General features: G+C 70.8%; 27 protein-coding genes and 5 pseudogenes. 24 read left to right on the top strand and 8 right to left on the bottom strand.

The window, feature by feature from the left end; genetic code table 11:
- Positions 1-576: 576 nt before the first annotated feature.
- Positions 577-798, bottom strand: a pseudogene (locus ACWFR1_RS30605) (IS5/IS1182 family transposase); the annotation flags it as partial.
- Between the two features lie 82 nt (positions 799-880).
- Here ACWFR1_RS30605 and ACWFR1_RS30600 point away from each other — a divergent pair.
- The 5 genes from ACWFR1_RS30600 (at position 881) to ACWFR1_RS30580 (ending at position 7,235) form a co-directional block, all read left to right on the top strand.
- Complete coding sequence (locus ACWFR1_RS30600; protein WP_453556914.1) at positions 881-1,459, top strand: DinB family protein; 579 nt, start codon at positions 881-883, stop codon at positions 1,457-1,459.
- A 155-nt stretch (positions 1,460-1,614) separates the two neighbouring features.
- On the top strand, positions 1,615-2,553 hold the full coding sequence (locus ACWFR1_RS30595) for an adenosine kinase (RefSeq protein ID WP_453556912.1): 939 nt from the start codon (positions 1,615-1,617) through the stop codon (positions 2,551-2,553).
- The gene (locus ACWFR1_RS30590; RefSeq protein WP_453556910.1) at positions 2,550-4,037 is read left to right on the top strand and encodes a GMC family oxidoreductase; all 1,488 of its coding nucleotides are present in this window, start codon (positions 2,550-2,552) and stop codon (positions 4,035-4,037) included. Before ACWFR1_RS30595 ends, ACWFR1_RS30590 begins: the two co-directional genes overlap by 4 nt.
- Positions 4,038-4,069: 32 nt before the next feature.
- Positions 4,070-5,008: an aldo/keto reductase gene (locus ACWFR1_RS30585; protein WP_453556908.1), complete on the top strand. Its 939-nt coding sequence runs from the start codon at positions 4,070-4,072 to the stop codon at positions 5,006-5,008.
- Positions 5,009-5,150: 142 nt separating this feature from the next.
- Positions 5,151-7,235 (top strand): radical SAM protein, encoded by a 2,085-nt coding sequence (locus ACWFR1_RS30580; protein ID WP_453556906.1) that lies wholly within the window; start codon positions 5,151-5,153, stop codon positions 7,233-7,235.
- 92 nt (positions 7,236-7,327) lie between these two features.
- Here ACWFR1_RS30580 and ACWFR1_RS30575 read toward each other — a convergent pair.
- The 4 genes and pseudogenes from ACWFR1_RS30575 to ACWFR1_RS30560 all read right to left on the bottom strand — a co-directional run.
- A pseudogene (locus ACWFR1_RS30575) lies at positions 7,328-10,372 on the bottom strand (alpha-amylase family glycosyl hydrolase); the annotation flags it as partial.
- A gap of 155 nt (positions 10,373-10,527) precedes the next feature.
- Positions 10,528-13,584: pseudogene (locus tag ACWFR1_RS30570) on the bottom strand (alpha-amylase family glycosyl hydrolase); the annotation flags it as partial.
- A gap of 142 nt (positions 13,585-13,726) precedes the next feature.
- Positions 13,727-14,719: a dTDP-glucose 4,6-dehydratase gene (rfbB, locus tag ACWFR1_RS30565; protein ID WP_453556904.1), complete on the bottom strand. Its 993-nt coding sequence runs from the start codon at positions 14,717-14,719 to the stop codon at positions 13,727-13,729.
- Positions 14,716-15,783, bottom strand: a complete 1,068-nt coding sequence (locus ACWFR1_RS30560) for a glucose-1-phosphate thymidylyltransferase (protein ID WP_453556902.1) — start codon at positions 15,781-15,783, stop codon at positions 14,716-14,718. The genes rfbB and ACWFR1_RS30560 overlap by 4 nt, the downstream gene beginning before the upstream one ends.
- A gap of 241 nt (positions 15,784-16,024) precedes the next feature.
- Here ACWFR1_RS30560 and ACWFR1_RS30555 point away from each other — a divergent pair, with 241 nt between their 5' ends.
- The 15 genes from ACWFR1_RS30555 to ACWFR1_RS30485 all read left to right on the top strand — a co-directional run bounded on the left by ACWFR1_RS30555 (position 16,025) and on the right by ACWFR1_RS30485 (position 42,515).
- Positions 16,025-17,317 (top strand): aspartate aminotransferase family protein, encoded by a 1,293-nt coding sequence (locus tag ACWFR1_RS30555; RefSeq protein WP_453556900.1) that lies wholly within the window; start codon positions 16,025-16,027, stop codon positions 17,315-17,317.
- Positions 17,314-18,336, top strand: coding sequence for an ABC transporter ATP-binding protein (locus ACWFR1_RS30550; protein ID WP_453556898.1), 1,023 nt, complete (start codon positions 17,314-17,316; stop codon positions 18,334-18,336). The genes ACWFR1_RS30555 and ACWFR1_RS30550 overlap by 4 nt, the downstream gene beginning before the upstream one ends.
- Entirely contained in the window at positions 18,333-19,148 is an 816-nt protein-coding gene (locus tag ACWFR1_RS30545) for an ABC transporter permease (protein ID WP_453556896.1), read from the top strand. Before ACWFR1_RS30550 ends, ACWFR1_RS30545 begins: the two co-directional genes overlap by 4 nt.
- The gene (locus ACWFR1_RS30540; protein ID WP_453556894.1) at positions 19,145-19,945 is read left to right on the top strand and encodes an ABC transporter permease; all 801 of its coding nucleotides are present in this window, start codon (positions 19,145-19,147) and stop codon (positions 19,943-19,945) included. The genes ACWFR1_RS30545 and ACWFR1_RS30540 overlap by 4 nt, the downstream gene beginning before the upstream one ends.
- A gap of 8 nt (positions 19,946-19,953) precedes the next feature.
- A complete protein-coding gene (locus tag ACWFR1_RS30535) occupies positions 19,954-21,525 on the top strand; it encodes a phosphotransferase (RefSeq protein WP_453556892.1) in 1,572 nt (523 codons plus the stop codon).
- A gap of 1 nt (position 21,526) precedes the next feature.
- A complete protein-coding gene (locus ACWFR1_RS30530) occupies positions 21,527-23,650 on the top strand; it encodes a glycosyltransferase (protein WP_453556890.1) in 2,124 nt (707 codons plus the stop codon).
- Complete coding sequence (locus tag ACWFR1_RS30525; RefSeq protein WP_453556888.1) at positions 23,643-24,761, top strand: sugar phosphate nucleotidyltransferase; 1,119 nt, start codon at positions 23,643-23,645, stop codon at positions 24,759-24,761. The genes ACWFR1_RS30530 and ACWFR1_RS30525 overlap by 8 nt, the downstream gene beginning before the upstream one ends.
- Positions 24,762-24,773: 12 nt before the next feature.
- The gene (locus ACWFR1_RS30520) at positions 24,774-27,866 is read left to right on the top strand and encodes an HAD hydrolase family protein (RefSeq protein WP_453556886.1); all 3,093 of its coding nucleotides are present in this window, start codon (positions 24,774-24,776) and stop codon (positions 27,864-27,866) included.
- Positions 27,863-29,941 carry a 4-alpha-glucanotransferase gene (gene malQ, locus ACWFR1_RS30515; protein ID WP_453556884.1) on the top strand — a complete coding sequence of 693 codons (2,079 nt, stop codon included), beginning with the start codon at positions 27,863-27,865 and terminating at the stop codon, positions 29,939-29,941. Before ACWFR1_RS30520 ends, malQ begins: the two co-directional genes overlap by 4 nt.
- Positions 29,919-31,121, top strand: coding sequence for a sedoheptulose 7-phosphate cyclase (locus ACWFR1_RS30510; RefSeq protein ID WP_453556882.1), 1,203 nt, complete (start codon positions 29,919-29,921; stop codon positions 31,119-31,121). The genes malQ and ACWFR1_RS30510 overlap by 23 nt, the downstream gene beginning before the upstream one ends.
- A complete protein-coding gene (locus tag ACWFR1_RS30505; RefSeq protein WP_453556880.1) occupies positions 31,118-31,522 on the top strand; it encodes a cupin domain-containing protein in 405 nt (134 codons plus the stop codon). Before ACWFR1_RS30510 ends, ACWFR1_RS30505 begins: the two co-directional genes overlap by 4 nt.
- Entirely contained in the window at positions 31,503-32,585 is a 1,083-nt protein-coding gene (locus ACWFR1_RS30500) for an ROK family protein (RefSeq protein WP_453556878.1), read from the top strand. The genes ACWFR1_RS30505 and ACWFR1_RS30500 overlap by 20 nt, the downstream gene beginning before the upstream one ends.
- Entirely contained in the window at positions 32,585-33,751 is a 1,167-nt protein-coding gene (locus ACWFR1_RS30495) for an SDR family oxidoreductase (RefSeq protein ID WP_453556876.1), read from the top strand. The genes ACWFR1_RS30500 and ACWFR1_RS30495 overlap by 1 nt, the downstream gene beginning before the upstream one ends.
- A gap of 1,648 nt (positions 33,752-35,399) precedes the next feature.
- Positions 35,400-41,657 carry an RHS repeat domain-containing protein gene (locus ACWFR1_RS30490; protein ID WP_453556874.1) on the top strand — a complete coding sequence of 2,086 codons (6,258 nt, stop codon included), beginning with the start codon at positions 35,400-35,402 and terminating at the stop codon, positions 41,655-41,657.
- A gap of 15 nt (positions 41,658-41,672) precedes the next feature.
- A complete protein-coding gene (locus ACWFR1_RS30485; protein WP_453556872.1) occupies positions 41,673-42,515 on the top strand; it encodes a DUF4253 domain-containing protein in 843 nt (280 codons plus the stop codon).
- A gap of 806 nt (positions 42,516-43,321) precedes the next feature.
- Here ACWFR1_RS30485 and ACWFR1_RS30480 read toward each other — a convergent pair.
- Positions 43,322-43,621, bottom strand: coding sequence for a tyrosine-type recombinase/integrase (locus ACWFR1_RS30480; RefSeq protein WP_453556870.1), 300 nt, complete (start codon positions 43,619-43,621; stop codon positions 43,322-43,324).
- 54 nt (positions 43,622-43,675) lie between these two features.
- Here ACWFR1_RS30480 and ACWFR1_RS30475 point away from each other — a divergent pair.
- The 3 genes and pseudogenes from ACWFR1_RS30475 to ACWFR1_RS30465 all read left to right on the top strand — a co-directional run.
- Positions 43,676-46,801: pseudogene (locus tag ACWFR1_RS30475) on the top strand (hypothetical protein); the annotation flags it as partial.
- 208 nt (positions 46,802-47,009) lie between these two features.
- On the top strand, positions 47,010-48,386 hold the full coding sequence (locus ACWFR1_RS30470; protein ID WP_453556869.1) for an IS1380 family transposase: 1,377 nt from the start codon (positions 47,010-47,012) through the stop codon (positions 48,384-48,386).
- 169 nt (positions 48,387-48,555) lie between these two features.
- Positions 48,556-49,245 carry a hypothetical protein gene (locus ACWFR1_RS30465; protein WP_453556867.1) on the top strand — a complete coding sequence of 230 codons (690 nt, stop codon included), beginning with the start codon at positions 48,556-48,558 and terminating at the stop codon, positions 49,243-49,245.
- A gap of 73 nt (positions 49,246-49,318) precedes the next feature.
- On the opposite strand, the gene ACWFR1_RS30460 is transcribed toward ACWFR1_RS30465, so the two are convergent.
- Positions 49,319-49,861, bottom strand: coding sequence for an SMI1/KNR4 family protein (locus tag ACWFR1_RS30460; RefSeq protein WP_453556865.1), 543 nt, complete (start codon positions 49,859-49,861; stop codon positions 49,319-49,321).
- A 213-nt stretch (positions 49,862-50,074) separates the two neighbouring features.
- Positions 50,075-50,629, bottom strand: coding sequence for a flavoprotein (locus ACWFR1_RS30455; RefSeq protein WP_453556863.1), 555 nt, complete (start codon positions 50,627-50,629; stop codon positions 50,075-50,077).
- 121 nt (positions 50,630-50,750) lie between these two features.
- Here ACWFR1_RS30455 and ACWFR1_RS30450 point away from each other — a divergent pair.
- A pseudogene (locus ACWFR1_RS30450) lies at positions 50,751-50,930 on the top strand (helix-turn-helix domain-containing protein); the annotation flags it as partial.
- Positions 50,931-51,135 lie beyond the last annotated feature (205 nt).

The raw sequence follows: 51,135 nt of genomic DNA, 5'->3' as shown, positions 1-51,135 counted from the left end.
CTGGGAGAGCGGCTCCAACCGCACGGCCACCGTCCCCGCCGACGGCAAGATCACACTGAACGACACCTGGCGCAACTGACCCCCTCCCACGTGGGCGGGTACCGGCCGACACCGGTACCCGCCCACAGCTCACGGGACACAACGCCGCCCGCGACAGCGCTCACGAGCATCCCGCCCCTCCTTCGTCCATGGGCCCCCGCATGATTCAGGCCGCCCACCGAGGGCGGAGCGCGAGGCGCCGAGCGCGGTCGGGCGACCTCCGCCCGGGAGGCTTCCGTCACGTAGTCGCTGTTCGTCTCCGCACCTGGAGCGGACACCCGAAGGCCAGGTGCCCGGCCGGGGAGAGTACGCCGCAGCACTGCGGCACGGCTCGGAGGCGAAGTCCGCTCGGAAGCGCCTCAGCAGGGTGCCGCTGCCGGGTGAGCGCGCGAGGACGAGCCACCGGCCCCCGTAAGGCGTCATCACCATATCGGCGGAGCACTGGGACCAGATCCGTGAGGCCTGTCCTCACAGGAACCGGTGCGGGCTCCGTCAATGTCTCTCAGAGGGGAGATCGTCGAGGCCTGAGACCGTGTCCTATGTGGTGAGGCGGACCAGTCGCTTGTAGCAGCACAGGGCTGCGGCAAGGCCGAGAAAGACCGGGCAGTTGCGTGGATGGCGCTCGTAGCGGTGGTTGAGTCGGCGGTAGCCGGTCAACCAGTACAAGGCCCGCTCGACGACCCGTCTGCGGCGGCCGAGCCGCTTCGATGACTCGATGCCTTGCGGGGCGATACGGACTCCGGTGCGTTTGCCGCGGAGCCGCCCGGTACGGCGGTCGAGGGAGCGATGGAGTCCCGCCGAAATTCACTGCAAGAACTCGCACAGCCGAGTGGGCCCCACCATGCCAGGATTCGCCCCGCCCGTCGCCGATGAGCGCACGGCACTGACCGCTTGTCTCGCCCACCAGCGGCGCGCGCTGCGCGTCACCGCCTACGGCCTGACCGAGGCGCAGGCCCGTATGACGCCCTCCGCGAGCGAGTTGAGTATCGGAGGACTGATCAAGCACGCCGCGCGGTGCGAGACCTTCTGGACCGGCCTCGTCCTTCAGCAGCCGCGCGATTCGCAACGGTCGGCGGACGAGTCGGACGCCGACGAGTTCACGCTCGCCCCGGACGAGACCCTGGCCGGCTCCCTGGCCGCGCACGCGGAGGCGGCCGAGCGGACGGACGCGGCGATCGCCGGCATCGCGAACCTCGGCCGGGCGGTTCCGGTGCCGCGGGGACTTCCCTGGTTCCCCGCCGAGGTCAAGGAGTGGTCGGTGCGCTGGGTGTTGCTGCACCTGATCGAGGAGACGGCACGGCACGGCGGTCACGCCGACGTCATACGCGAGAGCATCGACGGCGCGACCCTCAACCCGCTGCTCGCCACGGCCGAGAGGTGGCCGGACCCGTGGTTCCGGCCATGGAGCCCGCGCGCCTGAGCGGAGGCGGAAACCACGCGCGCTCCATGAACGACCCCTCAAGACGCAAGATCTTTCTGAAACATGTCGCAAGATCTTGCCGACCGCGATCGTCGGCTGCTTGACTCACCTGCGATCCGCGGTAGTTGAAGCACCTGCACGCGAGAGGAACACCCATGAGCAGCGACTACGACGTCCTCGTCCTGGGAGGGTCGGGCGTCGACACGATCGTGTACGTCCCCGAACTCCCCCTTCCCTACGCCGACAGCTACATGATCCAACCCGGCATCGAGACCCGGGCGGGCCAGACCGGGGACTTCGTGGCGCTCGGCCTCAGCACGCTGGGACTACGCACCCACCACGTCGACATGATCGGCGACGACCCGTCGGGTGACCTCATCCGGGCGTTCCACCGCGACCGGGGCATCGACTTCACCGAGGTCCCGCTGCCCGGCGGTACGAAGCGGGCCGTCAACCTCGTCAGCCCGGACGGCCGCAGGCTGTCGCTCTACGACGACAGCCGCTCGCAGGAGTCCGACCGCCTCCCCGAGGACCTGGTCCGGAAGCTGGCCTCGGCCAGCCGCCACGCGCACGTCTCCATCACCTACCCGTGCGCCTTCGCCCTGCCGCTCCTGCGCGAGGCCGGGCTCACCATCTCCACGGACCTGCACAACTGGGACGGCGAGAACCCGTACCACGAGGCCTTCGCCTACGACGCGGACATCGTCTTCGTCTCCACCACCGCCCTGCCCGATCCGGAACGGACCATGCGCCGGATCCTGGAGCGGGGCCGGGCCGAGGTCGTCGTCGCCACCGCGGGGGCCGAGGGCTCCTATCTGCTCACCGTCGACGACGGCCTCGTCCACATCCCCGCCGTCTCCCCGCGCGCACCGGTCGTGGACTCCAACGGCGCGGGCGACGCCTACGCCTCCGGCTTCCTCTTCGCCCACCTCGCGGGCGAGGACCCGCGACGGTGCGCCCTCCACGGCGCCGTCGCCGGGGCCTACGCCTGCACCGTGCCGGCCACCGGGAGCGACGCCATCGACCGCGCCGCCCTGACCGACGAGGTCGCCGCGCTCACCGGCTCCCGGTCCGCCGCGAAGGACGCCGAGTGACCGCCGGCTCCTACGACGTCGTCGTCCTGGGCGGAGGCGTGGCCGGCTGCGTCCTGGCCTCCCGGCTGAGCGAGGACGCCGGGCGCTCCGTCTGCCTCGTCGAGGCGGGACCCGACTACGGCCCGGACCCGGGCGGCTGGCCGGCCAGGACGCTCGACTCCCGCGCGCTCCCCCGCGAGGACGTGTGGGAGCGGAACGTGCCCGTCCACCGGTTCCGAGGCCGCGTGATCGGCGGCTCCTCCTGCGTCAACGGCTGCTGGAACACCTGGGGTTCGGCCGCCGACCACACCGAGTGGGAGCGTGCGGGCGGTCCCCGCTGGGGCTCCGCGGCCATGGAGCCGTACCGCACCGCGGCCGTAAGGCGGATGGGTCTGCGCGAGGTGCCCGACCGCGAACTGTCCCCGTGGAGCCGGGCCGCTCTCGAAGCGGCCAGGGAACTCGGGCACCACGAGGTCGACATGAGCCTGCCCGGCCCGCCCGGTCACGGCCTCCCGCTGATCAACTCCGTGGACGGCCGACGCTGGAACGCCGCACTGGCCTATCTCGACGCGGACACCCGCCGGCGTCCGAACCTCACGGTGCTCGGGGACTCCGTCGCCGACCGGCTGATCCTGCGCGACGGCCGGGTGGAGGGAGTCGTCGTGCGCGCCGGCGGCGTGCCGCGCACCCTCCGCGCGGGACTGTACGTGGTGGCCTCCGGTACCTTCGGTTCCCCGGCGCTGCTGATGCGCAGCGGCATAGGCCCGGCAGACCGGCTGCGGCACATCGGCATCGACCCGGCGGTCGACCTGCCCGGAGTGGGCGCGAACCTGAGCGACCAGCCCGGCGTCTTCCTGCCGCTCGTGCCGACCCCGGAGCTGGACGCGGCCCTGGCGGAGAAGGAGCGCGACGGCGAGCTGTACGTCAACCGTGTGCTCGTCCGCGCGGCGAGCGAACACGCCCCCGCGGACGGCTGGGACCTGCACATCCTTCCCTCCGCGGGGCCGCCGCTCTTCGGCTCCCTGCCCCCGGGCCGGTACGAGGCGGGGGTGTCGGCCTTCCTCGTGAAGCCCGTCTCCCGGGGCAGGGTGTGGCTGCGGTCCGCCGACCCGGACCAGTCGCCCGCGATCGATCCGGCGTTCCTGTCGGATCCGGAGGGGCGCGACGTGGCCGTGCTCCGGTCGGGGCTGGCGACCGCCCGCCGGTTCGCCGCGTCCACGGCCCTGAAGGGGCTCGCCGCGCTGCCGGAGGGCCTGCCCGCGCACGAGCAGCCCGAGGCGGAGCTGCGTGCCCGCCTCGGTACGTACTGGCATCCGGTGGGGACGTGCGCGACGGGACCCGCCGCCGATCCGTCCGCGGTGGTGGACGGTGAGGGCCGGGTGCACGGTGTGGCGAACCTGCGGGTGGCGGACGCGTCCGTACTGCCGACGGTTCCCGCCGCCAACACGCAGCTGCCCGTCCTGGCCGTCGCCGAGATGCTGGCGGCCGCCGTGGCCGGCTCGTGAACCGCGGCACCGGCCCAGGAGGACCGACGCGCATGACAGAAGACGCCCGCGGCCGACGTCTCGTGTACGGCTGCATGGGGATCGGCGGCGGCTGGGACACCCTGCCGTACGGCCCCGGCGACATCGCCCGCGCCGAGGCCGCGGTGGAGGCGGCGCTCGACACCGGGATCACCGCCTTCGACCACGCCGACATCTACCGGTACGGCAAGTCCGAGGCCGTCTTCGGTGAGGTGCTGTCCCGGGCCCCGGGGCTGCGCGACCGGATCACCCTCCAGACCAAGGTCGGCATCCGGCTCCCCGAGGAGGGCCGGCCGGGACTGTACGACCTGCGCGGCCCGAGCGTGCTGCGCCGAGTGGAGGAGAGCCTCGCCCGGCTGCGGACCGACGCGGTCGACGTCCTGCTGCTGCACCGGCCCGACCCGCTGGCCGACCCGGAGGAGCTCGCGGAGGCGCTCACCTCCCTGCACCGGCAGGGTCTCGTGCGCCGTTTCGGTGTGTCCAACATGAACGCCGCCCAGATCGCGCGTCTCCAGTCCTTCCTCGATGTTCCGCTGGCCGTCGACCAGTTGGAGATGAGCCTCCACCGCAGGGACTGGGTGGAGGAGGGGGTGCTCGTGAACACCCCGGCCGGCGCAGGGGTCGGGTTCCCCTCGGGCACGGTGGAGTACTGCGGCGAGCGGGGCATCGAGCTCCAGGCCTGGGGCGCGCTCGCCGGCGGGCGTTTCTCCGATCCGCAGGCCGGTCCCGCGGCCGCGCTCGTGGCCCGGCTGGCCGACGCCAAGGACACCACCCCGGAGACGGTGGTGCTGTGGTGGCTCCAGCGTCACCCGGCCGGGATCGTGCCGGTGGTCGGGACGTCCCGCCCGGAGCGGATCCGCGCCTGCCGCGACGCGGTGGGGCGGCCGCCCGGCCTCGGTCACGAGGAGTGGTACGCGCTGTGGACGGCCGCCCGGGGCGCGCCGCTCCCCTGAGCCGCCCACACCTGACGTCCCCTCGTCACCCGGCATCCCCTCCTCGCCCGGCCTTTCCCCGCCCGGCGCCGATCCGGCGCCGGGCCTTTCTCTGCGCGCCCGGCCCTTGCCGGAGCGCCTCCTCCTCGGACGGAGAGACACCGTGATTCCCACCGCCTCGACCGTGGCGACTTCCTTCGAGTCGGCCCGCTTCTACATCACGTTCCGCTGCAACTCCCTCTGTGGCTACTGCAACGTCTGGCAGGACGACAAGTTCAAGGGCTACGAGGAACTCACCCTCGAACAGGGCCGCCGGATCCTGGACGAGCTGCACGGCCTCGGCGTCCGCTACGTCGACTTCACCGGCGGGGAGCCCGTGCTCCACCCGCACATCGACGGCATCGTCCAGTACGCGAAGTCCCTCGGCATGACCGTCGAGATCACCAGTAACGGCATCCGGTTCGCCAAGCACATCGACGCGATCGTGCCGTACGTCGACACCATGAACGTCTCCCTGGACACGCTGCGGCCCGAACGCTACCGGGCGATCCGGGGCGTGCCGACGCTCGACCGGGCCCTGGACGTGATCCGGGGGATCGTCGCCTCCGGTGCGGGGAACCTGAAACTCATCTGCGTGGTCACCCGCGAGAACGTGGACGAGGTACCCGACCTGCTGCGTTTCGCCCAGGAGAACCGGGTGACCGTCTACTTCTCGACCATGTTCGAGTACTTCGACGCGCAGGACACCGTCCGGGACGTGCGCAGGACGGCCCGGAAACTGAAGCTTGTGGAGCAGAACGGCAAGCCGGTGGCTGGCTCCTGCGGACCGGCCCGCGCCGAGGCGCCGGGCCCGGACGACGGTTCCCTTCCCGACCTGCTGCTCGGTCTGCTGTACGCGCCGTTCTCGCTGATCAATCTGCATTTCCGCAAGTACGTGGAGACGCAGGACCCGAGCGCTCCGACGCAGTGCTACGCCAACAAGCGGATCCTGACGGTCGGTCCGGACGGGCGGCTCGTGCTCGTCCTGCCCTGCTACCACGCCTTCGACAACTCGGTGGTGTGGGACCGGGACCTCGCGGAGCTGGTGCGGGACGAGGAGTTCCAGCGGGTCAGGGACGAGGAGGTCGGCTTCCGTCCGGAGTGTCGGGGGTGCACCGTCTTCCCCTACGTCGGGCTCTCCTTCAGCTACCGCTTCGACAAGGTCTTCCTCTACCAGGCGCTGTCCGAGGAGATCGCCAAGATCAAGGGACGGTTCGCGGACCCGCTGTACCCCCGGATCGCGGTCGCGCCCGAACCGCTCCTGACCGAGTTCGCCGAGCTCGAACGGTTCATCGACACGCAACTGCCTGTCCCAGGTGCCCCGTTGGCGGAGAACCACCTCTACCGGTTCGACGTCACGCCGACCGGGGTGCGTACGGACCTCACCGCGGGCGCGAGCAGCGTCGAGGAGGTCCTCGCCGACCATGTGCGGGAGCAGTGCTGGGACGTACAGCGCTCGCCCCACACCTGGATCCGGCTGGTCTACCGCGAGCTCGTGCCGCTGCTGCGCGGACTCGCCGAGCGGGACGCGATGTCCCGGAGGGCGTACGAGGAGGTCGTGGCAGGGCTCTACGCGGTGCAGCTCGCCTGGTGGCGCTCCTACCTCGGCCGGTACTTCCAGGGCGGTGAGGCACTCGACACCCTGGAGTCCGACGGAGTGGTCGCCCGGTTCCTGGCCCGGACCGCGGAGCTGCTGCCCGACACTCCCGACGTATCCGAGTCCGTACGCGTCCGGCAGATCCTGCTCCACGCCGGCTGCGTACTCGGCTTCCCCGCGGTCACGCTCGCCCCCTTCTCCTCCCCCGGTCCCTTCGCCGAGGCGGCGCTGCTCACCAAGCACCTGCTGCTGATCGCACCCGACGAGGAGCTCGCGGGGTACGCGACGCTGCTCCCGGCCGAAGCGGCCGGACCGCTTCTCGGGGTGCCGACGGGGCCGCCCGCGCCGTCCGGGCCCTCGGCCCGCGCGCTCGACCGGCTCCTGGACGGCGCTTCGGCTGCCGACGCGCCGTCGGTCGCCGCGCTGATCGACGCGGTACGCGCACTGCGCACGGAGGTGCCAGGCGAGGAACTGGCCGGGCTGCTTCTCGCCCGCGAACTGCGGGAACCGGCACTGATACGGCGCCACGGCGAGACACTGCGCCGTACCGGAACCCCTTCTGAAGCTTCTGCAGCCCCTTCCGGAGCCCCGTACGCGCTCTCGCGGGGCTGAGGCCGGACGGACGCGCGAACGCGTAGTGCCCCCGGACTCTCGTTCGGGGGCACTACGCGTTCAGGGTCGTCTCAGCGCGGGTCCGTTCCGCTCACCGACGTGGCGGCGAGGAGGGCACCCGCGGTGTTCCGCTGGGTGGCGACGAGCTGCCCGCGCAGGGCCTCCTCGATCCGGTCCCGATCGCGCGGGTCGACGGTGAAGGCCTGACGGCCGGCCAGCTCCGGCCGGGCCGCACGCTGTTCCTCGGTGAGGGCCGTGGGGAGGAGCCGCAGCCAGCGGCCCTCGTCGGTAAGGGCCCCTTCCTCGACCGCGATGCTTCCCGGGGCACCGTAGACGAGCTGCTGGCTGGTGGAGTCGGTGGCCTTGACGTCCCACACGAGGGTGGTGGCGTCGAGCCAGGTCGCCTTGGAGCGGGAGAGGTCGAGGTCCGGCGTGGTGCGGATGCCGGGCAGGAGGTAACCGGTGTCGCCGCCGACGAGCCACACCTCCTTGCCGTGGGAGCCGAACTCGAGCGAGCGGTCGCCGGGGACGTCCTTCTCGTCGCCCCGGTGGACGATGTAGCTGAGTGACGTGGCTCCTTCGGCCAGCGGCACCTCGAAGACCGCGCCGAAGGCGTCGCTGCTGACCGGGGCCAGCGGCCGGGACCAGTCGGTGGGAGCCGCGGCGCCGGTCCAGGTGTGCAGCCCCCAGCCCGTGTAGTCGCCGTCCGGACGGTAGTAGTGGACGACGGCCTTCCGCTCGTCCTGCGGCGGGTAGACCCCGGCCGGGACGGTCTCGGACTGGCCGTCGGCCCCCGCTTCGATCCAGACCTCTCCGGTGCGCCGCAGCTCCACGGTGCGCGCAGGCCCGTCCGTCGTGCCGTCCTTCTCGACGGTGTAGGAGACGCTGCCGGTGCCGGAGGTCACCTTGACCCAGGCGAACGCGCCGAAGGCGTCCCGGCCGGTGAACTCCGCGGTGGTGCCGCCGGTCGCGAGCTTCCAGCCGGTGTAGTCGCCGTCGGGGCGCCGGTAGTGGACGACGGCGTAGTCGCGTTCGAAGGCGCTGGGGCGGGTGGGCGCGGCGGGCTCGCCCGCGGTGGAGGCGGCGCGGCTGCTCGCGACGCGTCCGCGGTCGTCGACGACGACCGCCTTGTAGCGCAGCGCGGTGCCCTTGGGAGTGGCGCCGGGCAGGTTCTGGGTGACCTTGTACGGGGCGTGGTCGGCGGAGCCGAGGACCTTCCAGGGTCCGTCGCCGACCTGGGCGGCGAAGACGACGCGGCTCAGCTCTCCGCCCCGGACGTCGGCGGTGAGTTCGACGGTGCCGGTGGCTCCGGCGGCCGGGGCCTTGAGGGTCACGGCCGGTGCGGTGCGGGAGGTGTCCAGGGGGCGGCCGGCCTTGAGGACGACCGAGGACAGGGCCGGGACGGTGAGCGTGACCTCACGGTCGGCGTCGCTGCGGACCGTCGTGCTCTGTCCGTGGAGCGGGGTGAACGAGGTGCGGGACGTCCCGCTGCGGAAGGTGACGGCCCGTGAGGTGGTGGCGTTGTTGACCGCGACCAGGTACTCGGTCCGCCGCTTCGGGTCGATCCTGGAGGTGACGTGGACTCCCGCACTGGCCGCGTCCGCGTACCGCTCGATCTGCACGCCGTCACGCAGGGCGGGGTGCTCCTTGGTCAGGCGGGAGAGTCCGGCGATGGAGCGGTAGAGCGGATGGGTGGAGTCATAGGCGTCGGTCGCGTGGGTGCGGTCGGTGCCGATGAGGTCGTCGTCGAGGTAGTCGGGGACCTGCGAGGCGAAGAGGGTCTGGCGGGCCTCCTTGTCGCCGCCGGCGCCGGTGAAGCCCTGCTCGTCGCCGGCGTAGACGACCGGGTTGCCGCGGGAGAGGAAGAGGATCTCGTTGGCGAGGCGGGCCCGTGCGAGGAGTTCCCGGTCGTCGGCGCCGGGGTTGTCCTTGCGGAGGAATCCGCCGATGCGGCCCATGTCGTGGTTGCCGAGGAAGGTGACCTGCTCGTAGGCGTTGGCCTTGTCGGTGGTGTACCGGTAGTCCTGGGCGAAGACGTCCGCGAGGGAGGAGGCCGGGCGGCCGATCGACGCGACGTCGCGGACGGCCTGCTGGAGGGGGAAGTCGAGGGTGGAGTCGAGCCGCCCCCGGGTGACGTAGGGGGCCGTCACGGCGGGATCGGAGGAGAGGACCTCGCCGAAGATGAGGAAGTCCTTCCGTCCCTGCCGGGCGGCGTAGGCGTCCAGGGCGGTGGCCCACTGGGTCCAGAACTCCATGTCGACGTTCTTGACGGTGTCGACGCGGAAGCCGTCGATGCCGAAGTCCTTGACCCAGCGCTGGTAGATCTCGGCGAGCCCGCGCACCACCTCGGGGCGTTCGGTCCACAGGTCGTCGAGGCCGGTGTGGTCGCCGTAGAGGCCGCTCTCGCCGACGAACGTCGAGTCGCCCCGGTGGTGGTACATCGTGGGGTCGTTGAGCCAGGCGGGCTTCTTGGCGTTCCGCTCCGCCGGGGGGACGACGGGTGTGTACGGGAGGCTGTCGGCGTCCACCGGGGCGGCGGTGGTCGTGTCGTCGAAGGGACGTCCGGTGCTGTCCAGGTAGGGGTAGGCGCCCTTGCTCCGGTAGGCGTACCGGTTCTCGCCGGAGCGGATGACGTCGGCGGTGTGGTTGGTGATGACGTCGAAGAAGACCTTCATGCCCTTGGCGTGGGCGGCGGCGATCAGCTTCTCCAGGTCCTCGTTGGTACCGAAGTGCGGGTCGACCTGGGTGAAGTCGGTGATCCAGTAGCCGTGGTAGCCGGCCGAGGCGTCCTTGCCGACGCCCTGGACGGGCTTGTTCCTGAAGATCGGGGCCATCCAGATGGCGGTGGTGCCGAGGCCCTTGATGTAGTCGAGCCGCTGGGTCAGCCCCTTGAGGTCGCCGCCCTGGTAGAAGCCCTTGTCCGTCGGGTCGAAGCCGGTCTCCAGGCGGCTGCCGGTGAGGCCGCCGCGGTCGTTGGAGGTGTCGCCGTTGGCGAACCGGTCGGGCAGCACGAAGTAGAACTGCTCACGCGTGAGGTCGTGCCGGGCGGGCTGTGCGGCGAGCGCCCGGTCCGAAGGCGGCGGCGGGGTCCGGTGGTCGGCCGCCGCCGGGGTGTGGGCGGCGACGGCCGTCGCCATCAGCGCGACCGCGGTGGCGATGGCGAGGCGCGCTCCGGGGCGTGCGACGCGGTGTGCGGCAGTGGGATGTGCGGTGCGGTGTGCGGCTCGCGTGGGGGTGTGTGGCTCGTGCACGTCTGGGTCCCTTCCAGAAGAGCGGTTCAGTGGGTGGGCTGCTGGACGCCGGTCGCGCCCAGGAGTGCGCCGTCGGCGGCCCGCTGGGTGGCGATGAGCTGTCCTTGTCGTGCCTCGGCGGCTCGGTCGAGGTCGCGGGGGTCTAGGGCGAAGGCCGACCAGCCCTCGTACCGGGGATGGCGTGCTCGCTGGTCGGCGGAGAGGGTGGTGGGGGTGAGACGCAGCCACCGGCCCTCGTGGGAGAGGGCCCCGTCGGTGAGCGCGATGCCCCCGGGGGCGTAGACGAGTTGCTGGCTGGCGACCCCGGTGCCGGTGCCGCGCCAGACGACGGTGGTGTCGTCGAGCCAGACGGCGTCGCTGCGGCTCAGGTCGAGCGGGAAGGCCCCGCCGAGGGAGGGCGACAGGTAGGCGGGGTCTCCGGCGATGCGCCAGACCTCCCGGCCGTGCAGGCGGAAGTCGAGGGCCTCGTCGGTGGCGACGTCCTTCTCCTCCTTCTTGTGGAGGATGTAGCTCAGGGAGCGGGCCCTCCCGCTGAGGGGGACCTCGAAGACGAGGCCGAAGGCGTCGCGGCGTACGGGCCGGATCGGGTCGTTCCATTCGGGCGGGTGGGCGGCTCCGGTCCAGGCGTGCAGCCCCCATCCGTCGTAGTCGCCGTCGGGCCGGTGGTAGTGGATGACGGCCGTGGCCGGGTCCTGCGGGGTCTGGGCGGCGGCGGGACGGGTGGCGTCGACGAGGGTGGAGCCCTGGCGGGTCCAGACCTCGCCGGCGGCGGTGACGTCGAGGACGCGTTCGGGGCCGTCGGGGACGCCGTCCTTCTCCACCGTGAAGGAGAGGCTCGTCGTTCCCTCGGGCGGGGTCACCCAGGCGAAGGCGCCGTACGCGTCACGGCCGGCGAACTCGGCGGTGCCGGACCCGGTGCGCAGCCGCAGGCCGTCGTGGTCGCCGTCGGGGCGCTGGTAGTGCACGACGACGTACCGGCGTTCGGCCTTCGGCCTGGCCCGGGGCGGGTTCTCGCCGGCCGTGGTGGTGCCGAGGGCGGCGGCGGTGCGGCCCGAGCCGTCCACGGCGACGGCCTTGTAGCGCAGCGGGGTGCCCGCGGCGGTGTCGCCCGGCAGGTTCTGGGTGATCTTGTACGGGGCGTGGTCGGCGGAGCCGAGGACCTTCCAGGGTCCGTCGCCGACCTGGGCGGCGAAGACCACACGGGTGAGGGGGTCTCCGGAGACGGTCGCGCCGATCTCCACGGTGCCGCGTGCTCCGGCCGGGGGGACGGAGAGGGTGAGGGAGGGCGCGGCGGCGTCGCGGGGCAGCGGGGTGCGGGCCTTGAGGACGACGGCCGACAGGGCGGGCACGGTGACGGTCACGGTGCCGGCGGGTCCGCTGCGCAGGGGCCGGTGGGTGCCGTACAGGGGGAGGAGGTCCTGGTGGGTGGCTCCGGTGGGGACTTCGGCGGTCCGGGGTTCCTCGGCGTTGTTGACGGCGACGAGGTACTCGGTGCGGTTGCGGGGGTCGACGCGGGAGAAGGCGTAGACGCCCTGGCCCTCGGCGACGTGGCGCTCGATCTGGACGCCGTCGCGCAGCGCGGGGTGGTGCTTGGTGAGGTGGGAGAGCCGGGCGATCGCCCGGTAGAGGGGGTGGCCCGGCTCGAAGGCGTCGGTCGCGTGGGTGCGGCCGGTGCCGATGAGGTCGTCGTCGAGGTAGTCGGGGACCTGTGAGGCGAAGAGGGTCTGGCGGGCGTCGGCGTCGCCGCCGGAGCCGGTGAAGCCCTGCTCGTCACCGGCGTAGACGACCGGGTTGCCCCGGCTCAGGAGGAGCAGTTCGTGGGCGAGCCGGTCGCGGCGGAGCAGTTCGGCGTCGGTGGCGCCGGGGTTGTCCTGGGTGAGGAAGGTGCCGATCCGGCCCATGTCGTGGCTGCCGAGGAAGGTGACCTGCTCGTAGGCGTTGGCCTTGTCGGTGGTGTAGCGGTGGTCCTGGGCGAGGACGTGTGCGAGGTCTCCGGCGGGTCCGCCGCGCGAGACGTAGTTGCGCAGGGCGGACTGGAGCGGGAAGTCGAGGGTGGAGTCGAGCCGGCCCTGGGTGACGTACGGGGCGGTGATCGTCGCGTCGGCGGAGAACGCCTCGGCGAACATGAAGAAGTCCGCACGTCCCCGCTTCTCGGCGTACGCGTCGAGGGCGGTGGCCCATTGGGTCCAGAACTCCATGTCGACGTTCTTGACGGTGTCGACGCGGAAGCCGTCGATGCCGAAGTCCTCGACCCACTTCTCGTAGATCCTCTTCATGCCCTCGACGACCTCGGGACGCTCGGTCCACAGGTCGTCGTGGCCGAAGAAGTCGCCGTTGAGGCCGCTTTCACCGACGAAGGTGGAGTCGCCCCGGTTGTGGTACATGGTGGGGTCGTTGAGCCAGTCCGGCACCTTGGTCCGTGCCGTGGCGACGGGGGTGTAGGGGAAGGAGTCGGCGTCGATCCGGGGGGCCTCCGCGGTGTCGTCGAAGGGGCGGCCGGTGCTGTCGAGGTAGGGGAACGCGCCCTTGGGGCGGTACCCGTACTCCTTCTCGGCGTAGTCGACGGTGTCGGCGGTGTGGTTGGTGATGACGTCGAAGAAGACCTTCATGCCCTTGGCGTGGGCGGTGTCGACCAGGGTTCGCAGGTCCTCGTTGGTGCCGAAGTGCGGGTCGACCCGGGTGAAGTCGGTGATCCAGTAGCCGTGGTAGCCGGCCGTGGCGTCCTTCGCGTCTCCCCTGTTCTGGACGGGGATGTTGGTGAAGACGGGGGCCATCCAGAGGGCGGTCGTGCCAAGGCCCTTGATGTAGTCGAGGCGCTCGGTGAGCCCCTTGAGGTCGCCGCCCTGGAAGAACTTCCTGTCGGTGGGGTCGAAGCCGGTCTCCATGCGGGTGCCGGTGAGTCCGCCCCGGTCGTTGGAGGTGTCGCCGTTGGCGAAGCGGTCGGGCAGCGCCAGGTAGAACTGCTCGCGGGTCAGGTCGTGTCGGGCGGGCTGTGCGGCGAGCGCCCGGTCCGACGGGGGTGGTGCGGCCTGCGAAGGTGTCGTGGTCGCCGTGGACGGTGTGCCGGTGAGGGCCGTCGCCAGGAGGGCGGTCGCCAGGGTGATGGCGGAGCGCCGGAGAGGTCCGGTCACGGGTGCGCTGCTCCTCGGGAGCGTGGAGGGGCGGGTACGGAAGGGGACGGCCGGGCTCGGCCGGTGTTGCGAGAACGCGGGCGCGGCGCGAGAGGTCGCCGGCGCGGGCTCAGGAGGAGAGGGCCGCGGCCACGGGGCGGTCGTCGGACGTCCGCGGGTGCCGGTCCGCGTACCAGCGGACCGTGTCGGCGAGGGCCGCGGCGAAGTCGACGCGAGGTGCGTAGCCCAGTTCCCGCCGGATGCGGGTGTCGTCCACCGCGTACCGCTGGTCGTGGCCCTTGCGGTCCGTCACCCTGGCGATCCGGTCGGGCCCGGCACCGCAGAGAGCGAGGAGGCGGCGGGTCAGGTCCAGGTTGGTGAGGGAGGTGCCGCCGCCGATGTTGTAGACCCGGCCGGGGCGTCCGCCGGTCCTGACCAGTTCGACGGCGGTGACGTGGTCCTCGACGTGGAGCCAGTCCCGGATCTGGGAGCCGTCGCCGTACAGGGGCACGTCCTCGCCCGACAGAAGGGCGGTCACGAAGCGCGGGATCAGTTTCTCGGGGTGCTGGCGGGGGCCGAAGTTGTTGGAGCAGCGCGTGACGCGGACGTCCAGACCGTGGGTGGCGTGGTAGGCGAGTGCCATCAGGTCGGCGGCGGCCTTGGAGGCGGAGTAGGGCGAGGTGGGCAGGAGCGGCGCGTCCTCCGCCGCCGCGCCTTCGGCGATCGAGCCGTAGACCTCGTCGGTGGAGATCTGGACGTAGGTCCGTACGTCGTGGCGGACGGCCGCGTCCAGGAGGGTCTGCGTCCCGAGGACGTTGGTGCGGACGAAGAGCGAGCCGTCCTCGATCGACCGGTCGACGTGGGACTCGGCCGCGAAGTGCACGATCTCGTCGTGGCCGGGGACGAGGGTGTCGACGAGCTCCGCGTCGGTGACGCTGCCGTGCACGAACCGGAAGCGCCGGTCGTCGCGCAGCGGGTTCGGATGGGCGGGGCCGGCCGCGTAGGTCAGGTTGTCGAGGACGGTCACGGAGACATCCGGCGGCCCGGTGGGGCCGAGGAGGCGCAGGACGTGGGCCGAGCCGATGAATCCGGCGCCGCCGGTGACGAGTATGCGTCGGGTCATGGGTGGATATGCACCTTGCTGTGGTCGCCGAGCACGAGGCGATGGGCGTACGGGAACCGGGGGGCCGCCACGACGGCGTCGCGGCCGATGAAGGAGCGTTCGATGCGGCCGGCGCCGTCGACGTCGGCCCCGTCGAGGAGGACCGAGGTCTCGATCGAGCTGTCGTGGACGCGGCAGTTGGCGCCGATCGAGGTGTAGGGGCCGATGACGGCGTCGCTGATGACGCTGCCGGGGCCGATGACGACGGGGCCGGTGATCCGCGATCCCCTGACCACGGCTCCCTCGCCGAGGACGACTCGTCCCACGACGGCGCTGTCGGAGTCGACCTTTCCTTCGAGTCGCCCGTTCAGGCCGTCCAGGACGTGGCGGTTCACCTCCAGCATGTCGTCGACGCTGCCGGTGTCGCGCCACACGGAGGAGGTCGCTTCGGCGCGGACGTCCTGCCCGTCGTCGATCAGCCACTGGATGGCATGGGTGATCTCGAGTTCGCCCCTCGCGGAGGGGCGGATCGCTCGCACCGCGTCGTGCAGCGCGGGGCCGAAGGCGTAGACGCCGATGAGGGCGAGGTCGCTGCGCGGGTGCGCGGGCTTCTCCTCCACCCGTGTCACGCGGCCGCTCGGCTCGACCTCCGCCACGCCGAAGGCACTGGGGTCGGCGACGGAGGTGACGAGCAGCCGGGCAGCGGCGGGGTGCAGCGTGGCGTGGGCGACGAAGTCCCTGATGCCGTCCTGGAGGTAGTTGTCGCCCAGGTAGACGAGGAAGTCGTCGTCGCCGAGGAAGTCGCGGGCGAGGGACACCGCGTGGGCGAGGCCCAGCGGGTGGCTCTGGGGGATGTAGGTGATGTCGAGTCCGAAGGCGGAGCCCCCGGCGCCGACGGCCCGTCGGATGTCGCCCGCGTAGTCGCCCACGACGAGGCCCACTTCGCTGATGCCGGCCTCCGCGATGGCCTCCAGGCCGTAGAAGAGCACCGGCTTGTTGGCGATCGGCAGGAGCTGTTTGGTCCCGGAGTGGGTGAAGGGGCGCAGTCGACTGCCGGTTCCACCGGCCAGGACCAGGGCTTTCACATCGGCTGCCTTCGGTCGGGTGCGGCCTGGCGGTGTATGGGCACGGTCCCTCCTCGCTCTCGAGGCACTTGTCGGCGGTCGCATCGGCGACTCAAGCAGAGCCGCGCCACGTACTGCAAGTCATGTCTGAAAGTTTCTGAAATCTCTTGCTAGTGGTCACCCGGGGGTGCTTCACTCGCACGTCAGAACGATCAACTGGCTTCCAGTGCAATCCAGTTCGTCCGACCCATGGGGGCAACCGGTGGCAGGTCACCAGCGAGAACTGCTGGTCAGAGAGGCACGACATCTGGCGCCCGGCGCATCCGAGGAGGCGGCGCTCGCCCGGCGCGTCTTCACCGAGGGACGAGGGGCCGTCCTGACGGATCTCGACGGCGACCAGTACCTGGACTTCGCCGCCGGCACGCTCACCCAGTCACTGGGGCACAGCCACCCGGAGGTCGTCGCGGCGCTGACCCGCCAGGCCGAGCGGCTGTGGAACGTGCACGACAGCTCCACGCCCGAACGAGCCGCCTTCTTCGAGCTGTTGGCGCGCATGCTTCCCGAACACCTCGACACGTACGCCCTGTTCTCCACCGGCGCGGAGGTGGTGGAGGCCGCACTCCGGGTCGTCCAGGCCACGGCCGAGCCGGGCCGCAACCGCGTCGGCGCGCTGCGGCACGGTTTCCACGGCAAGACCATGGGCGCCCGCATGCTGGTCCACTGGGACGTCGGCCACCAGGCCTTCGCGGGGAACAGCGTCCTCGGCTACGCGCCGTACTGCTACCGCTGCCCGCTGGAACTCGAGTACCCCAGCTGCGACGTCCGGTGCGCCTCCCTCGTCAACCGGCACATCGCCTCCAAGCCGAACGTCTCCGCCCTGGTCTTCGAGCCGGTGCTCGGCGCCGCGGGGGTCATCGTGCCGCCGCCCGGCTACTGGGAGCGCGTCTCGGAGGCCTGCCGTGACAACGGCGTCCTCCTGGTCGCCGACGAGGTGGCGACGGGCGGCGGCCGTACGGGCGCCTTCCTGGCCTCCGAACTCGTGGGCGTGGAGCCGGATCTCGTGACCATGTCGAAGGGGATGGCGAACGGCTTCCCCTTCGCCGTCCTCGCGGGCCGGCACGACCTGCTGCACTCCCCCGCGGCCTCACCGGCCGGCGCCTACGCGTCCACGTACGCCGGGAACCCGCTGGGCATCGCCGCCGCACGGGCGACCCTGGAGGTCGTGGAGCGCGACCGGCTCATCGAGCGGGTCCGGGTGCTCGGGGACCGGCTGAGGGAGCAGCTCACCGCGCTGCACGCCCGCTTCGAGGTGCTCGGAGAGGTCCGGGGCGTCGGCCTGCTGCACGGTCTCGAATTCGTCCGCGACCGCGCCACCCGGGCCCCCGCCCCCGAGACCGCCCGCGCCGTCTACACCACCGCCCTCGACCTGGGGCTCCGGACCTCGGTCGGCGGTCACATCATCCGGCTCGCGCCCCCCTTCACCCTGGACGAGGCGCTCCTCGACGAAGGTGTACGGATCCTCGGGCAGGCCATCGAACGCGTGGTGGCCGCATGATCGTCGCCGAAGGGCTCACCAAGGACTTCCGCATCACCGAGCGGCGGCCCGGTCTGCTCGGGAGCCTCTCCACGCTCCTGACCCGGGAGTACCGGACCGTGCGCGCCGTCGACGGCATCTCCTTCCGGCTCCGCGCCGGCTCCAAGACCGCGTACATCGGCGCCAACGGGGCCGGCAAGTCGACCACCATCAAGATGCTCACCGGCATCATGACCCCCAGCTCCGGCCGGTGCCTGGTCGACGGCGTCGAGCCCTACCGGCAGCGCCGGGAGAACGCCCGCTCGATCGGCGTGGTCTTCGGGCAGCGCAGCCAGCTGTGGTGGGACCTCTCCGTGCCGGACTCCTTCCAGATCCTGCGCAGGATCTACGGGATACCGGACGCGGTGTACGAGCGGAACCTGGCGCTCTACCGCGAGCTCCTCGACATCGACGCCCTGGGGACCACACCGGTACGACAGTTGAGCCTGGGGCAGCGGATGCGGGCCGAGATCGCGGCGAGCCTGCTGCACGACCCGAAGGTCGTCTTCTGGGACGAGCCGACGATCGGCCTGGACATGGTGCTCAAGGAAGCCGTCCGCACCCTCGTCAACCGCGCCAACGCCGAGCTGGGCACGACCGTGCTGCTCACCAGCCACGACCTCTCCGACATCTCGGCCATCTGCGACGACGCGCTCGTCGTCGACGGCGGCAGGGTCGTGCACGAGGGCACGCTCCACGACCTGCTGCGCCGCGCCGACCGGCGCTCGGTCGTCTTCGACCACCGCGGCGGTCCGAGTGCGCAGGACACAGTCCTCCGGATCGAGACAGGACTCCCGGGCGCCACGGCGGGCCTCACGAACGAGGGCCGGATCCGGGTCGACTACCCGGCGGACGCCTTCACCTCACGGCATGTACTCGGCTTCCTCCTGGAGCACTTCGAGCTCGCCGACTGCTACGCCCCCGAACCGGACCTGGAGACGGTGCTCCGCCAGACCTACCGGGGCGGCGTCCCCGCCGCGCGGAACGGCGGTGCCGTGTGAGGGCCACGCTGCGCGCCGGCACCTACGTGCCCTTCGCCACCAGCGGGCTGCAGTCCCTGCTGCAGTACCGCTCCACCTTCCTGATCACCGGTGTCACCGCCGCGGCGGGCGCCGCCGTCACCGTCTTCCTGTGGCGGGCGGTGTACGCGGGCTCCCCGGGCCCCGGACCCGGGGGTTTCACCCCGGCGAGCATCACCACCTATCTGGTGGTGGCCCAGGTCCTGGCCGTGGTGCACGCCAACCGGGTCGACGACGAGGTGGCGGCCGAGGTCTACCGCGGCGACATCGCGGTGATGCTCGTGCGTCCCGTGAGCTATCCGCTGGTCCGCTTCGCCGCCTGCCTGCCGGTGATCGCTGCCAACGCGCTCCTCGTGGGTGTCCCGCTGCTCGTGCTCTTCTCCGTCCTCGTCCCGCTGGCCACCCCCGCCCCTGTGGACGCGGCGCTCTTCGTGCTGTCCACCGCCTTCTCGGCGGTCATCGCCTTCTGCGTCAACCTGCTGACCGGCATGGCCGGGTTCGTCACCACGAACACCTGGGGCGTCCGCATGGTCAAACAGGGGATCGTCGCGTTCTTCGCGGGACAGATGGTCCCCCTGGCCCTGCTGCCCGGCCCCCTGCACGCCCTGGCGATGGTCCTGCCCTTCCGCGCCATGGCCGACGGGCCCCTCACCCTCCTGCTCGGCCGGTACGAGGGGGTCGGCGGCGCCTCCGCCGTCCTCGGCCACCAGCTCGGCTGGACCGTGGGACTCGTCCTGCTGTGTGCCGTCCTGTGGCGCGGCGCGGCGGGGCGGCTGGAGGTGCTGGGCGGATGAACCGGACCCTCGGCGGCCATCTGCGCCTGGCGTTCTTCCTCGGCGGGGTGGGCCTGCACCGGCTCACCGCGTACCGTCTCGACTTCCTCCTCGGCTCCGGGGCCTTCCTCGTCCGCGTCGGGCTCCAGACCCTGGCCGTGGGCGTGGTCTTCACCCACGTCCCCGCCATCGCCGGCTGGTCCTACCACCAGGTGCTCTTCCTCCTCGGCTGCTCCCTGCTGCCGCGCGGGCTCGACCACCTCTTCACCGACCAGTTGTGGGAGCTGAGCCGCAAGCTGATCCAGCGGGGCGAGTTCTACCGCTATCTGATCCGCCCGGTGAACCCGCTCTTCTCGCTCCTTTCGGAACGCTTCTTCCACCCGGACGGATTCGGCGAACTGGCCGTCGGCGCCGTCCTGGTGCTCTGGGCGGGAGCCGAGCTGGGCCTCGACCCCACAGCCCTGCAATGGGCGCTCGTGCTCCCGCTGATCGTCTGCGGGGCGCTCATCCACGCCGCCGTGAAGCTCTTTTTCGCGTCCCTGTCGTTCTGGACGGTGACCAGCATGCCCGCGATGCAGACGGTCACCCAGGTGTCCGAGTTCGCCGGCTATCCGCTCGACCTCTACCACCCGTCGCTGCGGATGCTCCTCACCTGGGTCCTGCCCTTCGCCTTCACCTCGTACGCACCGGCCGTCTACCTGCTGCACGGCTCCACCGAACTGATCCGGTGGCTTCCGGCCGTGACGGGTCTTTCCCTGCTCGCCGCGCTGTCGCTCTGGCGGCGCGGACTTTCCCGATACGAGATGACCGGGAGTTGACGAACTGCGTGACCAGCGACACCCAGCTCCATGAACTGCTGCGCGGCGCGGCCTGGCTGCCGGAGGACGTCCGCCGCGCCGACCGCTACGCGCCGATCGACGAGGCCTCCCTCGGCTCCGGCACCACGCTGTTCCTCGTGGCCGTCGTCGGCGGCCCGGCGCACGGCCGGCTCCTCTTCGCCCCTGCCCACACGGACGCGACCGGCCGCCTGACCGATGCCCAGGGCTCCGAGGCCTTCGACCTGGCCTGTGTACGGCTGATGGCGGCCGGAGGCCGGATCCCCACCGCCCGCGGCGGGCACATCGAGTTCCGCGGCGGCGGAACCGCGGCCCGCACGGTCTCCCCCCTCCCTTTCGCGCAGGGCTGGTCCTCGAACTCGCTCTCGCTCCTCGACATCGACGGCCGCCCCCACCTCCACAAGGCCTACCGCACCCTCGGTGCCGAGGTACGGGAGCCCGAACTGCTGCGCCTGATGAACGGCAGCGGTCATACGCCCCGGTGGTTCGGCGACTACTGCTACGTCCCCCCGGCCGGGGCGGAGCGGCTCGCGCTCGGCGTGGTCTACACGTACACCCCGGGCAGCGGGATCGACACCCCGCTGCGCGCCAACCTGCGTGCGCTCTGGCCCCGGTTGACGGGCGACGTGACGGGCATTCGGAAGCCTGGCGACACCGACGACACGCACCGTTCCGGGGGCCTGGACGGCTTGGTCCGGGAGCACCTCGCTCCCCTGGCCGGCCCGCTGCGCACGGCCCGCTCGTTCCTCGGCGGGTTCCACGAGGAGCTGCGCACACGGCTGGGCCGGGGGACTCCCCCGCCGGACTACCCCGTCGAGCGCGCCCTCCGGGACGCCGAGGAGCGGTGCCAGGCGCTCGCCGAGCGGGCCCGGGACGGGGTGGAACTCCCCCCGACGGCGCTGGAGAAGGCCTTCGGCTCGCTCGCCTCGGAGATCGAGCTGCTGCGGACGGCGTTCGACGCCACCGCCACTCACCCGGCGGGGCCCTGCCACGGGGACCTCCATCTGTCGCACCTGCTGTGGGACCCGCCGCGCCTCATCGACATCTCCACCCCCGGCACGGGTCCCGACGAGCCGGGCTGGGCCGAACAGTCCCCGCTGCAGGACCTGGTGGCGCTGGGACGTGCCCTGGAGTACTTCAGCGCCGACGAAGCCGCGTACGAGAGCGCCCGGCTCCTGGGGATCGACTCGACGGAGACGATGCTCGCCTCGCTCGACGGCGGCGCCGGCATGCCGCCACGGGAGCGGTCCGCGCTCCTGCTCGTGTTCGAGGCCGCGGACAGGTGGCGCCGGCACGTCGCCGCTCTGCTGCTCACGCGCGACGGGTCGGAACGGTCCGGCGGGTCCAGCGGGTCCGGCGAGGCCGGCGAGGTTTTTGCCGGACCCGAACGAGGGCTCCCCGAGGATCCGTTGCGCCGGTTGCTCTACCTGCGCCGCCTCCTCCACGAGCTCGACTACAACTTCGCGCACGCCCGGCCGTACCACGCCGCGATCGACCTGCGCCACGCCATGGCGCTCGGTCTTCCCTCCCCGCTCCCCCTCACCCTGACCACGAGGACCTGACGTGAGTGACGTGACCGACGAACCGCTGCACGTCATCGAGACGTACTTCGAATGCTGCGGGTTCGACCACACCTTCCTCCAGGGCGGCACCTCGGTGTACCTCTGGAACCTCTCCCGCGCCTTCGCCCGCAAGGGCCACCGGGTGTCCATCGTGACCCCGGCCCACGGGCGTCTCGACGACCTGCGCCGCCGCCACACGGTCGAGGACCTCCCGTACGAGGACCGCTACACCCTGCCCCTCGTCCTCGACCCGGAGGTGTGGCGCGGCTTCCCCGCCGAGGTGTCCGTGGAGCTGCGCACCACGGCTCACCGGATCCGCAAGGAGGGCGTCGACCTCTACTTCCTGTCGAACGACTACCTGGACCGCCTGCCCGACACGTTCTACCCGCCGTACTCGGCCAAGGGCAGGGACCTCACCTTCTTCAAGCCGCTGGTCTTCCAGGCCGACAGTGTGCGCTTCCTTCGCGGCTGGTTCGGCGACGAACGGGCGATCGTCCACGCCCACGAGCCGTACTACCACTACCTCCTGCCGCCGGCGCTGAGCGGCGACCCGCTGAAAAGCGTGGTCACCACCGTGCAGAGCAACATGCCGATCACCAAGAAGGTGTACGGGCCCGAGGTCCGCAGGCTCCTCGACCTCCTCGGCGCGCCGCCGCTGCCGGACGAGGAACCGCCGCTGCCGGCCGGCGAGCGCGAGGCCCAGCGCCAGTACCAGACACGCACCCATCTGCACTACGAGTACCCGCCCGACCACCTCACCGTCTACAGTCTGGTCGCCGACCACTCCGACGCGATCGACTTCCTCTGCCCGGGCCAGCGGGACTTCTACAACGGCTTCCGCGACACCCCGTTCGAGGACCTGTTCGCGGCGCTGCCGGTGTCCCGGACGGTCCGCCGCAACGCGCACAAGCAGTTCGTCGGCGGCTGCGCGATCTCGGACAGCTGGCTCGCCCCGGATCCGGACGCGGTGGACCGGGACGCCGTCCTCTCCGGACTCGGTCTGGACCCGTCCCTCCCGACGTTCTTCCACAACGCCCGCTACGCGGTCCACCACAAGGGCCAGGTCGAACTGGTCCGGGCGATCGACCGGGTCCTCACCGGCGGCCTCGCGGCCAACTTCGTCCTGCGCTGCATCACCGGCACGGGCATCGACGACCCTTACTTCCACGACGTCGCCGAACGCCACAAAGGACGGGTCCACCTGGAGTGGGAACGGGTCGACGAGAGCCGGGTCTTCGACTACGCCGCCTCCGCAGACTTCTGCGTGTTCCCCTCCAAGTTCGAGATGGACACCTTCCTCATCGCCCAGGGCGAGGCCATGGCGTGCGGGGCGGTACCGGTGGCCACCGCCCAGTGGGGCATGGCCCACTTCCGGCACGCCGACGAGGGCGCGACCCGGACCGGCTTCTCGGTCAACCGGTCCTTCGCCGAGGACGACGCGCTCCTCGTCGACGGCCTCGCCGACCGCTTCCGGCAGGCCGTGCGCCTCTTCCACGACCGGCCCGACGAGTACCGGGCCCTGTCGGTCCGCGCCCGGCAGGTGGCACGCGGCTTCACCTGGGACCACTGCGCCGATCTCCATCTGGAGGTCTTCCGGGACCTCTGGCACGGGGTTGCCCCCGCGCCGGCGGCCGATACCGCCCTGCGGCACGGCTGGTTCGACACCCTGCCGTCCCGCATCTGGGAGGAGCGCCCTCAGGAAGTGCTCGACGCGGCCGTGGAAGCCGGCGACCTGGCCGCCGCCGAGCGGCTCGGCCCCCTCACCGGGGCACTGGCCCTCCGGTTCTTCGACGCAGCCTGGGCGCGCGCCGACTTCGCCGTGTGCGAGGAGGTGGCGGAACAGTGGCCGGACGCGATACCCCCGGAGCGGGTGGCCCGCCTCGGCGACCGGTGCGTGCCCCACGGCGAGGGCCTGCGCTACCGGCTCGCCCACGCGGAGCGCGTCGAACTGGTCGTTCCCGGACTCCGGGAGCCCGGTGGCCGGGCGGAGGCGGAGATCACCGAGTGGCCCCGCGGGGCGGCCGGGGAGTTCGTGGGGGCGGCGCCGCCGGCGGGCTCCGCCGCTCAGCTGCTCCTGACCCTTTCGAACGGCCGGATCGCCTGGGACGAGGTGCGTCATGGCTGAGTTCGACTCCGTCCGCACCGTCCTGCTCGCCGGTGGCCGGGGCGAGCGCATGGGCCGGCTAGGCACCGGGCGCCTGAAGCCGCTCGTGCCGTACGGCGGTGCCTGCCGGCTCATCGACTTCAGTCTGGCGAACGCGCGCGACTCCGGCCTCGGGGAGGTGCTCCTGCTCTCGCAGTACGAGGAGCGTCTCCTGATGGACGACCTGCACTCCGCCTGGAACGGCGCCTCGCGCGACTTCCGGATCCATTTCGGGCCGTACGACGAGGCGTACCGCACCGCGGGCGAGAAGCTGCCCGCGCGGCTACCGGACCGCACCTGGCCCCTGGAGAAGGGAACGGCCGACGCCCTCATCCGCAAGGGGGAGCACATCTTCGGCCCCCGGACCGAGCACGTGATGGTGCTCCACGCCGACCACGTCTACCGGTTCGACTACGGTCCGCTGATCCGCGGGCACATGGCCTCGCGGGCGGCGCTCACGATCGCCTACCAGCGGATCGACCCGCGCTGGGTCCACCTCTTCGGCATGGTCGCGTTCGACCGGGACGGCGCCCTGAGCACCTTCGTGGAGAAGCCCGAACATCCCACTTCCGACCTGGTGTTCGCCGCCTTCTGCGTGTTCGACGCCAAGGTGCTGCGACGGTACCTGGAGGAGCTGGAGGGCACGGACTGGCAGCACGACATCAGCCGGGACGTGATCCCCGCGATGCTCGCGGCCGGGGAACGGATCCGGGGGCACCGCGTCGAGGGCCACTGGGAGGACATCGGCACGGTGGAGCGCTACCACCGCGCCCATCTCGCGATGACCCGCCCCGACGCCACCCTGCCGGTCCGGTCGCTGCCCTGGACCATCTCGCCGTACCTGCACCGGGGCCGGGTCGCCGAGTCGCCCGGCATCCGCCGTTCCGTGGTCCCCTTCGACCTGGTCAGCCGGGGTGACGTCGAGGACAGCGTGCTCTTCCCCGGCGTACGGATCGGCACGGACGCCCGGGTGCGGCGCAGTGTCGTGCTGCCCGGCGCCGTCGTGCCCGACGGCGCCGACATCGACTCCGCGGTCGTCCTGGAGGACGGGTTCGTCCAGCACGTCGAGCTCGCACCGAACCCCGCACGCTGAGGGAGCACACCCATGCACATCGTCAACTTCGCCTATGAATGCGGCGGCTTCGACTCCCGGCTGATGCGCGGGGGTCTGTCGCCACTGGTGTGGAACCTGTCCCGGGAGTACGTCTCCCTCGGACACCGGGTCTCGATCGTGACACCCGCGCACGGACACCTCGACCGGCTGCGCGAGTCGTACGCGATCGAGGAACTGGACTTCCGGACCGACCACGCGGTGCCGCTGGTGCTCGATCCCAAGACCTGGCCCGGCCGGCCCGCCGAGACGGTGCTGCCGCTGACGACGCGGGCCCATCTGCTGCGGCTCGACGGCGTGGACGTGTACTTCCTGTCCGACGCCCAGCTGGACCTGCTGCCGGACCGGCTGTATCCGCCGCCGGACTCCGAGGGCCGGGACCTGTCGTTCTTCAAGCCGCTGGTCTTCCAGGTGGCAGGACTGCGCTTCCTGCGGGAGTGGCTCGGCGGGGAGGAGCCGGCGATCGTCCACGGCTTCGAACCGTCCTACCACTACCTGGTCCCGCTTGTACTGCGCGGCGACCCCCGGTGGCGCTGTGTCAGCACGGTCGCGGCCAACGCGCCGATCACGCAGAAGGTCTACCGGCCCCAGGTCGAGGCTCTGCTGGGTCTCTTCGACGCGTCACCCGGGCCCGCCGGCGCCGGTACCGCGGCCGGTGGGGGGAGCGCCCTCGACGCCTGGGAGGAGACGCCGCCGCCGGAGGACTCGCCGGCCGCCGCCATGGTGCGGGCGCTGTCGGCGACACGCCTGCACACCGAGTACGGCCCCGACCACGTCGGCCTCTTCCCCCAACTCCTCTCCCACGCCGATCTGGTGGACTTCGTCTCTCCCGGGCAGCGCGACCACTACAGCACCTTCGCCGACACCCCGATGGAGCGGTACGTCGCGTCGCTTCCCGTCTCCGGCCTACTGCGTGAGCAGGCGGGCAAGCTGTTCGACGGGGGCTGTGGAGTCTCCGGCCCGTGGCTCGCCGGGGACCCGGAGGACGTCGACCGGGACGCCGTGCTGCGTTCGCTCGGCCTCGATCCCGCCCGGCCCGTCTTCTACCACGCGGCCCGGTACGCGGTGCACCACAAGGGCCAGCTGGAGTTGATCCGGGCGGTGGAGGAGGTCCTGGCCGGCGGAGCGGAGGGCTCCTTCCTGCTGCGGTGCGCGACCGGAGCGGGCGGGGTGGCGGAGGTGTCGCCCGCCAACGCCTACTTCCAGCGGGTGGCCGACACGTACCCGGACCGGGTGCGGCTCGACTGGCGGCTCGTCGACGAGGACGCGCTCTTCGCGGAGGCCGCCTGCGCGGACTTCTGCGTCTACCCGTCGAAGTTCGAGCTCGACGGCTTCCTCATCGCACAGGCCGAGGCGATGGCCTGCGGCGCCGTACCCGTCGGCACCGCGCAGCGGACCACCGCCCACTTCGGCCACGCTCGCGCCCACGAGGACCCGCGGGCGACGGGCTTCGCGGTCCGCGGCTCGTTCCGCGACGACGACCGGGAGCTCGCGGCGCTGCTCGCGGAGCGGATCCGTGACGCGGAGCGGATGTTCCGCGAGGAACCCGAGGCGTACGCGCGCCTGTCTGCCGCCGCCTCCAGGACCGCCCGTGGATTCACCTGGGGCGAGAGCGCGCGCCGGCGCCTCGCCGTCTTCCGGGAGCTCCTCGACGACGTCCCGCGCCGGCTCCCCGCGCGGGACGCGATCCGGTACGGCTGGTTCGACCTGCTCGACGACGTGGAGTGGGCGGAGCACCGGGAGGCGATCGTCCGGCGCTCCCTCGAACTGGGGGACGCCACCGCCTACGGGCGGTGCGCCGAGCTGGACGCCGCCGCGTACCAGGCGCTCTTCGCCGCCGCGTTCGCACGGGCGGACTTCCCGCGCTGCGCCGAGCTGGCGGAGGCGGCGGGCCGCGAGGCGCTGATGTCCCCGGTCCGGCACCGCTGCCGTGTCTCCCCCGTCGAGCCGGACGGGACGCTGCGGGTGGAGTACCGGCATCCGGAGGTGGCGGCGGTCGACGTCGTGGTCGAGGGGGACGCGCCGCCGGGCGTGGCCGGCACGGACTCGTCCGGACCGGAACCTCTCGAATCGGCGGCCGAGGCCGCGCTGTCGGACGAGCCGGTGCCCCCTGCGGGCAGGACCCGGACCGCCGCGCTGCGCCGGGACGACGACGGCGTCTTCCGGGGCTCCGTCAGGGCCGACGACCTGAGGGCCGGTCTCGTCCTCCGGCTCACGCTCGCCTCCGGCCGGGTGACCTGGGACAACGTCCCCGTCCCTGAGGCCCCGCCCTTCCACGTCGTGGCCACGGACCTCGACGGCACGCTGCTGCGCGGCGATCTGACGGTCTCGTCGCGGACCCGGCACGCGCTCGATCTGGTGACCTCGTCCGGGGCCCGGCACCTCGTGGTGACCGGTCGTCCGGCCGCCGCCTGCCGCCGGCTCCTCGACTCCCTCGGCTACACGGGACTCGCCGTCTGCGGACAGGGCGCGCAGCTGTACGACGCGGGCGCCGACCGGCTGCTGACCGCCGAGCGGCTCGACACCGGACTCGCACGCTCGGTCGTCGCCCGCGTCGAGGACCTCGTCGGGCCGCTCGAACTGGGGGTGGTGACCTCGCCCCCGGAGAGCCGGTTCAAGGTCACACCGGGCTTCGGTGAGCGGGTGCGGCACGGCTGGGACGTCACGGCCGACCGGTCGCTGCTGTGGGAGACGCCGATCGACAAGCTGGTGCTGCACCACCGCGTCCTCGGGGACGACGAGCTGACCGAGACGGCGCGGCGGCTCTGCGGTGAGGAGGTGACCGTCGTCCACTCCGTCCAGGGCATGGTCGAGATCCTGCCGCGGGGCATCACCAAGGGCACCGGCGTGGCGCGGGCTCTGGAGGTCCTCGGCCGCACGGGCGAGGAGACCGTGGCGTTCGGTGACATGCCCAACGACCTGCCGATGCTCGCGCTCGCCCGCCACGGGGTGGCGGTCGCCAACGCGCACCCCGCGCTGCGGGCCGTCGCCGACGAGATCGCGCCTGGCAACGAGGAGGACGGTGTGGCGGCGGTCCTGGAGCGTCTCTTCGGCACGCCCGTGGTCCCAATGGGAGGTGGCTCGTGAGCGATCCACTCTTCCGTCTCGCCGAGGCCCATGGCGTGGCGACGAGCTACCGCACCGACCGGGGGCGCCAGGTCGACGTCCCCCGGGACACCCTGGTCTCGGTGCTCGCCGCCTGCGGCGTCGACGCCTCGACGCCCGCCGCCGCGGAGGCCGCCCTAGCGGCCCACCGCGCCGAGCGGGCCCGCCGGCTGGTTCCGCCGTGCGTAGTCGTACGGGGGCCTCGCGGTCCCCGGCCGAAGCTGCCGGCCGGAACCAGGGCCGACGTGCTCTGCGCCGACGGCCGTACGCGCGGACTCGACGAGCCGCTGCCGGTGGGGTCCCACACGCTGAGCGTGGAGCGGGACGGACGGCACGACGCCGCGGTGCTGCTGGTCGCGCCGGAGCGGTCGGCCCCGGCACCGTACTCGTGGGGCCTCCTCGTCCAGCTCTACTTCCTGCTCTCGCGCCGCTCCTGGGGCATGGGCGACCTCGGTGACCTCGCCGAGCTGGCCTCCTGGGCGGGACGGGACCTCGGAGCGGACTTCGTCCAACTGGGGCCGCTGCACGCGATGGAGCCCGGTCCGCTGCCGGACCCCTCGCCCTACCGGCCGAGCAGCCGGCGTTTCCCCGACCCGATGCACGTGCGAGTCGAGGCCGTCCCCGAGTTCGCGTACCTGGCGGAGGGGCCGCGCGCCCGCGTCCGGCGGCTCGCGGACCGGGCCGCGTCCCTCAACTCCGCCGTTCTCGCCGGGGAGTCGCTCATCCGACGCGAGGAGGTGCGCGAGCTGAAGCACCTGGCCCTGCGCGAGGTGTACGAGGTGACCCGCTCGCCCGGGCGCGAGGCGGCGTTCGCCGCGTACGTGGCGCGGGAGGGCCGCGACCTCACGGACTTCGCCACCTGGTGCGCGCTTGCCGAGGTCCACGGCCCGGCGTGGCGCTCCTGGCCCGCCGCGCTGCGCGACCCCCGGTCGACGGTCGTGGCCGACGCCCGCCGGGTCCTGTCCGGCGCCGTCGACTTCCACCGGTGGCTCGCCTGGATCACCGACGAGCAGCTCGCCGGCGCCCAGCGCGCCGCGCGGGAGACCGGGATGCGCGTCGGGCTCGTCCACGACCTGGCGGTGGGCGTGGCCCCCGAGGGGGCCGACGCCTGGGCGCTCCAGCACTGTCTGGCCGATGGGATGTCGGTGGGCGCCCCGCCGGACGACTTCAATCCGTCCGGTCAGGACTGGGGTCAGCCGCCGTGGCGTCCGGACGCGCTGGCCGCGGAGGGATACCGGCCGTTCGCCCGACTGCTGCGAGCAGGACTGCGGCACTCCGGCGCCCTGCGCGTCGACCACGTCATGGGGCTCTTCCGCCTCTGGTGGGTGCCGGAGGGCCGTCCCCCGTCCGACGGCACCTACGTCCGGTACGACGGCGCGGCGATGCTGGCCGTGCTGGGCGCCGAGGCGGAGGCCGCCGGGGCGTTCGTCATCGGCGAGGACCTGGGCACGGTCGAGCCGGAGGTCCGCGAGGAGCTGGCGGCACAGGGCGTCCTTGGGACGGCCGTGCAGCGCTTCGAGTACGAGGGCGGTTCCGAGGGCCGGGCGGGCCCCCTGCCGCCGGAACAGTGGCGCGAGCACTGTCTCGCCACCCTGACCACGCACGACCTGCCCACCACAGCGGCCTGGCTCAGCGGCGAACACGTCGACCTGCGGGCCTCACTGGGGCTGCTAACCCGGCCGCCGGAGGAGGAGAAGGCCGAGGCCGCCGGCGAACGGGACGGCTGGATAACCGAGTTGGAACGGCTCGGGCTCCTGCCCGATCCCGCCGGCGAGGTCGCTGCACTGCACACGTACCTGAGTCTGACGCCGGCCCGGATGATCGGCGTCTGGCTCCCGGACACGACTGGCGACCGGCTGCCGCAGAACCTGCCCGGCACCGCGGGGATCCACCCCAACTGGTGCCTGCCGATCACCGACGAGCAGGGTCGTCCCGTGTCCCTGGAGGAGCTGTCCGAGGCTCCGCTCCTCCGCCACCTGGCCGGGGTGTACGCACGCCGGCCACAAGCACACCGAGTGACTGACGAGGAGAGGCATGTCAAGCCGGGTTCTAGTTGACGAGGAACGCCTGTCGGGGGTGTGGGAGGACGCCGACGGGTTCAGCCTGCTCGCGCCGGACGGCACCGGATACCGGTCGGACCTCGTCCCGGAGGTGCTCTCCCCCGGGAATCCCGCACTCGCCCGGGCCGTGGGCGGACGCCGGGTCGTCGCCTTCACCGGGCCGACCGTCGACCGCCTGTACGGACAGGCGCTGCGCGCCTACCTGGAGGCGAACCTGGCCCCGGGGACATGGACGCTGCACACGATTCCCACCGGGGAGAAGAACAAGACGCTGGCCATGGCGGAGCGGGTCTGCGCGCTGGCCAAGGCACACGGACTCGACCGGCACGGGGTGATGCTGGCCCTCGGCGGCGGCATCGTCTCGGACGTCGTGGGCTTCGCGGCCTCCATGTACTCCCGGGGGATCCGGTACGTCCGGATCAACACCACCCTCGTCGGCCAGGTGGACGTCGGCGTCGGCGTCAAGACGGGGGTCAACGCCCTCCACACGAAGAACATGTTCGGCGCCTACCACCCGGCGCACGCCTCGCTGAGCGATCCCGCGTTCCTCTCCACCCTGCCGCTCCGCGAGATCCGCTGCGGTCTCGCGGAGATCGTGAAGATGGCCGTGATCCTGGACGAGGAGCTTTTCCGCACGCTGGAGCGGTACCCGGACGCGTTCCGGCCGGCCGGAGTCCCGACTCCGCCCGAGGTCGAGAGGTACATCCTGCGGACCTCCATGCGGCTGATGATGGAGGAGCTGTGCCCGAACCTGCGGGAGCACCAGCTCGCCCGCCTGGTGGACTTCGGCCACACCTTCAGCCCCGTGATCGAGACGGCGGGCGACCACCGCCTCGAACACGGCGAGGCCGTGGCCGTCGACATGGCGCTCTCGTCCTGCCTGGCGCTGCGGCTCGGTCTGGTCGACGAGCGGGAGTGCGACCGGATCATCGGTCTCCTGGCCCGCATCGGGCTGCCCGTCTTCGACGCGGAGACGTGCACACCGGAACTGATGAACCGGGCGCTCGAGGAGTCCTGGGAACGCCGCGGCCGCCGGCTGCACCTGGTGGTCCCCATCGCCGCGGGCAAGGCCACGTTCGTCGACGACCTCACCGACGTGCCCCGCGACGTACTCGGCCTGGCCCTGGACGAACTCGCCCGGAGAGCCCGGGGATTCGCCCACGAGGCCGCGCTGTGACCCGCGGCACCGGGACCACGCGGCCCCTCGTCAACCTGCGGCACCTGCTGTCCCCGAAACCGCACGACCACGGCGGGGCGGGGACCATCCTGGCCCACCGGATCTTCGCCCGGGGCGAAGGAGCCGGCGCCGACTTCATCGACCTGGCCGTCCTGCCGCCGGGGACGTCCATAGGACGGCACCGGCACGGTCACGACCGCGAGACGTACGTCGTGCTCAGCGGGGGCGGCGTGATGTACCGGGACGGGGAGGCGTTCCGGGTGGAGGCCGGGGACGTCATCCCCAACGAGCCCTTCGGCGAGCACGGTCTGAGCAATGACACGGACACGGAACTGGCGCTGCTCGTCTTCGAGGTGGCGGCGCACGAGAGGGAGGACATCCATGGCGATCCCGCCCGGTGACCCGACGGTGACGGAGACCGGCGAGGCCGTGACCGTGATGGACGTCGGGGGGACGACGCTGCGCGTCGGCACGTTCGACGCCCGGGGCGGCGGACGCCTCTCCGACGTGCGCAGGACACCGGTGGACGGCATGGCCGGCCACCCGGGTGCTCCTGTACCGGTGCTCCAGCAGCAGGTGGTCGACCAGATCGTGCGCGAGGCAGAACGGCAGGCCGGCGCGCGCCTCGGAACCGCCCCGGCCGCCCCGCCCGCCCTGGCCGTCGCCTTCGCCGGCCCGGTCGCCCGGGACGGGACCGTCCTGAGGGCCCCGACGGTGTGGGGCGCGGGCGGCGAGCCCCTCCCGCTGCGGGAGATCCTGAGCGCCCGGCTGTCCGTGCCGGTGCTCGTCGTCAACGACCTCACGGCGGCCGCCTGGCGGTACGGGACGGAGAGCCCGGTCCCGTTCTGTCTCCTGACGATCAGCTCCGGCATCGGGAACAAGGTCTTCCGTGACGGCGACGTGCTCCTCGACATCGAGGGGCACGGCGGGGAACTCGGCCACTGGACCTGTGACCGCTCCCCCGACGCCCCGCTGTGCGACTGCGGGGGGCGCGGGCACCTGGGGGCGATCGCCTCGGGGCGGGGCGTCCTCGCCGCGGTGCGCCGGGCGGCGGCCTCCGACCCGGCGGGGTACGCCCGCTCGGCACCGGCCCGCGCCGGGGCCGCCGATCCGCGCCTCCTCGGCAATCCGGAGATCGCCCGGGCCGTACGGAACGGGGACCCGTTCACGACGGCCGTGCTGCGCTCCACCCTCGTGCACCTGGCGGCAGCGGTGGGCGGGGTGTTCGCGTCGATCGGGATCCGCCGGTACGTCCTGATGGGAGGCTTCGCCCTCGCGATCGGCGAGCGCTACCGGGAACTGCTGGTGGAGGAGCTCGTACGACAGGGTTGCTTCGGGCTGACGGCCGCTCAGGTAGACGCCATGGTCGTCCTTGGCGAGGACGACGACGACCACGGCCTGATCGGGGTGGGCCGGCTGATGGGCCGTCCTCTCGCGGCCCACCGGGAGAAGGTGACCCTCTGATGCCCGGACGTACGGAGAGATCGCCCGGCACGGCTCGCCGGGCGCTCGTGGTCGGCAGCGGCTTCGTGGGCTCCGAGATCGCCCGCCGGCTCGTCGCCGAGGGCCACGAGGTGACGCTCGGCTCACGAGGACGGCCCACGGTCGCACCCGAGGACTACGGGGCGAGGTGGCAGTCGCTGGACGCCACGGACGCGTGGGCCTGCGATCGGGTGGTGGCGACGGTCGCGCCCCGCACGGTCGTCCTGGTCCACGGGCCGTCCGACGTCACCTGGTGCGAGGCGCATCCCGAGGAGGCGGCCGCGGCACACAGGGCGGCGACGGCCCACTTCGCCGCGGTACCGGGCCTGGACCGCATCGTGATGATCTCGACGGACAACGTGTTCGACGGCAGGTGGGCAGAGAACGTCGAGTCCACCCCGACCGCACCCGTCAACGCGTACGGGGCGGCGAAACGCGCCGCCGAGGAGGTGCTGCTGTCCGAGGCGGCCTCCCCGGCGACAGCCCTGCGCGTCAGTCTCGTCTACGGCCACGAGCCCGCGGGCGGCGAGAAGTGGCTGAACTTCTTCGCGTCGTGCGCCCACCGCCTGGCCCGGGGCGAGCCGGTGGAGGCACCGGCCGACCAGTGGACCACTCCGGTCCTCGTGGACGACGTCGCCAGGGTGGTCGCCCGCCTCCTCGCGCACGAGGGCGACCTGCCGCCCGTACTGCACCTGGGCGGCCCCGAACGCGTCTCCCGGGCGGCCTGGGCCCGGGAGATCGCCCGCGCCCTGAACGCCCCGACGGCCCTGGTACATCCGGTCCCGAGAGCGGCGGGCCGCTACGCCTCCAGACCGCAGAACACCTGCCTGTCCAGCACACTGCTCCCCACCGTGCCCGGAATGAACGCCGTCCCTCTTCAGGGCGTGGCAACGGCGGCCGAGGCCTTGGCGTCACGGTTCCTCCGGTCCGGGTCGGCGGCCTCCGCCGCCCCGACATGCACGGCCGTCTCATCCCGGCCCGACAGTTACGTGGTGCTCAAGACGCCCGAGCAGCCTCGGGCATGGGAGCAGTCGGTCCGTCAGACGACCGGTCTGGAGATTGTCGCCGACAACCTGGCCGGGGCGCCGTCCAAGACCGGATGTTCGTACGGCGAGGCCAGTCACAGCGAGGACTGCGGTATGGCGTAATCCTTTCCGTATCGGTGCACGAGGACCTCCACGCCCTGGGCGCCCAGCACGCGGTCCGCCGCCTGGGGCGGGAGTTCCACGTCGTGGAGAGCGACACCATCGGCGTCCGGCAGGCGGTGTCCTGGCGGTCCGACGGCGCCTTCGGCTCGTCCACGGTGGTGACGGGGGACGGCGTCCCGGACATCCTCAAACCCGTGGTCGGCGCGCGCGGGGCCGTCCCTCCCGCCGCATCGACGCCCCGGAGACCTTCCCCACCTCCTCCTTCATGGTGTGCTCCGCCACCTATCAGGAGTTCATGGTTGACGTCCGCGAAGCGGATGGTGTTCCAGTGGGCAGGCCACCAGCCGTCGCCGAGGAGGACGGGGGTGCCGACGCTGTGGATGCCGGTCTTCCCGGTTCCCGGGTACAGGTAGAGGTCGCCCTGTTTGGTACGGCCGACGAAGTCGGTGTAGCCGTCGTTGTTGAGGTCGGTGGCGTAGGCGTCCGGCCAGTAGTCGCGCCACCAGCCGTTGCCGATGAAGTACCGGGCGCCGAGCGTGCTGGTGCCCGTTCCGCCGGTGCCCGGGCAGACCCACATGTCGCCGCTGGCGTCACGCGCCATGGCGTCCGTGTAGCCCGTCCCCGTTGTGGTCGGGCCGGCTCTGCGAGCCGCTCGTCCACTGGCTCTGGCCGGAGGCGTCGTAGATGACCAGGACGCACGCCGGGCAGGATCTCTGCGTAGGTCGCCACGTTGCCGTTCAGCGTCGGCTTCGGCAGGGCGGTCGACCAGGAGAGCGCCAGCGTACGGCCGTCCTTCAACCCGCTCAGGATCGGTCCCGTGCCGCCGCCGGAGAAGGTGACCGCCACGGAAGTGGCCTTCGGCTTCACCGATCCGTCGGCGGCGAAGACCAGCGTCGGGCCCGTGTCCACCCACGCGCCGTCGCGCAGCACGCGCACGGGTGTGCCGTACTTCTTGACGACGAACTCGCCGTCGGGCCGGACCCAGGTGTCGGAGGCCTCGGTGCGTGCCGAGACCACCTCCACGGGGTTCCCGCCGGCCTGCGCGTCCCGGAGCGCCTTGTCCTCGGGGCTGACGCTGCCGTCGTCCTCCGCCGTGAGGGCTGCCGGGTGGGGCGAGCGCGCCGGCGGGTCCCATCGATGCCACCATGCCGCCCGACCCCACGCCGACGACAACGGCAAGGGCGACGGCTCTTCGGAGAGAAGACCCCCATCCCCTGCGTACTTTCGTATTCAACACTCTCGTGACCCCTGTTGCCCGGTATTTTCCGTCGCGCCGACTGCAGCCGCTGATCAGCGACGCCAAATTCCCCGTACCGGACATTTGCGGACCTCGTCGAGCCAGAGATCCAAGAGGAATGTCTAGTTCCGAAAAATCCCTCGGCGACCGCCCCCACCTGCACCTCGCCCCGACCGAGCGCGGCAACCCCGCCGACGACCTAGAGCATGGCACCCCATTTGGGCAGCAAGATCATCTTTGCCACACTTTCCGGAGTCCTGTGCGAATCAGAATCGCAGCCCAGCTTCCAAATCCATGGAATCCGACTGTTAGCCTGCGCCGGTTGAATTTGCACGGATAAGTGGAGTAGATGTGAGAAGATTTCGCATGCGAGGGCTTTCTGCGGCGTTGGCCGCAGCGGTTCTCTCAGGCATGCTGCCGGGGGCTGTGGCCGTAGCGGCGAGCAAGGAGCGGCCCCGGCTGCCCGAGCTGAAGCAGCCGACGGCGGTTCCGGTGTCTCCGATGCGCGCGGGTGGGGCGAAGAAGACCGATGCGGCCGCAACCGGCTGGAAGGACCGGAGGGTCGCCTGGCCGGCGGCAGGTTCGGCGGAGGTGGACCTCGCCTCGAAGGCGGTCTCGAGCTCCTTCCTTTCGGATTCGGCCAAGGCCCGGATACCGGCCGCCGGGCCGGGCGCGGGCCGGGCAGGCATGCTTCCCGTCTCGGTGCGTCCGCTTCAGGCAGAGGCCGCCGAGACCCCCTCGAAGGTGAAGGTCACGCTCGCCGGCAAGGACGCGGCCCGCAAGGCCGGCATCGACGGTGTCCTGCTGTCGGTGGGACGCTCGGACGGCGGGCAGCGTGCCGCAGCCGCCCAGGTGGAGGTGGACTACACCTCCTTCCGCGGCGCCTACGGCGGCGACTACGCGTCCCGGCTCCGCCTCGTGGAACTCCCGGAGTGCGCGATGACGCAGCCGGAGCTCCCGAAATGCCGTACGCAGAAGCCTCTTTCGACACGCAACGACACGCGAGCGGGCAAGCTGTCGGCCCGGGTGAGCATGCCCGGGGCGTCCGAGCCGACGGCCAGGTCGGCCGGCGCACCGGCGAAGTCCGCCCTCGCGGCAGCGGCTCCGGCCGGTGCGACCGTACTCGCCGCGACGGCCGGGGCCTCTGGTCAGTCGGGCGACTACAAGGCGACGCCGCTGAAGTCCTCGGGCTCGTGGAGCGCAGGCGGGGTCACCGGTTCGTTCAACTGGTCCTACCCGATCGACGTACCGGCGGTGCCCGAGGACCTCAAGCCCGGCATCACCCTGGGCTACAGCTCCCAGTCGGTCGACGGACTCACCGCGGCCTCGAACAACCAGCCTTCCTGGCTCGGTGACGGATGGTCCTACGAGCCGGGCTTCGTCGAGCGCAGGTACAAGTCCTGCAACGACGACAAGACCGGCGGCACCAACACCACCAAGGTCGGCGACCAGTGCTGGTTCAACGACAACGCCACACTGCATCTCGGCGGCAAGTCCACGGAGCTGGTGTATCAGGCGGGCAAGGGCTGGCACACCGAGGGCAACGGCGCCGAGAAGATCGAGAAGCTGACCGGTGCGTCCAACGGGGACCAGGGCACGGCCGGCGTCGACGGCGCCGGTGAGCACTGGAAGGTCACCACGCCCGACGGCACCCAGTACTTCTTCGGCCTGAACCGCCTGCCCGGCTGGAAGGACAACGGCGCCGCGGCCGACGACCCCGTGACCAACTCCGCCTGGACCGCGCCGGTGTTCGGCAACCAGTCCGGCGAACCCTGCTACAACGCGGCCTTCGCCAACGGCTGGTGCCAGCAGGCCTGGCGCTGGCAGCTCGACTACGTGGTCGCCCCCGGCGGCGGTGCCATGGCGTACTACTGGAGCACCGAGTCCAACAACTACGGCCGCGACGTCTCGGAGACGACCGGCAAGGCGACCGTCACCACGTACGTCCGCGGCGGCTGGCTGGACCGGATCGACTACGGTCTGCGCTCCGACGCGGTGTACACGGGCAAGGCCATGGGCCAGGTCGAGTTCGACGTCACCGAGCGCTGCCTGACCAACTGCGGCACCTTTGACGAGGCCAACGCCAAGAACTGGCCCGACGTTCCCTTCGACCTGTACTGCAAGGACGGCGCCACCGAGTGCAAGGACCAGTACTCCCCGAGTTTCTGGTCCCGCAAGCGCCTCGCCAAGATCACGACGAAGCTGCTGACCGGCGGGACGTACAAGGACGTCGACTCCTGGACGCTGGAGCAGGACTTCCCCGCTTCCGGTGACGGCATCTCCACACCCATGTGGCTGAAGTCCATCCAGCACACGGGTCTGGTGGGCGGCACGCTGGCCACTCCCCCGGTGACGTTCGCAGGCGAGCAGCGGGCCAATCGCGTCGACAAGCTGGGCGACGGGCTCGCGCCCTTCGTCCGTCTGCGGATGTACCAGATCACCACCGAGACCGGCGGCACCATCGGTGCCACCTACTCGCAGCCGGGGTGCACCAGCACCAGCCTGCCGACGCCCGACGGCTCGAACAAGACGAGCTGCTTCCCCGTGAAGTGGGCGTACGAGGGCGAGACCGCCAAGCTCGACTGGTTCAACACCTACACCGTCGACCAGGTCGTCGAGGGCGACAACCTGGCCGAATCCCCGGACAAGGTGATCTCGTACTCCTACCTGGACGGCGCTGCCTGGGCGAAGAGCACCGACGAGTTCACCAAGGCCGAGGACCGGGTCCATTCCGTCGCGCGCGGCTACGAGCGCGTACAGACGCGCACGGGTGCCGCGAGCGACCCGAGGACCCTCACCGAGACCCGGTACTTCCGTGGTCTGGACGGCCAGGCGGTCCGGGACTCGGCGGGCGCCGCCGTGACCGATCGCGAGCAGTTCGCGGGCATGACCCGTGAGACCGCCACGTACAACGGTGACGACACCGCCAAGCTGGTCAGCGCCACTTCCTACACCCCGTGGCGCTCGTCCGCCGTGGCCACCCGCACCCGTGCGGGCCTGCCCGACCTGGTCTCCTACCAGACGGGCACGGAGCAGGAGTCGGTCCGCACCCCCGGCGCCGGCGGCACCCGGACCGTCGAGAGGTCCCGTACCTTCGACGGCTACGGCATGGTCACCAGCGAGTCGTCCACCGGTGACAAGGACAAGGCCGGCGACGAGTCGTGCACCACGACCGAGTACGCCCGCGACACCGGCACCGGGATCCTGAACAAGGTCAGCCGGATCGAGAGCGTCGCCGTGGCCTGCGGTGCGGCCGTCAGCCGTCCCGGTGACATCGTCGACGACGTCCGCACGTACTACGACAAGGGCGCCCTGGGCACCGTGCCCGGCCGGGGCCTGGTCACCAGGACCGAGCGGATCAACGGCAAGGGCGACGGATACGACGTCCAGGCCGAGGTCCCCAGCCTCTGCGGCGCCGACGGCAAGCAGCTCTGCGCCGACGTCCACGGCCGTGTCCTGAAGGCGGCCGACGCCTACGGGAAGAACACGACGACCGCGTACACCCCCGCCACCGGCGAGGCGCCGACGGGCACGGTCGCGACGAACCCCCGCGGCCACGCGACGACCACGGTGCTGGAACCGCTGCGCGGCCAGGCGACCCGGACCACCGACGCGAACGGCAAGATCACCACCAGCGCGTACGACGCGCTGGGCCGGGTCTCCAAGGTGTGGCTGCCGACGCGCTCGGCCACCACCTACCCGGACTCGCCGAACTACGTCTTCGACTACCTGGTCCGCAACGACGCCCCGATCGTCACGACCAGCAAGGTCCTGACGCACGACGCCACGTACAAGTCCGCGTACGCCTTCGCCGACGGGCTGCTGCGCACGCGGCAGACCCAGGAGCCCTCGCAGGACGGGGCCGGCCGGATCGTCTCCGAGACGTTCTACGACACCCGGGGACTGGCCTGGCGCACGTCCGGTTCGTACTTCGCGACCGGTGTCGCCGAGCCCGTCCTCGTCACCGGTCAGGAGCTGAAGTACCCGGCGTCGACCGACACCGAGTACGACGGGGCCGGCCGGGTGACGGCCGTGATCTCCAAGAAGTTCGGCGACGAGACCAAGCGCACCACCACCCAGTACGCCGGTGACAGCACCACGGTGATCCCGCCGCAGGGAGGCACCGCGGTCACCGCCGTCGTGGACGCGCTCGGCCGGACTGTCGAGCAGAGGCAGTACACCGACGACGCCCGGACCGCGTTCCAGTCCACCCTGTACACGTACGACAAGGTGGGCAAGCTGGCGCAGGTGACGGACCCCTCCAACGCCAAGTGGACGTACACCTACGACGTCCGGGGCCGCCAGATCCAGGTCGACGACCCGGACGAGGGCACCACCAAGTCCGTGTTCGACCAGGGCGACCGGATCACCGACATCACCGATGCCCGGCAGGTCACCCTGCACTCGGACTACGACGAGCTGGGCCGGCGCACCGTCCTGAAGAAGGGCACCACCACGCTCGCGACGTGGGAGTTCGACACCGTCGCCAAGGGCCACGCAGCGAAGTCGACCCGCTGGGCGAACGGCAAGGCGTACGAGAGCGCGATCACCTCGTACAACAGTCGCTACCAACCGGTCGGCCAGCAGGTGACCATCCCCGACAGCGAAGGCGCGCTGGCGGGCACGTACAAGTGGATCAACTCGTACAACGCCCACACCGGCCAAGTCATGTGGGTACAGCACCCTGCTGCGGGCGGGCTGCCGCAGGAGAAGGTCAGCAACACCTACACCGCCGGATCCGGCCTGCTCGGCACGGTCTACGCCGGCACCGACGTCATCATCTCCGGTAACACCTACGACCACTACGGCCGGAACGTCCGCCAGGAGTTCGGCGAGTTCGCCCAACACCTGTGGGTGAGCAAGGAGTACGACGAGCACACCGGCGCGCTCCATCGCAGCTACATAGACCGCGAGGCGGCGCCGCAGAGGATCGAGGACGTCTCCTACTCCTATGACGCGCTCGGCAACATCACGACCATCGCCTCGGCGTTCGGCCAGGACTCCGCCCGGACCACCGACACCCAGTGCTTCGCCCTGGACGAGCTGCGCCGGATCACCGAGGCCTGGACCGACACCGGCACGGCCTGCGCCGGCGCACCCTCCACCTCGGCCGTCGGGGGACCGGACGCGTACTGGACCACGTACACCTACGACGCGGTCGGCAACCGCAAGACCGAGACCAAGCACAAGACGGCCTCCGGTCCCACCGACGACACGCTCCGTACCTACGCGGCCCCGGCGGCGGGTAAGCACAACCTGCCGAAGGTCACCCAGACCGGCACCAGCCCGCGCGACGAAGTCTTCACCTATGACGCCTCCGGCAACGTCAAGACCCGCAAGATCGGGTCAGCCGCCCAGCAGACCCTGACCTGGGACGACGAGGGCCACCTCGGCTCCGTCGTCCAGGGCGCCGACACCAGCTCGTACCTGTACGACGCAGCGGGCGAGCGGCTGATCCACCGGGACTCCACCGGCACCACCCTCACCCTGCCGGGCGGCAGCGAGCTCAAGCTCGACAAGGCCGGCACTACCGTCACCGGCACCCGCTACTACAGCGTCGCCGGGCAGCCGGTCGCGATGCGCACCGGCGGCAAGCTGACCTTCGTGATCGGCGACCACCACGGCACCGGCACCACCCAGGTGTCCGCCGACGCCGCCCAGACCGTGGTCCGTCGCAAGACGGGCATCTTCGGCGAGGAACGCGGCGCCCAACCGGCCGGCTGGGCGGGCGACAAGGGGTTCGTCGGCGGCACGAAGGACGCGGACACCGGTCTGACCCATCTCGGTGCCCGTGAATACGACCCCGCCATCGGTCGGTTCGTCTCCGTCGACCCGCTGATGGACCTGTCGGATCCGCAGCAGACGCACGGCTACACCTATTCCAACAACAACCCGGTCAGCCTTTCGGACCCGTCCGGTCTGAAGCCCATCGAGTGCATGGAGCACGGCTACACCTGCAAGTACAACGGTGGCGGCGGCTGGTCAGTCGAGGAGAAGGACTACACCCAGGACTACAACGGGTACACGAAGCAGTACGCCGAGGACGACCACGAGGAGCGCAAGACGCACTGGTCGAAGAAGGTCCGCGACAAGACGCGCAAGAAGCGGCTGGCGTATCTGGCTCAGAGCGACGAGGTCGATGTGCTCGTCCGGTTCCAGCAGAAGGAATGCGCCAAGATGCGCGGGCTCGGCAGGGCCTTCTGCGGCATCATCTCCCAGTCCCAGCGCGAGATGTTCGCGGAAAAGCTCTTCGGGGACGACCTCGACAGGATTGACGAAGGCTGGAAGGACGGCGGCGAGGACGCCTTCACGGAGGACGAGTTCGATCTGGCGTTCCAGCTGGCCCGCGAGGGGCACACCGTGGTTTCTCGCGGGGAGAACATCCCGGCTCCCGGCGCCGAGGGCAACAAGAGGTTCGACGCCTGGGTCGACGGCGTCCGCTCGGAGTTCAAGATCCTTCCGACCGAGAAGGAGAGGGGCGTGCTCGATCAGCTGTCCGACGCGAACAAGAAGGGCGCGGACCGTCTCTACATCAAGTTGAAGAACATCGGTGAGGACGAGGGAAGGGCAATGATCGAGAAGTGGTCCAAGGACCCTCGCCGGACCGTCAAACTGAGCACGATCTTCTACGTGCACGAAGACGGCATCGAAGAGATCAACTTCCGCTAGCGAGAGAGGACCCTGATGGAAGAGCGTGCAGCCGCAGCCGGGATGCTGGCCGCCGAGAGCGAGGCCGCCGGTCTCGTTCCCGGTCCAGTCGCGGTGGAGTCCGCGGTCTCCGCGTCCGGCATCGCCGTGCACGGCCTCCGCGCGGAGCGCCGGTCCGTCCGGGCGGCGTGGACGTGGTGGCGGGACCGGCACGACATGACGGGACTGGTCCCCTTCGTCACCACCCTCGCGCCGTGCGCCCTGGTCGAACACGACCGGGGTGACGAGCCGTGGTCGGGGGGGAGCAGGGACCTCCTGGACTCCGCCCTGCGGGCCGTGCCGTCCGAGGTGACGGCCGAGCTGCGTGCCTCGCGCCTGCGGGAGATGACCGACCTCTACGTTCCCCCGCAGGACGACGCCGACCGCAAGGCGATCGAGGAGTGCGAACTGCTCTTCGACCCGGAAGCCGTCGCGGCGGAAATCGCTGCCCGTCCCGAGCCCGGACCGGAGTCCACAGCTCGGACCGGGCTCGAGGGGGAGCCGGTTTGGTTGAACTTCGTGGAGGCGAAGGCCGGCTACGAGCTCCCGGCACTCTTCCCGGGTCTCGTGCGGACGCCCAACTGGTCGGGCCATCAGGACCGGCAGCTGCTCCCCGCCGATCATGTCGCGGTGCTCCGTCATTGGCATGAGCAGTACGGAGCGGAGTTCCGCTTCGCGGACTCGTCGACACTCGAACTGGCCGTCAGCCGCCCGCCCCTGAACCTCCTGGAGATTGCGCGGGCCGCCGTGGAGCAGTACGCGTACTGCCCCGATCTCGGTGACGCGGCGATCGCCGGCGATCAGGTCCGGCGTTCCGTATGGACGTTTTGGTGGGACTGACGGACGGCTCACCACGCAATGAATAGGATCGGCGCCCCGGCGAGAATCTCGCCGGGGCGCCGGTGCGTCAGGGGACCCCGGCGGGCACGTCGTTTCGATCAACACATGTCGGAGTTCAACGCAGCGTAGTCAGCACCACGTCAGCTCGGGAGGGCTCGACACCGGTGCCGACATAGGGTTTCAGTCAGCACGGGAGTCAGCAGCGCGCCACCAAAACATGCCCGATCAGCGCAACCCGGACAGCCCCTCTCCAGGCCCCTCCCGGGTCTTTGGCAGGGTCGCGACAGCAGGCCATGGAGGCCGGGGGCACACGGCACACCCGAACTATGGTGTCCCACCACATACGTCCCTGACCTGCATCTTCCTACGGTGTGGCGACACGAAAACGTCCCCGCACTTGCCTGGAAGTGGTGCACATGGCCGCCGCAACGCCCTCCCCGACCCCGCCCGGTTCCCTCAAGAGAATCGTCGCCGCCAGCCTCATCGGCACCACCATCGAGTGGTACGACAACTCATCAGACTGAAGCTCCGACCTGCGCTTTCGTCGTCGCCATGCCCCCGAAGTCAGCACCAAACCAGCACGGGAAAATGCCGTGTTGATCGCGGGTACGAAGGCGAGCTAGTCGGCGCCGCCGGACGCCAACTATTGACCCATCAGATGGTCACTCGCAGTAACCAGATCGGGGTGTTGACCGCTATTCGCTCGCCACCGGTCTCACGGCAACCCAACGCGCACCGCGCGCCCGCAACAGGCGGAACGCATGGTGCCGCGAGCCAGCCGGCCGAGCCGCCACGCACTCGCGCTGTCAGTTGGACTCGAGCACCGACTCGAACTCCAACGGCAGGTGCAACTCAGTCTCCATGGTGAAGACGGCATCCATCAGCAAGCGCAACCGTTCCGGAGCGTCCGGCATCACGTGCGCATAGGTCTGGTGCGTGATCCTCGGATCCCGGTGCCCAAGCCATTCCGCCATGTCTGTGACCGGCACGCCCTTCGAGAGGCCAGCGGAGGCAAAGAAATGGCGAAGCCAGTGCGGGGTGATCTTCCGTGCGATGCCCGCCGCCTTCTTCGCATTGCGCCAGAGCCGGTCGACGAGGGCGTACATGAGGATGTTGGTTCGCCCGACATTGGAGAAGAGGTAGTCGCCTTCCAGACGATTGAGCCCGTCCAGACCCGTCTGATCACCGTCGACGCGGCCACCGGCAAGGAGTCGAAGCCGGTCACGCTCGCCGGCCAGATCACCTCGGCGATCCCCACCGACGCGGGCATCGTCGCCGCCCACGGCAACAAGCTGGTACGGATCAACGGCACGGCCGAGAAGACCCTGGCGTCCACCACCACGGTGCCGTTCCAGATCACCGCCGACGCCGACGGCGGTATCACCTTCATCGACCGCGAGTTGGACAAGAAGGCGTCCGACAAGCCGGCCGCCTGGGCCAAGCACATGGACCGTACGAAGGTGAGGCAGGGCAAGAAGACCGAGCCCGTCACCGTCGCCTCCGGCGGGCTGCACGCCTGGGACCTGACCCGCTCGGCACGCGGCGAGGTGTTCGTCACCGGTGACGCCACGTCCAAGGCACTGCCCAAGCGGGTGCACAACCCCGGCAAGCTCCCCAAGGGCGCGGCGGTCTCCAGCCACGCCCAGGCGGCCCTGGCTACCACCTGGTCCGATGGGAAGAGCACCCTGGTCAACCCGGAGGACGCCGCCAAGCCGCGCCCCGCCCGTACGGCCCTGCGCATGCTGGACTCGGGCAAGTCCGTAACCCTCGACCTGCGCCCCGGCGCGCACCGCGTGGGCGACGAGGCACAGGGGCACGCCCTGTCCCCCGCTCTGCCCACCGGCGGCCCGGTCGACTCCGGCCCGGACATGGGCAAGAAGAGCACAGACGGCCTGTCCACGCAGACCGTGCGCACCCAGGCCCTGACCGCACAGGCCGACAACCCCAGCGAAGACAGCGGGGAACGGTACTGCTCGGTGGCCCGCAACGACGTGAAGAAGCAGGCGTTTCAGCCCACACCACGCCAGGTCGAATGGGCCGTGGACCAGGCCGTCGTCGGTGAGCTGAACTTCTACCGCGACAGCAATTGGAAGAACACCGGCATCGCCGGCGGCTACCAGCCCCAGGGCCTGTTCCCGCCGACCGTCCTCGCGGGTGACCCCAACGGCAAGCTCGACAACGAGGACCCCGCCGTCACCGACAAGTGGCACATTCCCGCACAGGTGATGCTGGGCATCACCGCGCAGGAATCCAACATGTGGCAGGCCACCCGCTTCGCCGTGCCCGGTGTCACCTCCAACTCGCTGATCGGCAACTACTACGGCGTCGACTACGCCGCCTCCGGCGAGCAGCTCGACCCATGGCGTATCAACTGGGCCGATGCCGACTGCGGTTACGGCATCACCCAGGCCACCGACGGCATGCGCCTGGCGGGCAAGACCAAGCCGGGCGAGACCGCCCTGTCCACGGTCGCCCAGGAAGCGGTCGCGCTGGACTACACAGCGAACGTCGCGGCCGGCGTGCGGATCCTGTCCGAGAAGTGGAACCTGACGTACAACGCCGGCATGAAGATCAACGGCGGCCACCCCAAGTGGATCGAGAACTGGTTCTTCGCCCTGTGGGCGTACAACTCCGGCTTCTACAACACCGCCGACTCCGCGGGGCACTCGGGTGTGGGCTGGACGAACAACCCGGCCAACCCGCTGTGGAAGGCCAACCGGGTGCCGTTCCTGCAGCACGCCACCGACTCCTCCAAGGACGACTACAGCCACGCCGCGCATCCGCAGGACTGGCCGTACCAGGAGAAGGTGATCGGCTGGGCGGCGCGCCCGATCTCAGCGATGTTCGCTCCGGGTGACTTCCAGGCGGGCTATCGCCCCGCATGGTGGACCACCAACGCGGACCGCGCGAGCGCCAAGCCTCCGGTCGACCTGTTCTGCAACGCGTCGAACAACTGCAACCCGGCCAAGATCGGCGACAACGACTCCAACGACCCGGGCCTGGGTGCCTGCACCCTGGACGCGGGCAACAGCGACACCAACCAGCACTGGCTGCACTGCTGGTGGAACCAGTCAGTCACCGAAGCGCAGTGGAAGAACTGCAACACGGGGGCCAAGTGCGGCAACGGTGTGCACCGCTTCACGACGTCCTACGGCGAGCAGCCGGACGCTGGCTCGTATCCGCCGAACTGCTCCATCGGGACCCTGCCCTCGCACACCCTGGTGGTCGACGACCTGCCGAACGGGACCACACCTGCGGGAGCCGACGGCAGCCGCGGATGTGGGGCGGTGACATCAAGCGGCACATTCACCTTGAGCTACGTCCCGTGGGATACCCAGATGGATCTCACCCACGACGGGACGGACAACCCGACCACCGTCACGACGTATCCGGGGAAGATCGACACGCACCAGATCGGCGCGGGCTACGGCAACCACTTCTGGTTCACGCACACCCGCTCCCCGGAGTCCTACCCGGCCAACGCCGACCGGATGAAGGTCACCGGCACGTGGAAGCTGAACGCTCCGCTGACCAACACCACCCGCCAGGCCAAGATCTTCGCGCACATCCCCGACCACGGGGCGCAGACCACCAACGCCGTCTACCGGATCCAAACCCCCGAGGGGGAGATCGAGGCGCCGATCTCACAGACGGCGAACCAGGCCAACAAGTGGGTGGACCTGGGGGCCTACGAATTCGGTGACCAGATCCCCGAGGTGCGGCTCGACAACTTCAACGGCGGCAACGGCAGCGCCGACATCGCCTTCGACGCGCTGGCGTTCGTCCCGGGCACGTACAACGGCCTGAAGCTGACCGGCAACATGACGGCCAACCCGACCGCACCGGAGCCGGCCCCGGTCGAGCCGAACGAGGACATCACCGACGGCCTCTTCTCCGCGGCCGGCACATCCTCGGCGGACACCGCCACGGCGGCGCCGATGACGATGGCCGCCACGAGCACCGCCTCATGCTCGACGGTCAACCACTCCCTCAGCCGCAAGCGCACCACCGCCTGTATCCACAGCGACTACGCGATGACGGAGTACACGAACACCGTCCCGACCGGAAGCGTGGCTTTCGACCTCTACATCACGTACTACCTCGACCCGAAGAGCGCCGAGTTCTCGCAGGTCACCACGATCCGGCTGAAGCCGATGGACGGTACGGTGAACACCGCTACCTTCGACTACGCGGCCGAGTGCCGCGGTTACTGCGACGTCACCAGCGTCGACTGGAACGGGTCGAAGACATTCGCCAAGGGCGACACACTCCTGCGGACCGTCACCACGCGGTTCAAGTGGGCGCCCAGCGGCACCACCAAGAACACGATCACCCCGTACTTGTCCCTCGGCGGCAAGGTCAACACCACTAACCTCGCGCTTTCACGAGGTGGGCTGTCCGAAGCTTGATCAAATAAGCGGAGAGTGCTCCTGACCTGCAACGATGGGACTTGTCTAGGGTCCTGTTGGCTGCATGGGAAGAAGCACTCTCCAGGTGAAGAAGCGTATCGGGTTCTACCCGCGTGTCCGCATCGAGGGCGGCGGACGGGCGGTGGTCTCGCAGGCCGGGAGCGTGCTGCTGGTCGAGACCGTCCGCAAGGCCGGTCTCGACACCGCGATATCAGTGGCGCTGGCACCGTGGCGGAAGGCTCGGGCGGTGCACGATCCGGGCAAGGTCCTGCTGGATGTGGCTCTGGCGGTCGCGTTGGGCGGGGACTGCCTCGCGGATGTCGGCATGCTGCGGGCGGAGCCGGCCGTGTTCGGGCCGGTGGCCTCCGACCCGACGGTCTCCCGCCTCGTCGACGCCCTCGCCGCCTCCGGCGAGGAAGCTCTGGCGGCGATTCGTTCCGCGCGGGCCGAAGTGCGCGAACTGGTCTGGCGGTTGGCCGGCGAGGAAGCGCCCGAGGCGGGTGGAACGGTGACCGTCGACCTCGACGGGGTGCTGGTGATCGCGCACTCCGACAAGGAGGATGCAGCCCCGACCTGGAAGCGGACCTACGGACATCACCCTCTGATGGGGTTCGTCGACCACGGGCCGGGCGGCACCGGTGAGCCGGTCGCGGCCCTGCTCAGGCCGGGGAACGCGGGATCGAACACTGCCGCCGACCACATCACCGCCACCCGTCTGGCGCTGGCCCAGTTGCCGAAGAAGTACCGGCGCGGGCGCCGGACCTTGATCCGCACGGACTCCGCGGGCGGCACCCACGACTTCGTGTCCTGGCTCGCCCGGCGGGGGCGGTGGCTGTCCTACTCGGTCGGGATGGTGATCACCGACGCGATCCACCAGCACGTGCTCAAGGTCCCCGCGTCGGCCTGGACGCCGGCCGTCGAGCCCGGCGGCGAGATCCGGGACGGGGCCTGGGTCGCCGAACTGGCCGGCGATGTCCTGGACGGCTGGCCGAAGGGGATGCGGCTGATCGTCCGGAAGGAACGACCCCATCCCGGGGCTCAGTTGCGGCTCACGGACGCGGACGGCATGCGGCTGACGTGTTTCGCCACCAACACGCCGGGCCGTCCGATCGCCGAGCTCGAGCTCCGTCACCGGCTGCGGGCGAGGGCCGAGGACCGCATCCGGGCCGCCCGCTCGACCGGACTGCGGAACCTTCCCCTGCACGACACCGCGCAGAACCGCATCTGGCTGGAGATCGTGCAGATCGCCCTGGACCTGCTGGCCTGGATGCCGATGCTCGCGCTGACCGGCAAGGCCCGCCTCTGGGAACCCCGCCGTTTGCGGCTCCGCCTGTTCACCACGGCCGGACAGCTCGTGACCACCGGTCGTCGGCGGTTCCTCCGCCTTGCCGGGCACTGGCCCTGGTCCAGCCACATCACCGCTGCCCTCGAACGGCTCGCACTCCTGCCGAACCCCGGCTGACCAGCAGATCCACCCGTCCCGGCGAGAGAACCCCCAGACCGGAGCAGTGGAACCCGGCGTCCACCCGAGACGACACTCGGGCCCTCAGCCTGCCCAGCCTCCGCCACCGGCAACAAGAAGAGCCGCCGACTCCGTCGGCAGCCCATCAAGAAAGATCGAGGCTAAGGTCGTGAATCCGTCCGAATTCGAGAGCGCCAAGCTGGACATCCGCTGCGACACCGAGGTCGTCAACGCGGGTACCGGCTGTGTGTTCTCCGGCTACACGCCGACGTATGTCATGAACTCCAAGAAGTTCCCCGGGGCCGCGGCACACATCGACATGATGTGGCGCAAGACCAACGTCGACTGGGGCAACCGCAACGGTGGAAAGCCGCTCACCTTCCTGGACAACAAGCTGTCCGCCGACGGCACCGGCAAGACGCAGCAGTACCGCAACCGTCAGGTCATCTGCGGCAGAAAGTGGACGAAGTACCTGGGCACCGGCCTGTTCAGTGACATGTGGTCCCTGGACGCGCAGGCGCCGCGTACTGACGCGATCAGCTGCGACGAGTTCGCCTTCGCCAACGCCTACCAGAGCGCCGGAAACCTCTACAGCACCACCAGCCCCCACGTCACCGAAACCGGCGCGGAATGCGTGCAGACCTATGTCCGGCGCAACGCCGACGACACCATGACGCTCCACCTGCGCCCGGATGCCCCGGCACCGACGTGGAAGGAGTTCTGCGGCCGGTCTTCGATGTCGAACTGGCAGAACACCCAGTCGATGCGGCCGTTCGGCGAGTTCATGAAGGAACAGCGCCTGATGGAGGACGACAACTACTGGGTCGACCTCGACGGATTCACCGCACCCACTCCGTAACCGGACAATGAGCAGTGCCCCCCGGCCGTTCTTCGGTTCCGGGGGGGCACTTCCGTTTCGCGACCTCACAGCCTCACGACCAGACAAGTCGCCCATCGACAACGGAACAGACCGGATAGTCCCCCGCGCCGATCCTCGTCAGCATCTCCGCCACGGAGTCGAAGTAGTCAGCCAGTGACGCGTACTCGCCGGTGACCGTGGGCGCTCCCACGAACCATCTGCCGATACGTCCGTCCCTCGCGTCGATGAACTGTCCCATCCAGCCGTCCCGATCCGACTGGAACGGGATCCACTCCTCGCGCCATTCGCCCCCACCGGACAAGGGGTGATTCGCGTAGAGCTTCTCCATCGCCCGGATGCCCAGAAAGAAGCTCCCCTCGTCCGGGAACCCGTCGTAACCGCAGCAGGCCACGTCGTCGTCCACATCGTCCTCGGGAAGATCCAGGTTGTTCTGCAGCAGCCACGCCCGCAGTTCCTGAGGCAATGAGACACCCATGCGCTCCTCGGCGGCCGCGAGTATCCGCTCTGGGGCCGGGCCGGGCAGGTCCGCGTGATCGGCCGGAGCATGCTCCCGGAGGAGATTCATTACGCGGGACCAGCTCTCCACCACACTCATTCCCCGCTGCCCCTCTCTGCACGGATTCGCTATGCCACTAAACGGGCTCACCTACTGTAGCCGGATAGCACGGCGGGCCGGTCGAAGCGCCCTCGGGCTGCTGGAGCCTACGCTCTCCGCGGTTTGCGCCGCTTGCCCCCAGAGGCTTGCTCTCCGTAGGACGCCCCAGGCATGACCTGTGGACGACACTGCAGCGTCCCTTCGGAGAATGCCCTACGCGATGGAGGCCAGGCCGAGGATATCAGCGACGGCGTTCAATGCGGCCCGCCACGGGTACGTGGCTGGGTTGCCCTGGCCCGGCTCGTTCGGGATGAAGCCGCCTTCGCCGTACAGCACCCGGACCCCGGCCCCCCGGAGGCTGTCGATCGAGCGCTCGAACTGAGGGTGGGCGACGTATGCCCGGTTCACGCACGGCATCATCGCCATGGGGATGCTCTTGCCGATGCCCTCGGCGACCACGCCGACGAGCCACTTGTCGGTGATGCCGAGCGCCCACTGGTTGATCGTGTTGAAGGTCGTTGGCGCGACAACGATGGCGTCCGGCTTCGGCCACACGTCCGGTTGTCCGGGGAGGCGGTAGTTCCAGCGGACCGGGTGGCCGGTGAGGGCGGCGAGGCCGTCGAGCGAGTCGGCCAGCCAGCGGGCCGCTGTCGGGGTGAGACCGAGGCATACGTCCCAGCCGTCGGCCTGCGCCTCCTCGATGACGCGCGCGACATCGAGGACCGGCGGCGCGGCACTGCTGAACAGGTACAGGGTCGGAGTGGTCATGTGGGCTATCCGATCACAGCCGGACCGCGCTCAACTTGGCGGAGTCGCTTGTGAATCGGTCTGTCTCGGCATCGAGCGGCGCGTAGCGTTCGGGGTGACGGGTCAGAGACGGGAGACCGGTATGCCGACGCGGGACGACCACACCGGTACACGGATCAAGGAGCAGCGCAGGCTGGCGGGGCTGTCGCAGCGGGGGCTGGCCGGGCGGATTCCGTACTCGTACAGCTGGCTCACCCAGGTCGAGTGCGGGGCGCGGCCGGCGTCCGCGGACTTCGTCGCGGCCGGCACGCGGGCGCTGCGGAGACCGACGAGGGCGTCACCGCGGCCACGACCGCCGGCATGGACGTCATCGACATCCGACAGAGACCCTGGCAGTGACGCACACCGACAGCCAGTGAACATCTTCCAAGCTGACGGGTGGTTGGATCGGCGTCCCCGGTGGCGGGCATGAAGAAAGCTCCTGGTAGACGGGTTCACGACCAAGATCACCAGTCCGCCAGGAGCTC

It is taken from the genome of Streptomyces sp. NPDC055103, assembly GCF_053607625.1.
This window is presented reverse-complemented; position numbering and strand designations above follow the sequence as displayed.

Bases quoted from the DNA above. Each gene is read 5' to 3' on its own strand.
- ACWFR1_RS30585 (WP_453556908.1), top strand. From the start codon at position 4,070: ATGACAGAAGACGCCCGCGGCCGACGTCTCGTGTACGGCTGCATGGGG.
- ACWFR1_RS30595 (WP_453556912.1), top strand. From the start codon at position 1,615: ATGAGCAGCGACTACGACGTCCTCGTCCTGGGAGGGTCGGGCGTCGAC.
- ACWFR1_RS30520 (WP_453556886.1), top strand. From the start codon at position 24,774: ATGCACATCGTCAACTTCGCCTATGAATGCGGCGGCTTCGACTCCCGG.
- ACWFR1_RS30495 (WP_453556876.1), top strand. From the start codon at position 32,585: ATGCCCGGACGTACGGAGAGATCGCCCGGCACGGCTCGCCGGGCGCTC.
- ACWFR1_RS30460 (WP_453556865.1), bottom strand. From the start codon at position 49,861: ATGAGTGTGGTGGAGAGCTGGTCCCGCGTAATGAATCTCCTCCGGGAG.
- rfbB (WP_453556904.1), bottom strand. From the start codon at position 14,719: ATGACCCGACGCATACTCGTCACCGGCGGCGCCGGATTCATCGGCTCG.
- ACWFR1_RS30490 (WP_453556874.1), top strand. From the start codon at position 35,400: ATGCTGCCGGGGGCTGTGGCCGTAGCGGCGAGCAAGGAGCGGCCCCGG.
- ACWFR1_RS30600 (WP_453556914.1), top strand. From the start codon at position 881: ATGCCAGGATTCGCCCCGCCCGTCGCCGATGAGCGCACGGCACTGACC.
- ACWFR1_RS30540 (WP_453556894.1), top strand. From the start codon at position 19,145: ATGAACCGGACCCTCGGCGGCCATCTGCGCCTGGCGTTCTTCCTCGGC.
- ACWFR1_RS30550 (WP_453556898.1), top strand. From the start codon at position 17,314: ATGATCGTCGCCGAAGGGCTCACCAAGGACTTCCGCATCACCGAGCGG.
- ACWFR1_RS30525 (WP_453556888.1), top strand. From the start codon at position 23,643: ATGGCTGAGTTCGACTCCGTCCGCACCGTCCTGCTCGCCGGTGGCCGG.
- ACWFR1_RS30455 (WP_453556863.1), bottom strand. From the start codon at position 50,629: ATGACCACTCCGACCCTGTACCTGTTCAGCAGTGCCGCGCCGCCGGTC.
- ACWFR1_RS30485 (WP_453556872.1), top strand. From the start codon at position 41,673: ATGGAAGAGCGTGCAGCCGCAGCCGGGATGCTGGCCGCCGAGAGCGAG.
- ACWFR1_RS30480 (WP_453556870.1), bottom strand. From the start codon at position 43,621: ATGTACGCCCTCGTCGACCGGCTCTGGCGCAATGCGAAGAAGGCGGCG.
- ACWFR1_RS30500 (WP_453556878.1), top strand. From the start codon at position 31,503: ATGGCGATCCCGCCCGGTGACCCGACGGTGACGGAGACCGGCGAGGCC.
- ACWFR1_RS30510 (WP_453556882.1), top strand. From the start codon at position 29,919: ATGTCAAGCCGGGTTCTAGTTGACGAGGAACGCCTGTCGGGGGTGTGG.